General features: G+C 45.6%; 39 protein-coding genes and 2 pseudogenes. 28 read left to right on the plus strand and 13 right to left on the minus strand.

The window, feature by feature from the left end; translation table 11 throughout:
• Nucleotides 1-191: 191 nt before the first annotated feature.
• The 7 genes from QUB35_RS26430 to QUB35_RS26460 all read left to right on the plus strand — a co-directional run bounded on the left by QUB35_RS26430 (nt 192) and on the right by QUB35_RS26460 (nt 10,388).
• Nucleotides 192-2,312 (plus strand): WD40 domain-containing protein, encoded by a 2,121-nt coding sequence (locus QUB35_RS26430; protein ID WP_333144626.1) that lies wholly within the window; start codon nt 192-194, stop codon nt 2,310-2,312.
• A 105-nt stretch (nt 2,313-2,417) separates the two neighbouring features.
• Entirely contained in the window at nt 2,418-2,837 is a 420-nt protein-coding gene (locus QUB35_RS26435) for a DUF2281 domain-containing protein (protein ID WP_333144627.1), read from the plus strand.
• A gap of 298 nt (nt 2,838-3,135) precedes the next feature.
• Entirely contained in the window at nt 3,136-4,281 is a 1,146-nt protein-coding gene (locus QUB35_RS26440; protein ID WP_333144628.1) for an iron-containing alcohol dehydrogenase family protein, read from the plus strand.
• A gap of 99 nt (nt 4,282-4,380) precedes the next feature.
• The gene (locus QUB35_RS26445) at nt 4,381-5,565 is read left to right on the plus strand and encodes an aspartate aminotransferase (RefSeq protein ID WP_190739684.1); all 1,185 of its coding nucleotides are present in this window, start codon (nt 4,381-4,383) and stop codon (nt 5,563-5,565) included.
• Nucleotides 5,566-5,961: 396 nt separating this feature from the next.
• Nucleotides 5,962-8,454: a dynamin family protein gene (locus QUB35_RS26450; RefSeq protein WP_333144629.1), complete on the plus strand. Its 2,493-nt coding sequence runs from the start codon at nt 5,962-5,964 to the stop codon at nt 8,452-8,454.
• 38 nt (nt 8,455-8,492) lie between these two features.
• The gene (locus QUB35_RS26455) at nt 8,493-9,038 is read left to right on the plus strand and encodes a hypothetical protein (protein ID WP_333144630.1); all 546 of its coding nucleotides are present in this window, start codon (nt 8,493-8,495) and stop codon (nt 9,036-9,038) included.
• A 15-nt stretch (nt 9,039-9,053) separates the two neighbouring features.
• Nucleotides 9,054-10,388: a hypothetical protein gene (locus QUB35_RS26460; protein WP_333144631.1), complete on the plus strand. Its 1,335-nt coding sequence runs from the start codon at nt 9,054-9,056 to the stop codon at nt 10,386-10,388.
• Between the two features lie 356 nt (nt 10,389-10,744).
• Here QUB35_RS26460 and QUB35_RS26465 read toward each other — a convergent pair whose 3' ends face one another.
• Nucleotides 10,745-11,887, minus strand: a complete 1,143-nt coding sequence (locus QUB35_RS26465; RefSeq protein ID WP_333144632.1) for a hypothetical protein — start codon at nt 11,885-11,887, stop codon at nt 10,745-10,747.
• A 372-nt stretch (nt 11,888-12,259) separates the two neighbouring features.
• Nucleotides 12,260-13,330, minus strand: coding sequence for a diaminopimelate epimerase (gene dapF, locus QUB35_RS26470; RefSeq protein ID WP_333144633.1), 1,071 nt, complete (start codon nt 13,328-13,330; stop codon nt 12,260-12,262).
• A 312-nt stretch (nt 13,331-13,642) separates the two neighbouring features.
• Between dapF and QUB35_RS26475 the strand changes: the two genes are divergently transcribed.
• The gene (locus tag QUB35_RS26475; RefSeq protein WP_333144634.1) at nt 13,643-13,855 is read left to right on the plus strand and encodes an Hfq-related RNA-binding protein; all 213 of its coding nucleotides are present in this window, start codon (nt 13,643-13,645) and stop codon (nt 13,853-13,855) included.
• A 196-nt stretch (nt 13,856-14,051) separates the two neighbouring features.
• Here QUB35_RS26475 and QUB35_RS26480 read toward each other — a convergent pair whose 3' ends face one another.
• Nucleotides 14,052-16,367, minus strand: a complete 2,316-nt coding sequence (locus QUB35_RS26480) for a cation:proton antiporter domain-containing protein (protein WP_333144635.1) — start codon at nt 16,365-16,367, stop codon at nt 14,052-14,054.
• Between the two features lie 541 nt (nt 16,368-16,908).
• Between QUB35_RS26480 and QUB35_RS26485 the strand changes: the two genes are divergently transcribed.
• The 8 genes from QUB35_RS26485 to QUB35_RS26520 all read left to right on the plus strand — a co-directional run bounded on the left by QUB35_RS26485 (nt 16,909) and on the right by QUB35_RS26520 (nt 25,060).
• Complete coding sequence (locus QUB35_RS26485; protein ID WP_333144636.1) at nt 16,909-17,148, plus strand: glutathione S-transferase domain-containing protein; 240 nt, start codon at nt 16,909-16,911, stop codon at nt 17,146-17,148.
• Nucleotides 17,149-17,322: 174 nt separating this feature from the next.
• Nucleotides 17,323-18,384, plus strand: a complete 1,062-nt coding sequence (locus QUB35_RS26490; protein WP_333144637.1) for an NADH:flavin oxidoreductase/NADH oxidase — start codon at nt 17,323-17,325, stop codon at nt 18,382-18,384.
• 317 nt (nt 18,385-18,701) lie between these two features.
• Entirely contained in the window at nt 18,702-18,932 is a 231-nt protein-coding gene (locus QUB35_RS26495) for a hypothetical protein (RefSeq protein WP_333144638.1), read from the plus strand.
• A gap of 335 nt (nt 18,933-19,267) precedes the next feature.
• A complete protein-coding gene (locus QUB35_RS26500; RefSeq protein ID WP_333144639.1) occupies nt 19,268-20,173 on the plus strand; it encodes a D-hexose-6-phosphate mutarotase in 906 nt (301 codons plus the stop codon).
• 452 nt (nt 20,174-20,625) lie between these two features.
• A complete protein-coding gene (locus QUB35_RS26505; RefSeq protein ID WP_333144640.1) occupies nt 20,626-22,152 on the plus strand; it encodes a phosphomannomutase/phosphoglucomutase in 1,527 nt (508 codons plus the stop codon).
• A gap of 52 nt (nt 22,153-22,204) precedes the next feature.
• The gene (locus QUB35_RS26510) at nt 22,205-22,432 is read left to right on the plus strand and encodes a hypothetical protein (RefSeq protein WP_333144641.1); all 228 of its coding nucleotides are present in this window, start codon (nt 22,205-22,207) and stop codon (nt 22,430-22,432) included.
• 947 nt (nt 22,433-23,379) lie between these two features.
• Entirely contained in the window at nt 23,380-24,315 is a 936-nt protein-coding gene (locus QUB35_RS26515) for a M23 family metallopeptidase (RefSeq protein ID WP_333144642.1), read from the plus strand.
• A 208-nt stretch (nt 24,316-24,523) separates the two neighbouring features.
• The gene (locus QUB35_RS26520) at nt 24,524-25,060 is read left to right on the plus strand and encodes a late competence development ComFB family protein (protein ID WP_006631395.1); all 537 of its coding nucleotides are present in this window, start codon (nt 24,524-24,526) and stop codon (nt 25,058-25,060) included.
• Between the two features lie 241 nt (nt 25,061-25,301).
• On the opposite strand, the gene psb29 is transcribed toward QUB35_RS26520, so the two are convergent.
• Nucleotides 25,302-26,015, minus strand: a complete 714-nt coding sequence (psb29, locus tag QUB35_RS26525) for a photosystem II biogenesis protein Psp29 (protein ID WP_333144643.1) — start codon at nt 26,013-26,015, stop codon at nt 25,302-25,304.
• Between the two features lie 7 nt (nt 26,016-26,022).
• Nucleotides 26,023-26,151, minus strand: coding sequence for a hypothetical protein (locus tag QUB35_RS26530; protein ID WP_333144644.1), 129 nt, complete (start codon nt 26,149-26,151; stop codon nt 26,023-26,025).
• 205 nt (nt 26,152-26,356) lie between these two features.
• Here QUB35_RS26530 and QUB35_RS26535 point away from each other — a divergent pair, with 205 nt between their 5' ends.
• Nucleotides 26,357-26,977 carry a chromophore lyase CpcT/CpeT gene (locus QUB35_RS26535; RefSeq protein WP_333144645.1) on the plus strand — a complete coding sequence of 207 codons (621 nt, stop codon included), beginning with the start codon at nt 26,357-26,359 and terminating at the stop codon, nt 26,975-26,977.
• A 244-nt stretch (nt 26,978-27,221) separates the two neighbouring features.
• Here QUB35_RS26535 and QUB35_RS26540 read toward each other — a convergent pair whose 3' ends face one another.
• Together QUB35_RS26540 and hemF are read right to left on the minus strand one after the other, a co-directional pair.
• A complete protein-coding gene (locus tag QUB35_RS26540; RefSeq protein ID WP_006631392.1) occupies nt 27,222-27,584 on the minus strand; it encodes an STAS domain-containing protein in 363 nt (120 codons plus the stop codon).
• A gap of 57 nt (nt 27,585-27,641) precedes the next feature.
• Nucleotides 27,642-28,685 carry an oxygen-dependent coproporphyrinogen oxidase gene (gene hemF, locus QUB35_RS26545; RefSeq protein WP_333144646.1) on the minus strand — a complete coding sequence of 348 codons (1,044 nt, stop codon included), beginning with the start codon at nt 28,683-28,685 and terminating at the stop codon, nt 27,642-27,644.
• Nucleotides 28,686-28,966: 281 nt separating this feature from the next.
• Between hemF and QUB35_RS26550 the strand changes: the two genes are divergently transcribed.
• Nucleotides 28,967-30,037, plus strand: a complete 1,071-nt coding sequence (locus tag QUB35_RS26550) for an Mrp/NBP35 family ATP-binding protein (protein ID WP_006631390.1) — start codon at nt 28,967-28,969, stop codon at nt 30,035-30,037.
• Between the two features lie 16 nt (nt 30,038-30,053).
• Here QUB35_RS26550 and QUB35_RS26555 read toward each other — a convergent pair whose 3' ends face one another.
• Nucleotides 30,054-30,221 (minus strand): hypothetical protein, encoded by a 168-nt coding sequence (locus QUB35_RS26555; protein ID WP_333144647.1) that lies wholly within the window; start codon nt 30,219-30,221, stop codon nt 30,054-30,056.
• 30 nt (nt 30,222-30,251) lie between these two features.
• Between QUB35_RS26555 and QUB35_RS26560 the strand changes: the two genes are divergently transcribed.
• The 7 genes and pseudogenes from QUB35_RS26560 to QUB35_RS26590 all read left to right on the plus strand — a co-directional run bounded on the left by QUB35_RS26560 (nt 30,252) and on the right by QUB35_RS26590 (nt 34,226).
• Nucleotides 30,252-30,461, plus strand: coding sequence for a hypothetical protein (locus QUB35_RS26560; RefSeq protein ID WP_333144648.1), 210 nt, complete (start codon nt 30,252-30,254; stop codon nt 30,459-30,461).
• Between the two features lie 13 nt (nt 30,462-30,474).
• Nucleotides 30,475-30,666, plus strand: a complete 192-nt coding sequence (locus tag QUB35_RS26565) for an NAD(P)H dehydrogenase subunit NdhS (protein WP_293145052.1) — start codon at nt 30,475-30,477, stop codon at nt 30,664-30,666.
• A gap of 166 nt (nt 30,667-30,832) precedes the next feature.
• Nucleotides 30,833-31,501 (plus strand): HAS-barrel domain-containing protein, encoded by a 669-nt coding sequence (locus tag QUB35_RS26570; RefSeq protein ID WP_333144649.1) that lies wholly within the window; start codon nt 30,833-30,835, stop codon nt 31,499-31,501.
• A 203-nt stretch (nt 31,502-31,704) separates the two neighbouring features.
• Nucleotides 31,705-32,121, plus strand: a complete 417-nt coding sequence (locus tag QUB35_RS26575; protein WP_333144650.1) for a XisH family protein — start codon at nt 31,705-31,707, stop codon at nt 32,119-32,121.
• On the plus strand, nt 32,112-32,477 hold the full coding sequence (locus tag QUB35_RS26580) for a XisI protein (RefSeq protein WP_333144651.1): 366 nt from the start codon (nt 32,112-32,114) through the stop codon (nt 32,475-32,477). The genes QUB35_RS26575 and QUB35_RS26580 overlap by 10 nt, the downstream gene beginning before the upstream one ends.
• A 98-nt stretch (nt 32,478-32,575) precedes the next feature.
• A pseudogene (locus QUB35_RS26585) lies at nt 32,576-33,847 on the plus strand (RNA-guided endonuclease InsQ/TnpB family protein).
• A gap of 142 nt (nt 33,848-33,989) precedes the next feature.
• The gene (locus QUB35_RS26590; RefSeq protein WP_333144652.1) at nt 33,990-34,226 is read left to right on the plus strand and encodes a helix-turn-helix transcriptional regulator; all 237 of its coding nucleotides are present in this window, start codon (nt 33,990-33,992) and stop codon (nt 34,224-34,226) included.
• A gap of 172 nt (nt 34,227-34,398) precedes the next feature.
• Here QUB35_RS26590 and QUB35_RS26595 read toward each other — a convergent pair whose 3' ends face one another.
• Together QUB35_RS26595 and QUB35_RS26600 are read right to left on the minus strand one after the other, a co-directional pair.
• Nucleotides 34,399-34,641 (minus strand): helix-turn-helix domain-containing protein, encoded by a 243-nt coding sequence (locus QUB35_RS26595; RefSeq protein WP_015175929.1) that lies wholly within the window; start codon nt 34,639-34,641, stop codon nt 34,399-34,401.
• Between the two features lie 50 nt (nt 34,642-34,691).
• Entirely contained in the window at nt 34,692-34,934 is a 243-nt protein-coding gene (locus tag QUB35_RS26600; protein ID WP_333144653.1) for a helix-turn-helix transcriptional regulator, read from the minus strand.
• Nucleotides 34,935-35,055: 121 nt separating this feature from the next.
• Here QUB35_RS26600 and QUB35_RS26605 point away from each other — a divergent pair, with 121 nt between their 5' ends.
• A complete protein-coding gene (locus QUB35_RS26605) occupies nt 35,056-35,199 on the plus strand; it encodes a hypothetical protein (protein WP_333144654.1) in 144 nt (47 codons plus the stop codon).
• A 693-nt stretch (nt 35,200-35,892) separates the two neighbouring features.
• Nucleotides 35,893-36,195, plus strand: coding sequence for a Rieske (2Fe-2S) protein (locus tag QUB35_RS26610; RefSeq protein ID WP_333144655.1), 303 nt, complete (start codon nt 35,893-35,895; stop codon nt 36,193-36,195).
• Between the two features lie 202 nt (nt 36,196-36,397).
• On the opposite strand, the pseudogene iscB reads toward QUB35_RS26610, so the two are convergent.
• The 3 genes and pseudogenes from iscB to xrtO form a co-directional block, all read right to left on the minus strand.
• Nucleotides 36,398-37,673, minus strand: a pseudogene (gene iscB / locus QUB35_RS26615) (RNA-guided endonuclease IscB).
• Nucleotides 37,674-37,997: 324 nt separating this feature from the next.
• Nucleotides 37,998-40,898, minus strand: a complete 2,901-nt coding sequence (locus tag QUB35_RS26620) for a TIGR02921 family PEP-CTERM protein (protein ID WP_333144656.1) — start codon at nt 40,896-40,898, stop codon at nt 37,998-38,000.
• Nucleotides 40,876-42,426 carry an exosortase O gene (xrtO, locus tag QUB35_RS26625; protein ID WP_333144657.1) on the minus strand — a complete coding sequence of 517 codons (1,551 nt, stop codon included), beginning with the start codon at nt 42,424-42,426 and terminating at the stop codon, nt 40,876-40,878. Before xrtO ends, QUB35_RS26620 begins: the two co-directional genes overlap by 23 nt.
• 142 nt (nt 42,427-42,568) lie before the next feature.
• On the opposite strand from xrtO, the gene smpB reads away from it, so the two are divergent.
• Nucleotides 42,569-43,036, plus strand: coding sequence for an SsrA-binding protein SmpB (smpB, locus tag QUB35_RS26630; RefSeq protein ID WP_006631384.1), 468 nt, complete (start codon nt 42,569-42,571; stop codon nt 43,034-43,036).
• The last annotated feature ends 636 nt before the right edge of the window (nt 43,037-43,672 follow it).

Below are 43,672 nucleotides of genomic sequence, written 5' to 3' on the forward strand. Positions count from 1 at the left end.
GACTAATTATGAAATGGAACCGAAAAATAAAAAATAAAGGTAACTTAGTTAATGCAGTTTAGATGTTTGACAGCTTATCAATGATGAAATTAAATCTAAAAAGCAACAAGTGCAGAATATCGGGCAACCATCCGAATTATACCTCCTAACATCCTGCTACACTATTAATAACCGCATCCTCACCCACATTTATGTTCGCAAAAGCCATCCTCGCTCTCGCTCCCTTAATCTCGGAAGTGCTGTCACCCATCGCCCGAAATATCGGTCACAAACTAGGAGAAACCCTCGGCAATAAAGCTCAACAATGGGTAGAATTTCTGATTCCCGCTCCCAATCAGATATCCTCTGATTCGACTGAGATAGAGCCAGTAAAACAGCGTTATTCCCAGGAAATGCTCGAATACGCGAAAGCGAAAGATGCCAGAGATAACGAATTGTTAAAGCTGACAGTAGCACAAACAGCACGCCGCCTTGAGTTGCAGGAACAGGAACAGCAAGACAGACTGAAGCTGGCAGCCTTGCAGCGGGATTTGATGCGGGAATTGCAAGCAAAGGATATTCAGATCAAGCTGGCTGAAATTCAAACAATTTGGGATAAAGATACTTGGTTTTCTAAGTTGAATCGAGAGGAAACTAAGCAGATTTTACTTCAGCAGCAACACCGCCTCTTAATCTTACTATCACCGCCAAAAATTAGCAAGCGATGCCCGGAAACCTTTTGTGAAGATTTGCCAATTGAGATGAGAAGTGTGGGAGATTTTCTCAGACAGCATTATCCTCAACAGGATGTCTTACGCCCGGTTAAGTTTTATAGCGACTATTTCACTGAGTCGATTGGTGATATTGATGTGGAACGCTTGCAGCGAATTTTATCTCCGGTTCCTACTACAATTTTATATAGCGATATCAGCGATTATGCGGTAACTTTTCGCGTCGGCTTTTGGGGATTCCTGAATAATCAGGAAGTCTCCCTGTTTTCTACCAAAGCTTTTGACTGGGAAGAGGCAAAAGATGCACTTTTAGCATCTGGGATAAGTGAGAAAAAAGCCCTCCGCATGATTCGGCAGTTGATTGTGGCGATTCACAAATTGCTGGCGGGATTTTTAGCCGATTTGTATTATCTCAATATTGACCCTGGCTATGAACCTCAGTTGTTTAATTTAAAGGATGAATTGGCTGAAGATGGGTTGGCAGAAGAATGGGTGAAACCTTATTTTGATATTCTTCAGGATATTCAGCGGCGGCATCGAGAACAATATGAACAGGAGTTGAAAAAGCTGATTGAGCAAGTAGAGGCTGAACGTCAATCTCAAGAGACTGCCAAAGCTAAAGCAAAACCCCAACAACAAATAGAAAAAGCTGTCAAAGCTGAAGCCCAACGCCAACAACCAAGAGAAGAACAAATCATTAGAAAAGCTCACTCCTTCAAATGTGTAAAAACTATTAATGGCGTAGGTTTTTCACCTGTTACGTCCGTAGTTATTAGTCCAGATGGCAACACTTTTGTTAGTGACAGCAGTGGAAATTGTAGCCAACTTTGGAATCTCCAGGCAGGAGAACTGATTCGTACTTTTTCAGGGCATTCAGGTGCGGTTTATTGCGTTGCCATTAACCCTAATGGAACAATTTTAGCTAGTGGAAGTTCTGACCAACAAATTAAGCTGTGGAATCTGGAAAATGGACAAAAAATTAGCACTCTAAAAGGTCACTCATTTTTAATTCGGTCTCTTGCTTTTAGTCCAGACGGAGAAACTCTTGCTAGTGGCAGTCAAGACAATATTATCAAACTGTGGAATCTGAAAAAAGGGCAGGAAATTCGCACTCTCATAGGGCATTCATACTCGGTTTGGTCTGTCGCTATTAGCCCGGATGGAAATACTCTGGTTAGTGGTAGTTATGACAATACTATCAAGGTTTGGAATTTGAAAACCAGACAGGAAATTCGCACTCTCATAGGGCATTCACAGTCGGTTTTTTCCGTTGTCATCAGCCCGGATGGACAAATTATTGCGAGTGGTGGTGGAGACAACACTATCAAGCTTTGGAATCTGAAAACCGGACAGCAAATTCGCACTCTCACAGGGCATTCAGAGTCTGTTTTTTCCGTGGTCATCAGCCCGGATGGACAAATTATTGCGAGTGGTAGTGGAGACAACACTATCAAGCTTTGGAATCTGAAAACCGGACAGCAAATTCGCACTCTCACAGGGCATTCAGCCCAGGTTAATTCGGTTAGTTTTAGCCCGGATGGGCACACTCTGGTTAGTGGCAGTTCAGATCAAAGTATCAAGATTTGGCGGTGTGATGGGTGAACTAAAAGGGAAAGATGAAAATTATGGCGCGATTGGCCAACATGGAACTACAAAACTTGACTGCGTGAGAAATAAACCGATAAACGCTTAGGGAAGGTAATTGAAATGTCAGAAACAATTAATTTTGAGCAAGCAGTGTTAGAGAATCTGCGACAGTTGCCAACGGAGAAACAACAAGAAGTGCTCGACTTTGCACAATTCCTCGTGCAAAAAGCGGAACAGAAAAAGCACTTACCTAGCGAAAGTTCTGAGTCTAATATTTCGTCAACAACCGAACATAGTCTCAAGCTATCACTTAGAGAAATTGCTAGCCTGCCAATAGCAGAACGCCATAAAATACTAGCACCATTTATACCTGCTACAGCCGAAGATTTTTTGACATATCCTGAATTAACGGAGTTTTCGGTACTCGATGGCGAGGAGTATTTAATTGAGAAATGTTACACTCGCAGCCACGACGCTTTTTTGAAAGGCTACGTACCCGAAGACGAAGGACTTTATGATGACTACAGTACGTTTGTCTAGATTAGATTGTCGGGAAAAGTTTTTGTTGCTAGCGAAAACCCGGCAAATTTCTCAACCAGATGCAGCAGCAGTGAAACAAGTCTGGGAGTTGTACGTTAAGCCTCAATTTTAATCATAATTCGATCGCCCTCAACTCTCCAACTCCCCTCAACTCCGCCCTCCCATCCCCCAACCCCGCACAATACTTAATAAAAACTTTACAAAACTTACCCGATCGCCCAACATGGGTTAGAGTTATCCTAGAAAATCCAGCAATCCTGCAAAGCGTCAACCTTCTCGTCACTTATCCAGTGGTTCGATGACTCAAACCCAAAGCACTAAAACCGCCACCCCAACTGCAATTTATTCCTTGACAATTGCTCCAGCCTGTGTATTGCGGGGTCGATCGGCCTTAGCACAAGCCGGAGATGCGATCGCCCGTTTCGGAAAGCGGCCGCTAATCGTCGGCGGCAGCAACTCCCTCGCCGCCGCCCAACCGTACCTGCAACCAATCCTCGAACAGCAGCAGTTAAAATCGGCCGAAACAGCATACGGCAAGGATTGCAGCGAAACCAGCCTCGAAACCCTCCGCGAGGCAGCCCAAACCCATCAAGCCGACTTCATCATCGGTGTCGGCGGCGGCAAAGCCTTAGACGCAGCAAAACTCGTCGCCCATCAGTGCAAAATCCCGATCGTCACAATACCGACATCAGCCGCCACCTGTGCCGCTTGGACAGCCCTTTCTAACATTTATTCAGAACAAGGTGCATTCCAATACGATGTCACATTAGCCCGATGTCCCGACTTATTAATACTCGACTACGGCTTAATTCAAACCGCACCGCAGCGGACATTAGTAGCAGGAGTTGGAGATGCGATCGCCAAATGGTACGAAGCATCAGTCAGCAGCGGACACTCCGAACAAACCCTGATAATTTCCGCCGTCCAACAAGCTAGAATACTGCGCGATATTTTATTCCAAAAATCAGCCGCCGCCCTCAAAGAACCCGGTAGCGAAACCTGGCAAGAAGTCACAGATGCAGCCGTATTGCTAGCAGGAGTAATCGGCGGAATTGGCGGCGCCCAATGTCGCACCGTCGCCGCCCACGCCGTCCACAACGGCCTAACTCATCTATTAGCAAGTCACGGCACATTGCACGGCGAAAAAGTCGCCTACGGCATTTTAGTACAACTGCGACTAGAAGAAATGCTGCAAAACAATCAACTCGCCGCTAGCGCCAGACAGCAACTGCTAAAATTCTACGCCGAAATTGGATTGCCCCAAACTTTAGACAACCTAGGACTCGGAGACATTACCATCACAGAATTGCAGCGCGCCGCCGATATCGCCTGCAATCCGAATTCCGACATCCACCGACTGCCTTTTAAAGTTGTTCCCCAACAATTAATGGCAGCGATGGTTTCTACCACCGCACCTGTGGGAGAATTAAAGATTAAGAATTAAAACAGTTTGTAGTAAGGACTAAAGTCCTGAAAAGGCTGTGCTAGCAAGGACGAAAGTCCTTACTACAAACCAGGAAAACTGACAACTGACAAAAAATAAATGACCTTGGATTGGATTACCCCTGCTGACAGGTTGCAAAAACTACCGCCCTACGTATTTGCCCGTCTCGATGAACTCAAAGCCCGCGCCCGCGAACAAGGACTCGATTTAATAGACTTAGGAATGGGAAACCCCGACGGTGCCACTCCTCAACCAGTAGTAGAAGCGGCTGTCGCAGCCATCCAAAATTCTGCCAATCACGGCTATCCACCCTTTGAAGGAACTGCCAGTTTCCGCCGTACTATTACTAAATGGTACAGCCGCCGCTACAACGTTGAACTCGATCCAGAAAGCGAAGCATTGCCTTTGTTGGGTTCTAAAGAAGGTTTAGCACATTTTGCGATCGCCTATATCAATCCAGGGGACTTAATATTAGTACCAAGTCCTGCTTATCCCGTATTATTTCGCGGCCCAATCATCGCCGGTGCAAAAGTTCACAACATCATTCTCAAACCAGAAAATGACTGGGTAATTGACTTAGCCGACATTCCCGACAGCGTAGCCGAACAAGCCAAAATACTCTATTTCAATTATCCCAGCAATCCGACTGGAGCAACAGCACCCCGCGAATTTTACAAAGATATTGTGGCTTTCGCACACAAACATCAAATCTTGCTGGTTCACGACTTGTGTTATGCGGAATTAGCCTTTGACGGCTATCAACCGACAAGTTTATTAGAAATTCCCGGCGGTAAAGAAATCGGTGTCGAATTTCATACTATGTCCAAAACCTACAATATGGCCGGCTGGCGAGTCGGTTTTGTAGTAGGAAATAGCAAAATTATTCAAGGTTTGCGGACATTAAAAACCAACCTAGATTACGGTATATTTTCCGCATTGCAAACAGCAGCAGAAACAGCACTGCAATTGCCGGATAGTTACTTGCACGAAGTGCAGAATCGTTACAGGACTCGCCGGGATTTCATGGTGGAAGGATTGGCAGAATTAGGGTGGAATATTCCTAAACCTCTGGCTGCAATGTATCTTTGGGTTCCCTGCACTCCGGGCATGAGTTCTACTGATTTTGCCCTGAATGTTTTGCAGCAAACGGGTGTTGTGGTGACTCCTGGCAATGCTTTTGGGCCGGGCGGCGAAGGATATGTGAGAATTAGTTTAATTGCAGATTGCGATCGACTGGGAGAAGCATTGCGGCGCTTAAAACAAGCAAACATTCGCTATCAATAGTCATTGGTTATTGGTAATTGGCGATCGGCCGCTCACTCTGCATCAACTCATTATTATGTTGATGGTGACACCCATTATCCCCTAAACATAATAATGAGATTAACAAGCTCAGGCGCATATAAATTGTACAGTCAAGTTTGATGGAATTATTGTGGGGTGTCCCGCCCGCCCGAAAAATATAACGCAAGGTGCGGGACAGCAAGGTGCGTAGGATGCCCCAGAGCAGAATAAACCTGTTATAAATCGAAATAATCAATCTCCGAGGCACTCTACAAGTTGATTTAAGAGTGACTCTTTATTTTGTGGCAAGGTTTAAAACATCCGTGGATGTACGAGGTGCGATGCCGTGTCTCCTTAGTTATACTTAACAAAGATCATTAAGGAAGCATTTTTGCCATGCCTGTAATTGAATCTAAGTTAAACAACACGCGCAACCTTTTACAAGAATTAGGCAACTCAGTCTCTAGCTTAGTCAACTCGTCCCCGGATGTTTTTGCTGATCCGGGGATTCAATCTTGCCTACAGGATTTTTTAACTGTTTATCAAGAAGCCGTCCAACGCCTAGAAAATCCTAGTTTTCGGATTGCTACTCTGGGCACAACTTCCTCTGGAAAGTCAACGATTGTTAACGCGCTGATTGGTCGAAAAATCGCACCGATTGAAGCCGGAGAAATGAGTGGGGGTGTATTAACCATCAAACATTCTCAAGAACAGAGATTAATGATTGCAGAAACGGAAGATGCTGCTTGGGATGCTGGTGAATGGACGGGATTAAGCGATGAGGATTTATACCAGCGAATTCGCACCGTGATGCACTCCTATCACGCGGCGCGGAAAAAGCGTGAGTATGTTGCGCCACAAATAACAGCTCATGTTCCTCTTTTACCTGCTTGTGATGCTTCTTTACTGGGTTTACCCAACGGAATCGGAGTTGAATTGATTGATTTACCGGGATTAAAATCAGTTCAAGACCGGGCTAACTTAGCAACTATCCAAAAGCAAGTTAATAAAGCTTTTAGTTTAGTGGCTTTAGACTATATGCAGGTAGATGATGAACACAGAAAACGCTTATTAGAAGAATTAAAGAAAGTTGTCGAATATCTACAAGGTCGCACAGATTCGATGATTTTTATCTTAAATCGGGTCGATAACCGAGGAGCAGATGATTTACCTCTATCAGAGCGGATTGATAAGTTAAGAGAAGAAATTAAAGAGGTCTTATCGCTTCCAGAACTCCCTGATGTTCTGCCTTTTAATGCTCGTCTTTTATATTATGCTCAGTGTGCTTGGGGTTCAGGAGCTTTTAACCAACCGTCATTGATGAGTCAGGAGATACGCTTAAAACTCCTTAAGGCTATGTTTCAAGACTGTGCAGGAGTTATTAAATCAAATACTAAAGAGAATCGAGATTTAAAGAATTGGTTCCGCGATCTTGAAGACCGGATAGACGAGAATGAGATTATTGATGATGAAACCATGCGGCAAATTCTCCACTATTCTTTAGAATGGAGTGGAGGTAGAGAACTTTGGGATCGTTTCCGTGTGCGGGTTCAAGAATCATTTGCTGAATTGGTAATACTTCCTGCATTGTTGGAAGTATTCGACAATTACAATGCTTTGGCACAATCTCTTGATATTTTGATTCAAACCCGAAAAATTAACAATAAAGAACAGGTTAAACAAGAAAGAGATAACATTGCTAAAATTCGTCAAGAATTTCATAAAAATATCAAAATTTGTAAAAAAGAATTTCATGGCGATATTAAGGCAATAATAGAACTCTTAAAAATAGCTCCTGAAGATCATATTGAGGCTAAAAAAATTGCTAACATAAAAGGGTTTGATGATAGCTTTTCTCGGCTATTTGGTGCTGTCAATGAGGTAGAAGGAGATTTAACCACATCTCTAATTGTTCCAGTTCGCGATGCGTTTAAAAATAATCAAGGAGCTTTTGAACTCAGAGATAAACTAGGGGAAATCACATTACCTTCATTAGCTGAGGATATTTCTAAAGCCTATGATAATGTTAGTCGAAGACTCAGTAAGTTTTCTCCTAAGTCAGAATACTTAGTTAAGCGTGTACGGGCTGATGATAATCATGGAACAAAAGAAATTGAACATGATGAACGCTATACTCTGTTGCTATATCACAGCATGAGAAAAGCTATATCCAAAAGAGCAGAGTTTTTATTGCAAGGAAAAGCTCAAAAAATTGAACAAGCTTTACAATCATTAGTTGAGAAGCCATCTAATGAGCTAGTTAAGAAACTAAAAGTTTGTTTGTCAGAGGAAGTTTTTTCTTCGATTAATATTGAACAAGCAGCCATCAGTAATTTACGCAAAAAGTTAGCTCAAAACTTGCCAACTTTACCTGAGAAGTTTTTTGAACTTCCAGAAGCTATAGAAAAAAAGCGAACCACAGAAAAAGAAGAAGTTGGTAAGGAAGAAGTAAATGAAACTCGCAGAAAAACAGAATATGAAAGCTATAGGGATGGCTCTTGTTTCTCTAGCACAAAAACACGACCTGTAACCCGTGAATACCAAGAAGCTGTAACTCGGAATATTTATGAAGATATCGAGTATGTTGAACTTTTCCTTCCTTCTCCCGACTTAATGGCAAAACAATGGTCAAGTGGAATTGAGAAAGGGAAAAAACGTTTGTGGGATATTTTGTTTGAGTGGATTTCCAAACGGTTAGATGATGTTAGCAGTAACTTTGAAGAATCCGTTGATGAGATTACCAATCTAGCTGAACGCGCTTTGCAGCAACAATCAAGTATTATTGAGGGCAATTTTGAGCAAGAAAAACAGTTCTGGCGTGACTTTGAAGTTAAAAAAGATCATGCAACAGGAGTTTATCAAAAGCTACAAGAGATTATTCGTCAGTGAAGCAAGTTTTAAACATAATGAAATTTAGGAGTTGAAAAATGGACCCTTTAGTAGTATTTTTTTTCTTGATAGTAGGAGCACTTTGTCTCAAGAAGCAACAAGAGGAACCACAACCGCCAACTGATAGAAAACCTGGAGAATTTGTTATTAATCCTCCACCTCCGCCAGATAAAAATGCTGTAGTGCAGGAAAATGCTAAACAATCTTTAGTTTTAGTTTTAGTTATTTCTGCCTCACAAGCAGAGTTCCTTGAATCGCTAAAAGACAAAAAGCATATTGATGTTAGTGAGGGAGAACAACTTTACCAAATTACTAGATATTTATGGCTAGGATCTGACACTGAACTTTCTCTGCAAAAACCTGATATCAATAAGTATTCAGTCGCCAAAGGAGCAGAATCAGAATATGATATTTACTTAGTTGAGATTAAACTGAAGCAAGATGACGAAGGATTTAAGCCTAAAGTCAATCAACTTGATAGACATGATGCGTTTCGTAACTTAGCTGGTTTAGCAGTTGAGGTTAAAGTGTCTGATAGATTCCAAATGGAAGCCTACGAAAAGCTTGAAGTTTACAATCGCTAAATAGGAGCAATTAAAATGTTAATTGATACCACTCTCTTAGTTAACAATCCCGAAATTATCAAAGGTTTACTTAATGGTTCAATGCAACGCTATGGAAGCGTTATTAGATGGGCTGCGGGAACTGTAAATGGTGGTCAAATTGTCCGCCATTTAGCCGAAACTCCCGGACTGACTAGCAAACTGATGACTGTTCCCTTTTCTCCCATTGTGGCAGGAATTGATGTTATTGGTCATGGGCTTAGCTATCATAAATTAATAGGTGTCGAGAGTAAATTAATCGGTATTGAAAAAACCTTATCCTCAGTGATGGGGCTAAGTCAAATTGCTGCGGGCGCAAGTGTTTTAAACCTTGGTGTCAGTATTGCTGGCTTTGCCTATATGGGCTACAAACTGCACCAAGTACAAAAAACTTTAGGTCACATTCAACAGTCAATGGAAGAAGGCTTTAACCGTGTTGAATCGGGTTTAAATCGGATTGATAATCGCATGGAAGAAGGATTTAATCGAGTTGAATATAGGTTAAATCGGGTTGATAATCGCTTATATATTATCTCTGAACAATTGGCATATCTGTATTTATTGGTAGAAGACAGCCGCCAAAAGCAAAAAAGCCTTGCTAAAGCTATTTCCCATCTTCATCAAGCCATGCTAATTAAAGAAATTGCAGCTTTAAAAGCTGAACTTGACGAGCGCTCTCGTTTTCCTGATGAATCACCGAGATCGGCCATTAAAACAGCTTCCCGTGTGGGATTATTTCTCAGTAATCAAGCAATGCAAGCTACCCCAGAATTAGATGCTGAAATTATGCTTAATGCTGATGTTTCTATTCAAGGTTGGGCTGTAGCCGTAGCAACAGAAGCCAATCTTCTCTTAGAAATAGGGAAACATCAAGAAGCTAAAGAATTACTGGCGTTACAAATCCCCCAATTTAAACAAGTCGCCGAAAGATGGGGGAAGGCACTAATCAATGATGAAAACACTTATCTATCTACTGCTTATCGCTTTACTAATTCTCGGTTTAAGAACCATATTACCTCAGAACGAGTAGAACGAATTACGGAAATATCACCAAGCGATCGCACTTTATCTCCTGACCAAATCCGAGGCAAAAAAAATTATGTTGATGTAGAGTTTGAAATGTCCTATAGTTCTGCTAAATTTGATCGAGCATGGACACATCGCCAAATTGCCGTAGCTGAATATTTGGATGGGTTGAGTGAACTTTCAGCAAGATTAGAAGGTTTAGAATCGTTTGCAAATCTGTGCGAAAGTAGAGGTGTTAAAAGCAGCCGTGAAATTCTGCCTGGGCCAGACACTGAACCGGGCATATACATACTACCCAGCACATAGGGTAGGGTGCGTTATATCAAATCCGGTAGCCTCGGAATTAATATTACCCACAATCAGGACACGGCAGGGCTCATAAGTGTCAACTTAAGCTTTTTGTGCGCCAGTCATCCCGCCCACCCAGCACTCCGCCAGGGAATGAATTCCCTGTCTAATAGCGAAAGTCCTCTCAAAGAGGACTGAAAAACTCATTAGTCCTCTTTGAGAGGACTTTCGCTTTGAGGCAGGGGTTTCAACCCTTGCCGGACTATCGGTTTTACGTTAAGTTTACACTAATGGGCAGTACCGTTTTCCTACAATTAATGGGGGTAGGGAAACGGCACTGCCGTGTCCTCCGTTTCTATCATCTCTGAGTGTAACTATAACGTTTGAATTTGCTCAATCACCCAATCAAAAGTTTCCATAACTTGCTTCAGTGCAGATTCGTCTTGCAAAGTAAACAAAGCCAGACTCGGCGACCTTCTCTCGCCCGGTTCTATAGGTAGCGACAGACCGATCGAACTCAGTTTACTTCTCAATTCCAGCCAATTGTGTTCCGCATTAAACGGCGGCTGGGAACCGTAATTGTCAGCAGAAATCTCCATTCTGCCAGCAATATCTACAGTGAATAACTGATAGGGTTTTCTTCCCCTTTGAGGCAATTGAGCCGCGAAACCGCCGTAGGCATCCCCCGTTCCCCAATGGATTTGAACTTCAGGTTCTTGACTTTTCGCCCAAACGTAAATTGCTCTTGCCATTTGCGCCTCGTCCGCGCCTCGTCTAGCTTTGATTTCCGCAAAAAATGAAGATTCATCCCAGCGCCTTCTTTCGCGCGTTGCGCTGGATTTTTTCTGCTGTGCTTCCGCTGTCTGACCGATCACTCTGGGAACCAGCGTTTTCAAACCGTCTTCACTTACATACTGCTTAATTTCCAGGGCCAAAACTTCAACCGGGTCCATTTGTTCGTTGAGAAATTCCACAACTCGGCGCATTTCAGCGGAAATCTCGTCAGCTACAAACACTAAGCGAACTTTACCCGCTTGCAAATTAGTTTTAACCTTCTGCCAAAATCTGTCTTCATTAGCATCCGCACCGAGAAACTCTTCAAAAATCTGTTCAGGATCGCGACCCCGATCGCGACAATTAGCTTCAAACAGAGCAATAATTGAATCGACAGGCCAGTAAACCAACGCATTAGCAGCATAGTCGATCGACTGACCCAAAACTTTTTGCCGCAGTTCGGCATTAGGAGTTCGCCTGACATCCACCAAAGTAGGAACTGCATTTTGGTCGAGAAACAAATGATCCAGCGACCACTGCACCGCTGTTTCCTCATCGCTGGGTGCAGCTTCCCGCGAAATTAACAGCCATCTCCGCGCCGTCGCCCGATCGATTTGGTCTCCCGCGATCAAATTAGGATAAGTTACTAGCAACTCTTGTAACTGGTCTTCCGAGTCGTAGGGCTGTTCCATCATTTCTACCAGCCTGTCGTCGTCCTGAATCAGATAAATACCTCCAGCCATGCAAGCCCACCTACTTAATTTTAGATTTTAGATTTTAGATTTTAGATTTTAGATTTCAGGCTTAGTTATTAGTCTTCAGTCTTCAGTCCGCAGCCAATGATATCATGTCCGATCAATTAACCATAATATCCCCGTCGGGGCGGGTTTTTGAGATTGTCAATTATTGGCAGGTATTGTTGGTGAACCCGCCCCTACAAAAATCGCGGTCGCTCAACCGGACATGATATGATTTGCGAATGCGGAAGGCATTGGTCAGAATGCAATAAAAATTTTGAATTCAATAATTTTTATTGCTTGTTAATTAAACAAAAAATCCCTTCTGACTAATGACTGATGACTAATAACTAATGACTAATAACTAATGACTAATGACTAATGACTAATACAACCAGTAAATACTCGCTGTGCCGGCCCGGTCATGTAAATCCGCCCAGAAACTTCTGCCCATTCGATTTCCAAAACGCCGCCGGGGAGCTCAACAGCAGTTGCCCGATCGCACTTTCCTACCAACACCCCAGCTACCACAGCAGCACAAGCACCAGTCCCACAAGCTAGAGTAACACCCGCGCCTCTTTCCCACACCCGCATTTTTACGTAGTCTGAACGTACCACTTGAATAAATTCCGTATTGGTACGCTGCGGGAAGGCTTTGTTGTGCTCGAATTGAGGCCCGACAGTTTCTAAAGCAACAGCCGAAACATCCTCTACAAAAGTAATGCAGTGAGGATTACCCATGCTGACGCAGGTAACAGACCAAGATTTATCAGCAACTTCGATCGGCACATCAATAACTTTGGCATCCGATGCAGCCAAAGTTGTCGGAATTTCCGCAGCCAGTAGCCGGGGAACCCCCATATCCACCTTAACCTGACCGTCCGATCGCAATTCGGTGATAATAACGCCCGCACCTGTGTGAATCCGGTACTCAGTCTTAGATTCACTCCCCCCCTTAGCAAGGGAGGGGTCAATTTCTTTCGATTCACTCCCCCCCTTAGCAAGGGGGGGTTGGGGGGGGTCAATTTCTTTCGATTCACTCCCCCCCTTAGCAAGGGAGGGGTCAATTTCTTCCGATTCACTCCCCCCCTTAGCAAGGGGGGGTTGGGGGGGGTGAATTTCTTCCGATTCACTCCCCCCCTTAGCAAGGGGGGGTTGGGGGGGGTGAATTTCTGACCCTTCCAAATCGGCGATAAACTTAGCCAAACAGCGAATTCCATTGCCGCACATTTCCGGTTCCGAACCGTCGGAGTTAAAAATCCGCATCGTATAGTCAGTATCGTTTTGACCCGGAAGAGCAAATATCACACCGTCTGCGCCAATCCCGAAATGTCGATCGCACAAATCCACAGCTTGTTCTGGCGTGATCGCGGGTTCTGACGAGTGGCGGTTGTCAATCAGAATAAAATCATTTCCCAGTCCGTGATACTTCGCAAACTCGATCGGCATAAAAACAAACCTCTTTTGGTTAAAACTGGTTAGATAATTTGCTGACCAAATTACCCATTTCCCAGTATTATAAAACTTTCTGCAATTTATAGTCCTTTCTAGTGAAATATAAACAAATATAATATTTATAACTCCACAGGGATATCTAATTAATGCTGATGTCAATCCCTCAATGAATATCGGTCGAAAACTAGCCGCCAACTTGTTTATCCCTCATCCGGTAGACGCGCTTGTAGTTGCGGCAGTATGGGTTAAACGGTATAAACAGAAGAATATGGTTTAAGGTAATATTTGACTATATTTTTCTGAACTATGTCTGAATTTGAAACCGGATTGCCCAGCGTTCGCTTAATACAAAGCTACATCAAAGACAAAAAACAGGTGGAGATCAAACTCCTTACCGGCGACTTACTAGCGGGCAGAATTTTTTGGCAGGATAATAGCTGCATTTGCGTCCTCGATCCCTCAGAAACACAAATTCTGATCTCGCGGCCAGCAATTGCTTATCTCAAACCCAACGGCTAAGGAGACGGGGAGAGTGGGAGAGTGGGAGAGGGGGAGAGTGGGAGAGGGGGAGAGTGGGAGAGGGGGAGAGTGGAAGAGGGGGAGAGTGGAAAAATCTTCCCTCTTCCCTCGAACCTCTTCCAACTTCGGTCTTCCTGACCTCCGTTACATCCGTTACATCCGTTACATCCGTTACAGAATCCGTTGCCGAACTTCCCTAATCGCTAAACAGCTTTTCGCTGACTTGGGCTGTTACAAAAGGCAGCTTTAAAGCAGGTTGCGGCACAGGCGGTGAGGCCGTCCGCTGCATCAAGCCGAGCTCGTAGAAGCCGCCGCACAGCAGCAAACGATCGCCTTCTTGCAAATTCGTAGTTCCGTCGGGCCAGCGAGTAAATTTCCCTTCCCGGCGGATCGCCCGCACCTGCACCCCGTACTGGGTCAGCAAATCTACCTCTGACAGTTTTTTGCCCGCCCAAGGGCTCTTTGCTGGTAGCCTCAGCCACTGGCAAGAACTGTCGCCTTGCGGCACTGCAACTTCCCCTTTCGCCAGCAACTCAAAACTGATGAGTTCTTCCGGTTCTCCGACTACAAAAAGTCGATCGCCCGACTGCAAAGCTGTCTTCCCGTTAGGATAATCAATTTCCTCGCCATCTTCGCGGACGATCGCCATTACGCTGACCCCTGTCAACTGCCGCAAGTTAGTTTCTTCCAGAGTCATGCTGGCGATGGGAGAACCTGACGGCAAGCTGTACCACTCGCTGTTCATATCTCGAACCGCCACTTTCAAATCCCGCGAAACAGCCAAAGGTTCGCGCGGTGGCCGCAATTCCAGATAGCGGCTGCTGCGAATTTGCTGCACATCCCGCGCGATCGCCATTGCGGAGAGCCCCATGCCAGCCAGCAAGTGGGAAGACAGTTCTAAACTGGCCTCAAACTCCGGCTGCACAACTTCCCAGGCCCCCAGTTGGTAAAGTAGTTCGATGTCTTTATCTTGGTTGGCCTGCACCACAATATCCAAATCCGGGACTAATTCTAAAGCCCGCTTCAGACACAAGCGAGTGCTCATAGGATCGGGAAGGGCGATCGCCATTGCTTTTGCCCGTTCCACCCGCGCGGCTTCCAATACGTGCAAGCTGGCAGCATTCCCGTAAATGTAAGGAATTCCTTGCACTCTGCAGTCTTGAATACTACTTTCTGACTCGTCGATCACCACAACTGAACAGTTGCGGCTTTGCAGCATTTTGACTAAAATTCGGCCGACTCGCCCGTAGCCGCAAACCACAACATAATTTTGTTCCGGCAAAGTTTCAGCTATTGCCACAGGTTGAGATGTTTCGTCAAAATAGCGCTGCAAAGGCCCGAAATTTTCCGCCCATTTCAATAACTGTGGCACGCTTCTCAACACAAACGGAGTCAGCACGAGGGTGACTGCTGTCGTGCCTAAAATTAACAGGTAAACGTTGCGCGAAACCAGCCCCATAGCTTGGCCGGCACTAGCGAGTACAAAGGAGAATTCTCCTATTTGAGCTAAGCCCAAACCTGCGATTAATGCTGTTTTTAGCGGATAGCCAAATAGTCGGACGATCGGCGTTATAATCAAGAATTTGCCGACAAATACTATAAATACCAGTCCCAGAATTACTTCTAGATGGTTCCACAGAAACATCGGGTCGATTAACATTCCGATGGTGACAAAAAATAAGGATGCAAAAATATCTCGCAAAGGCTCGACATAAGTTAGAGTTTGGTCGGCATATTCCACCTCCGAAATCATTAAACCCGCTACAAATGCGCCCATCTCGATCGAAAAACCCAAATATTCTGTCAGTAGCGCAATCCCTAAAGCCAAAACCACAACTCCCAGCAAAAACAGTTCCCGGCTTTCTGTTTGCGCGAGGTATCGCAGCAATTGCGGTACCATCCAAATGCCGGCGACTACAGCACCGACAGCAAATAACCCGATCCGCAGCAGGGCCCACGCTACCGTCATGCCGATCGCTTCTGCTGGCTGATTGAGTGCCGGCAAAACTGCTAGCATTAGCCCCAAAGCCAAATCTTGAACTACTAATATTCCCAGCATGACTTGACCGTGGGAAGTACCGGATTCATTGCGTTCCATCAAGCATTTCAGGACGACTGCAGTCGATGAAAGCGACAGAATCGATCCTAAAAACACGCCTTGAGCGGGCGATTCTACCCACCCTACAGCCAAGGAAATTGCAGTAGTAATGGCGATCGTCAGCACAATTTGCAAGCCCCCCCCGCCCAAACTAATGGCTTTAACTTTCTGGAGTTCGGCGAAAGAAAATTCCACTCCCAAGGCAAATAACAGAAAGGCAACCCCGAATTCAGCCAGGGTGTCTACCTGAATTAATTCTTTAATCAGCCCCAAACCGGCCGGCCCAACTACGATCCCTCCCAGCAGGTAGCCGAGAATTACCGGCTGTCGCAAGAGCGATGCAAAGAGTCCTCCTGCTGCGGCAGCAGCGAGAACTAGAACTAAGTCAACGATCAGTCGGAAGTCTTCTTGCACAAGTTTATGAAAAAAGTATAAAGTTATATTATAGTGTCTAATGTGTTGACTATGTTTAGTGGGTTGACTGTAGTTGGGGAGCAAGGACAACGACCACCCTTGACCCAGGTATTTTCTCATGGCACAGAGTTCAACTCCTCACAAAAAGCTTAACCTCTTGCAAGTTTATCGAGGGATTGCGACTGTATTAGTGGTAATGTTTCACCTCAACGAGATGAGCGCCGAGAGATAAAATCAAGTTACTTTTTTTAATTTATTTCAGGCAGGGTGGAGCGGTGTTGATTACTTTTTTGTATTGAGCGGTTTTATCATGGTGTAGGTTCACAGATATGCGATCGGTAAAAAGGATTAGTTAAAATAGTTTTTATTTGTTCAAGCCCTGCTTGCGGATTTACCCAATATGCTGGATAATTACTCAGGCACTTTTGTGTTTTTTTCTAGTAATCCCCGGTTTTGCTAACAATAAAGATTTAGGTTTTAGACAAGTAAGTTTGTCGTTGCTCCTGATACCTCAAAATGACAAGTCCATTCGGGATGTAGGTTGGACAAAGCTGCCGTTGCACCTGTAAAGACTGCACTAGAGGCGATCGAGTCCCTAACTGTAGGACACCCGTATTTGCTCGGTGACGAACTGAGCATTGGCGATTTCTACCTAATTCCAGTCTTCACCTACCTATCCGAGACCCCAGAGTACGAAGCAACGATCGCGCAAACTTCAAAGCTGCGGACTTGGTGCAATGAGGTCACTCAACTTCCCAGCGTCAAGAAAGTCTGTGCTTGACATCTGTGCATTTATATAGCAATCCTGAATCATTTGTAAAAATATGTAGGGGTAGTGCTACCCCTACTCCCCGTGCCTACCCCAGTCAAGGCGGGGCAACCGGGCGTGGGGAGAGCCCCTACAAGAATTACACGAATCATTTAGGATTGCTATATAACTCAGCGGTTTACAACCATGTCGCATTTATTTGAGCCATTGGATCAACGTGGTGTTACCTTCCGAAATCGCATTGCAGTTTCTCCCATGTGTCAATATTCCAGTGTTGATGGGTTCGCGAATGATTGGCATCTGGTTCATCTCGTCAGTCGAGCCGTAGGAGGGGCAGGGCTGGTGATGACTGAAGCAGCGGCAGTCGAGCCTGAAGGACGAATTACGCCGCAAGATTTGGGAATCTGGGACGATGCTCACATTGAAATGTTGGCGCGAATCGTCGAGTTAATTCACCGCAACGGTGCGGTTGCAGGAATTCAACTTGCTCATGCAGGTCGAAAAGCCAGTACAGCGCCTCCGTGGGATGGCGGCGATGTGCTTTCGGAATCTCAAGGAGGATGGACTTCGATCGCCCCTAGCGCCATTCCATTTGAACCCGATAGCCCCGCCCCCATTGCTCTGAGTATCGAAGACATTCAAAAGTTGACGACATCCTTTGTCAACGCAGCCCAACGCGCTCTCGCAGCCGGATTTGACGTAATAGAGATTCATGCGGCTCACGGCTACCTACTGCATGAATTTATGTCTCCCTTGACCAATCAACGGACTGATGACTATGGTGGCAGTTTTGAGCATCGCATCCGGTTCCTATGTGAAGTTGTACAAGCGGTGCGAAATGTTTTGCCCGATCGAACACCGCTTTGGGTTCGCATCTCTGCAACCGATTGGGTTCCAAATGGTTGGGACATTGAACAAAGTATTGCACTCAGCGATAAATTAAAGTCACTGGGTGTTGATTTAATCGATTGTTCATCAGGCGCAATTGTACCGGGTGAAAAGATTCCCACGGGTGCAGGTTATCAAACTATTTTTGCCGATCGCATTCGACGCTCAGCGAACATCGCCACCGGAGCCGTTGGTATGATTACTGCACCCGCCCAGGCTGACCACATCATCCGTACAGGTCAAGCAGATATGGTATTACTTGCCAGAGAAATGCTGCGCGATCCTTATTGGCCGATGCGGGCTGCGAAGCAACTACGTCAATCCGTGCCTGCTCCAGTTCAATACGCTCGCGCTTGGTAATTAAGCAGATTTGCGATCGTCGGTTTTACACAAATCCACTAGGAATAACTTTTTTAGTGTTTCTGTAAACCAGTCGCTCAATAAAGGCTTTTTTGATTCTGCGATCGGCTCCTGTACAAGGCACGTTCCCATCGCCGTGACGTGATTCGATGCGAACGCTAGCGGATGCAGTCAGTCGGATAGTGCTCTTTGGCTTGTTTTAGGCGCATTTGTGGCAATTGTCACCTGAAATCACCCTCGAAGAGATGCGGAGTTTTGCGGCTGCACCGTCTTTTGATGAACTGCTGCATTAGCTTGCTTACAGGGAACTCAGCAAGGTGTGTCGGTGGGTTCGATCGCACATCCCTCGCGATGTGTTGGGACTCGCCATCGGTTTCTCTGACGGCATCGTTGTGTCGATCGCACCTTCCCCCCTCCAACCCAACAATCTAACCAATTTAGCAACCATAATATCGGATAATTGTAAAGCAATTCACCAAGCCAAAAGCGTCACTAACCCCAGCCTAAAGGCATGGGGCTTGAAAGAGGAAGACTCACCACCTTCTTAATTTGAGACTAAAACAGTGTCTAGCCTGCGTCTTTGAGACAAACTGAATTATCTGGTGGTGGTACACCGAACGATGTTACTGGATGCCTCCCTAGTCTGTAACCTCAAGGGATATCAGTGGCGAAGGGATATACACACACGGGCTTACCGCCACTTGTTATGCGTACAGGTAGAAAGCACTCGATCCGTAACTGTCCGGGTTAAAGGCGAATACAAAACGTCGAACGTCGTTAGTATATCCAAGGCGGTAACAAGCATTCATCGGGGGAGAATTCCTCCCCCCCCATCCAATGTAAAGCCGTCCTAAAAGGACGGGGTTTCAAACCCATATTTCTGATGAGTATTGACCAATTAAACACAGACTACGGCATAGCCGGACACCTCACCTTCGCCACCGGAAACGGTGGTTTCCCCATGATTCACATCGACAACGGTCAAGCCAAAGCCTTAATTTCTGTGTATTCCGGTCAAGTGCTATCTTTTCAACCAGCCACCGAAACCACAGACTTGATGTTCGTCAGCGAAAAAGCCTACTACGCAGAAGGGAAAGCCATCAAAGGCGGTATACCCATCTGTTGGCCCTGGTTTGGCCCAGATCCCGAAGCCTTGGGGCGTCCGAGTCATGGGTTTGTGCGGAATCGCCTCTGGAATGTGCTAGAAACCGCCACAACCCCAGACGGCGCAACCAAAGTCACTCTAGGGCTCAAGGATACCGATGAAACTAGAGCAATTTGGCCCCAAGCCTTTGAACTGGCGATCGTAATTACGATCGGCACCACCCTCACTGTAGAATTAATCACCCGCAATCTAGGCGACAAAGCATTTCCCCTCACCCAAGCTTTGCACACCTATTTCCAAGTCGGCGATATCAACCGCGTGCAGGTTTTAGGCTTAGAAAATAGCCAGTATCTTGATAAAGCGGATGGTGGTGTGGAAAAAACTCAAGTGGGTGCAGTGGTAGTAGCAGGTGAAGTCGATCGCATTTATCTCGATGTCACCAATGAATTAGTCATTGACGATAGCGCCCTCAATCGCCGGATTCGCATTAAATCATCGGGTAGTAAATCCGTCGTAGTGTGGAATCCCTGGGTGACAATTTCTGCAAATATGGCCGACCTTGATGATGCAGATTATCAGCGTTTACTCTGCGTAGAAACGACCAATGCAGCTACAGATATTGTGGAAGTTCCCGCTCATGGTGAGTTCCGCTTGCAGGCAATTTACAGCGTTGAACCCCGCTAAGGAATCACAGCTTAATCTCAGCGGTGATTAGTCAGAAATTTCCCGTAAGCTGTTCCACATTTCAATTGGATAGTTGGGGCGTTGCTCAAATCCCACCCACAAGACTGGGATTGTTTCTTTAAATACAACTTAAATGCCGATTAGCTGATTGAATTGAAAAACTCTGTCACCCTAATGACTAATAATTTCATGTCCGATCGAGTGACCGCGATTAAAAGGGCGGGTTTTTGAGATTGTCAATTATTGGCAGATATTTTTCGTGAACCCGCCCCTACCGTATTAGGGGTAATCGACCGGACATGATATAATACCAAATCCCAAAATTCTCCCCTGTTTATTTATTAGTCCGCGAAAGCCGTTCGGCTAGCGCTCAGTCGAACGGGCTGCAGAGGAAAGTTTGTATAATCGGTTTCAACCACCGACTCCGATCTTTTTACTTACCATCAATTATTATGCAAAACTTCAACTGGACAAAACTTCAAAATGGCTCAGACATTCGCGGTATCGCCCTCGAAGGCGTTCCCAATGAAAAAGTCAACCTCACCCCCGAAATTGCGACAATCTTAGGTAAATCATTTGTCAGTTGGCTGGTGCAAAAAGTCAATAAACCTGCGGCAGAATTAACGATCGCGATCGGGCGTGACAGTCGCCTATCAGGGCCTACCTTAATGCAAGCAGTCATGGAGGGAATCGCCTCAGTTGGTGCAACCGTGTACGACTTTGAAATGGCCTCAACCCCCGCCATGTTTATGAGTACCATTACCCCTGGTTTTGATTGCGACGGCGCGATTATGCTCACTGCTAGCCATTTGCCATTTAATCGAAACGGCTTAAAGTTTTTCACCGCCAAAGGTGGGTTACAAAAACAGGATATTACAGATATCTTAACACTAGCCCAAAGCAATAGCTTCCAGCCAGCCGCATCGCCCGGTAACATTACAAAGCATGATTTCATCTCTGTTTATGCTAACCAATTTGTCAAAAATATCCGGGAAGCCGTCAATCATCCAGATAATTTTGAGCAACCACTAACAGGATTAAAAATTGTTGTGGATGCGGGCAATGGTGCTGGCGGTTTTTATGTTGATAAAGTCTTAAAACCTTTAGGTGCAGACACCACGGGCAGTCAGTTTTTAGAACCCGATGGTACTTTCCCCAATCATGTGCCAAATCCCGAAGATAAACAGGCAATGCAGTCGATTTGTCAAGCGGTAATTGAAAATCAAGCCGATTTTGGGATTATTTTTGATACCGATGTCGATCGCAGTGCGGCAGTCGATCAAGTTGGCAAGGAACTCAATCGCAATCGCTTAATTGCCTTGATTTCTGCGATCGTATTACAAGAACACCCAGGCTCTACCATTGTCACCGATTCTATCACCTCCGATGGCTTGACACAATTCATCGAACAAGATTTAAAAGGGATTCACCATCGCTTTAAACGCGGCTACAAAAATGTGATTGACGAGTCGATCCGCCTCAATGAAGCCGGCCAGGAATCATGGCTGGCGATTGAAACATCTGGACATGGAGCTTTGAAAGAAAATTACTTTTTGGATGATGGCGCTTATTTGGTTAGCAAATTATTGATTGAATTGGCCAAGTCAAGGCTAGCAAACCAATCTTTGCCAGATTTAATTGCGAATTTAAAAGAGCCAGAAGAAAGTGCAGAATTTCGGATAAAACTTGGTGTAGATGATTTCAAGGCTCACGGCGAGAGCGTTATTGAGCAACTGCAACAATTTGTCTCAACGCAACCTGACTGGAAAATAGTTCCCAATAACTACGAAGGCCTGCGAATTTCCTGCACGTCAGCTAGCGAATCCGGCTGGTTTCTGTTACGCTTATCACTCCATGATCCGGTGATGCCTTTGAATGTTGAGTCTAATGTTAAGGGTGGTGTTGCTCACATAGTGGCTCGGCTTTTAACTTTTTTCCAAACAACAGAATCCCTTGATTTTTCGGCACTCTCGCTCTAAGTTTTACTCGTGTCAGACTCTTAGTAAACCAAACCCAAGGAGTAATTTAATTATGTGGCGTTTAACCATAAAATGTTCTGCTGAAAGCTGGGATATCCATTCCAAAGCTTTCAAAGCCATTGCTGCCAAATATCCGGCCACGCCTCTTTCTTCCAAAAAGATGAAAGGCGACGGTCAACGCATCATGGAATATCAGCTTGAGAATGTCAACGATGTAGAGGAATTTATGGAAGAATGCTTGACATTAGATGGTTTCACCGCTGCCTTTGAATCCCTATAATTCTAGGTGATAGATTATAGCCATTCTCAATTTTTATCTCATACCATTCATTTGAGAGTGGAGGTTTAAAAATTGGAAATTAATACTACTTTCTCAAAAATAGGCTACAATAACTAGGGAGTTTTAGGAATGTTCTAGGAAAGTAAACGGTCAAGAAAGAATTGATTTAACAGCAGCAACACTTCGGACATTTTTTGAGCACCTGAAAATAAGGGTTTCAGGGTGATCCAATAGCTGCAAGCAACGCTTACGAAGCACACTATCAGCCAAAAGTGAAAATCAAGGCTTTGATGCTACGACATAAAAACGCCAGCGGGGGCGGACGCACGCAGACCTCAGAAACCCGGTTTCTTCTTAGATTTATCGTGACTCGTCGCAAAACTCGTAGAAACCGGGTTTCTAGCTACCTATGCGTGGGCAATGAAACTGTCCGAAGTATGGTAAATCTTGGAATTGAGGAAGGCAACGGGATTTGTGCGAAAGTACGATCGTCTCGCCCAATTTTTGAGTGTTCTTAAGTATTTATTTAACTACCAGCCGGGAAGTCCCGGGCGTATATTTAGAGGGGATTAATCTGAGCGCTGCGCCCCGTACCCCGTTGGGAATTACGCCCGCGTGATGAAAGGCTCGTTGGGTGTAGGTACCCAAAGCGACAATTATTCTTTTATACCCCAAGATGATCGGGAAATACTCTGATAATATATTAGCAAGTGGGGGTGGAACTACCTCACTATAAAAAGCATGAGAAAAAAAAGGAAAAAGAAGCCTGCGGTCTAACTGTACTCAGTAGACCGTCAGGTTTGTTCACTTTAGTCTCTCATCTCCCAATCTGTTACCAAGCTTTTTACCTACGGCTGTTTCTCTCGAATCATTGCGGATTGGTATAGTTAGTCTAGATATTAAAAATATATCAGCGAGACAAAGGTTAAGGACACCTAGTGATGAGAATGACTGTGAGTCGAGGCAACGGCGGGCTAAGTGCGGAAATAGTTACGGGTCTGATTTTGCGGTGGCAGCAGTTGAAAGTAAACAAGCTAACCGCCACTTCGATCGGGGGAATTGTTGCTGGTATTCTAAGTTTTGCCCTGCCCGTGCAAGCTTTGCAGGTAGTTGTGACGCCGACAAATCCCCAACTGGGAGATACGCTGTCAGTAATGATTCAGGTTGACGGTAACGGCGGGGAAACTCCACAAGTTTCTCTACAGCAAAAAAACTACCCCGCGTTTCCCATCGGCAACGGTCGCTTTCGGGCCCTGCTACCGACGACGCCGCTAGAGAAACCCGGTGCCCGCCTTCTTCAAGTCGCAGGTGACGGACAAGTGCAGAAGTTGAGCGTGCAAGTGCGCGATCGCAATTTTCCCACCCAATCCATCTGGCTACCGCCTGGGAAAGACAGCGAAGGTACAGACGCGGAGTTCGATCGCGTAGACGCATTTAAAGCACTCGTGACACCCGAAAAATTTTGGGACGGCAAATTGTTGCGCCCCAACTCCGGCGAAATTACCACTATTTACGGAGTTCGGCGATACTATAATGGGGTATTTGCTCAAGACTACTACCACCGCGGCGTTGATTACGCGGGTGCTTACGGTTCTCCTGTAGTTGCACCAGCAGCAGGTCGGGTATCTCTAGTGGGACGCGAATCCCAAGGGTTCAAAATCCACGGGAACGTCGTTGGTATCGACCACGGTCAAGGGCTAGCAAGCATTTTGATGCACCTCAGCCGGATTGATGTCCAGGAAGGCGATTTCGTGAAAGCCGGTCAAGTAATTGGTACTCTGGGGTCAACGGGGGCTTCGACAGGCCCTCACCTGCACTGGGGACTTTACGTGCACGGGCAGTCCGTCGATCCTGTACCTTGGCGGCTTCAGGGAGTTGAGTAGGAGTTTTTACAGGTTTTGACGGATAAAGCAGTCAATTATGGGGTAAGTTTGTGGCTGGGGTGTGCAGATAACTGTGATGGGTTATCAGTATTGAGTTAGGATTTATATAAAATTTCTCAACTCAACTCTCAAAACTTGAATCTCAAGACGCTAACAATCGCGTCTTCACAAAACTTTATTGATGATGCCGTTGAGCGGGGACGCATATATGAGTATTGAAAAAATTGTTGAACAGGCTTTGCAGGATGGCTATTTAACGCCGTCTATGGAAGCTGAGGTGGGACGGATCTGCAATACGGCTTCGGAATTGTCGATCGAAGAGTACATGGCTCTCGATCGTCTGATGGGCTCTTTGTTGACTGGCGAAGTTGTGGTTCTGCCACGCAAACAGTTCATCAACGTGATGGAAGAGTTGGTGCTCAGCGATGCGATCGCTAGGGTAGCGGAAATTGAGGCGACGAGCGACCTAAGTCTGGATGTGGGAGATATTGCAGCTTATGCTTTAAATAGGCTGCCACCTCTGTACGCTACGACGGAAGAGGGAGCTCACTTTCAAAGGGCTAGGGCTAAAGAGCAACTTCACGATTTGATTTCCAAAGAAGTCAACGCAGCGATCGCCCGCAACTTGGACAGGCCCGACACCCCAAACCCCACAGCTTTGGGCAAGTCTTCGGGAAACGAAGTTCTTTCACAGCTAAGCACTTGGCTGCAAGCTAACGCCACTAATTTTGAGCCGCAGCCTTAGTACCACCCCAACAGCTCTATTTATGGTTAAGTCGATCCCGCTCAATTCAGAAAGCGGGATTTTTATTTTTTGAGCAACCAACATCTGAAGGCACAAGGCCGAAGCCTGAATTCAAGAAAAAAAATTAAAATTTAAGAGTTTTTTATTTTAGCTAAAAAATAAAAAACTCCCTTCCTTGTTCCTGATATCCGTTACATCCGTTATAAAATCCGTTGCCGAACTTCCTTCTTCCTTCAAACGATTAATTGCTGCTGTCAGAAGACTCAGCCGAAGGGCCAGCGGTAACTTTTGTCTCTCGCTTTTCGCGTTTTTTCCGTTCCGCTTGGATGACATCTTGAAGCACTATTCGCGCTTGGGCCATTTTTTCCAAATTGCTGCGGTACAAATCTAAATCTTTGCTAACTTTGTCTTCTGGCAGGTGCAAGGCCGCACTGACTTTGGCGATCGCATCGTTTCGCGTGTCTTGGTCTTTTACCAAGTTAGGGTCAGCTTTTTCTAATAGCGAGAACAAACCGATCGCGAACAAGCGGCTGTACTTAAATTGAGGGTTGCTGGCGATCGCCCCTAAAGACGCTTGCAAATCCGCTGTATCTTCAAAGCTGGTCGAGCGATCGAGCCACGAGAGCAACTCTTGCCCGGAAAGTCTATCTGCCAAGCTTTCCAATCGCTGAGCGTCTTGCTTGTAGCGCTCTGGATCGTCTTCTAGGGACTTGCACAAAGCGTTAAAAATCGAAACTCTGTCTGCTTCTGGGGCGTACCCAAGCATGAATCTATCAAAAGCTGTCACTACACCCAAAGCATAAATCGGGTCGTATTGAAAATCGGCATTCGCCGAAAGCAAGTGCATTTCTACCATCAACTCTTCCACCACTCGACGGTAAATTGAGTTGATCGGTCGAGTGTGAATCGTATAGAAACTTCGCTTAGTATCTGAAACAGTACGGTTATTGTTCACCTGAGTCTTATAGATAAATAATTTTGCCGTAGCGGGCGTGCCAGCGCGGCGTGAGTAAAGTCGGGGGAGTCAATTCTGCGATCGGGCTGACAAAAATTGCCAGTTTTTTAAGCGTTGCCGCCGGATTGCGAGACAAAATTTTATCAAAAATATTTTACGCGCGATCGGCAGCAACCATTAATATGTCGCAATAGGAGGGAAAAACCCCAGTATCTTTACAATCATAGCTTAGCTGGGATCGCTCATGAATCTAATCTTCTGACTTGCCCAGCCTAGATATGGTCTTGCATATCACAATAAGTTTTTTTTGTCAACCCAGGATCGTGAATAATCCAACAAACATGACAATTTCTCCTGAATTGATAGCTTTAGCCCAGTACATGGCGGGCGAATTTGACAACCGGGAACAAGCGCTAGCAGAGCCGACGTGGTACGTCCACCTTCGTATGTGGCAAAGACCACTACCCGTTCCTTTATTTTCCGAACCCAGCATTGCCCTGTTTGCAGAACAAGCCAACATTCTGGAATTAGACAAGCCATACCGCCCCCGCATCGTGCAACTGAGGCACTCACAGATAGCGCCAGGACTTATCGAAGCTCAGTATTATATGTTCAACGACATTGAAGCCGTCAAAGGAGCCGGTTGCAACCCCGACTTGCTTAGAAAGCTAACGAAGGAGCAAATCCAACTCCTTCCCGGCTGCACCCTGTCGGTTGCGGTGCAAAATTTAGCCTCAAACAGCTATCGATTTCGGGCATCTTTGCCGGAGGGCACTCGCTGCGGCTTTGCCTACGGGGGGCAAAATTACCAAGTAGACTTGGGATTTGAAGCCACAGGCGAGGAATTTCTCAGTTACGACAAAGGAATAAGCCCCACGACAGGCAAGGCTATCTGGGGAGCTTTAATGGGCCCTTTTAGATTTGTCAAGCGTCAGGATTTTGCTCCTGAGATATTGGTTTGAAGCAAGAAGCAACAAGAAACAAGGAAGAAAAATTTAGCTATCTAGGATAGAAGGCAAGACTTTACCTTGACCTATTCTTCTACTTTAGTGTTTTGGTGAACCTCTCAACCTCTCAAGAAAGGAAGAAAGTATAAGGAAGCTGGCAAGAATTTACCTGCTTCCTCTTCTTGTGCAGGGTTCCGGCGCATTTTGTGACCCTCAAGCTTAAATTGCGCTTACACCGCAACCGATGCAAGCCGGGTGGTCAACTTGCGCGCGGCACCCCCTCTAGAGCTTCTTCTTCCGTTTCAAAGATTTCAAACACAGAATCCATCATGGTGACTTCAAACACCAGTTTGGCTTCGGGATGAACATTGCAAATGCGGAAACTTCCCTTAACTTTATCCGCATCCCGCATACCTGCTACAAGTGAGGTCAGGCCAGAGCTATCGATAAAGTTAACCTGACCAAGATTCACTACAACATGGCGGCTAAGTTTGGAAATACACTCTTGCAACTTGAGGCGGAATTGCCAAGCTGTAGTGATATCCAACCGTCCTGTCGGTGCTAAGACGATAACTGTTGTACCGTCTTGAAGCGTGTGGGTTTTTTGATCAATATGAATCACTGACCCTTCCCTCAAATTTATTATCTATCGCGGTGGTTACTGTCCCAGTAGTTTAACTCAGGTCGGTGACTGCTGAGGCATCCAATTCGCCCAATCTTGCGGTTTTAAGAACTTGGAGTAGAGTTCGGCTTCGGGAGAGTTGGGTTCTGGCTCGTAACAATATTCCCAGCGTACCAAAGGCGGCAGGGACATGAGAATCGATTCGGTGCGTCCGTTGGTTTGCAAGCCAAAGGTCGTGCCTCGATCGTACACCAAGTTAAATTCAACGTAACGGCCACGGCGGTAAAGTTGGAAATTACGCTCGCGCTCGCCGTATTCTTTCGATCGGTGCTTTTCAACAATTGGGGTGTAAGCCGGCAAAAATGCCCGGCCGCAGTCCTGTACGAAGGCGAACAGCGACTCCCAACTCCTAGGTTCCGGCGCGCCGATGTTGTTGCTGCACTCAGCGGCCTTGCCTTTGACATGATGGTCGCGGTAAAGCGCGCCTTGAGCGCTTTGGTAGTCAAAAAAGAGGCCGCCCACGCCGCGGGTTTCTTGGCGGTGGGGGAGGTAAAAATATTCGTCGCACCAAAGTTTAAATGTCGGATAATATCCGGGATGGTGGCGATCGCAAGCTGCTTTCAGAGTTTTGTGAAAATGAGCTGCATCCTCAGCCAACGGGTAATAAGGAGTCAAATCCACACCGCCACCAAACCACCAAATCGGGCCGGCCTCAAAATAGCGGTAATTTAGGTGAACCGTAGGCAAGTAGGGATTGCGGGGGTGCAGCACCATCGAAGTGCCCGTTGCATAGAAATCGTGACCTGCTGCTTCTGGGTGCTTTGCCAGAATCAAAGCCGGCAAACTTTCGCCCCACACTTGGGAAAAATTGACTCCCCCTTGTTCAAACACATCGCCTTCGCGCATGACGCGAGAACGTCCGCCGCCACCTTCGGATCGTTCCCAAGAGTCCTCCTTAAATTTGCCAACGCCATCGAGCTGTTCGAGGGATTGACAAATCTCGTCTTGTAGGGTTTTCATAAATTGGCTGACTCTAGCTCTAGAGTCAGCGGGTGGCAAAAACGGGGAAGTGGCGGTTTTAAGTGTTGTAGAAACTGTCATCCGATTTTAGATTTTAGATTTTAGATTTTAGATTGAAGAATTGCGACCACGGCTCAATGCGGGGATTGTGACCAAATTGCTTTCGGTCGTAGAAATTCTTGCCGAGCGCATTTGAGTTTGAGATTGACCGTGAGTCCCAAATCCAGTCGTCATGTAATTATGCCACCGCAGGTCTGCAAATGATCGCTATGAAGTTACATTAAAAAATAGCAATAAAAATATACTTAAACCTGCGATCGAAAATTCGCAAACCCAATTGCAGAGCTATGGTGGAGAACACAATGCCCAATACACTCGATGTTAGTTCAGTCTTAGAAATCCTGCGACCTGTGCAAGACCCCGAACTGCAAAAGAGTTTGGTGGAATTGAACATGATTCGTAACATAAAAATTGACGGCGGTGTCGTCAGTTTCACCTTGGTGCTGACAACGCCTGCTTGCCCGCTGCGAGAATTTATTGTCGAAGATTGCCAAAAAGCGGTCAAACAGTTGCCAGGAGTCGAAAAAGTGGCGGTGGAGGTGACAGCCGAGACGCCGCAGCAGAAGGGAGTGGTCGATCGCCAAGGCATTGAAGGCGTTAAAAATATTATCGCAATTTCCAGCGGTAAAGGTGGAGTCGGCAAAAGCACGGTGGCGGTAAACGTTGCAGTAGCGCTGGCGCAAACCGGCGCCAAGGTGGGTTTGCTGGATGCGGATATCTATGGGCCCAATGACCCGACAATGTTGGGTCTGGGGGACGCGAAAGTGATGGTTAGGGACGGAAAAAGCGGGGAAAGCCTCGAACCCGCCTTCAACTACGGCGTCAAATTAGTGTCGATGGCGTTTTTAATTGACAAAGACCAACCCGTGATTTGGCGCGGCCCGATGTTGAACGGGATCATCCGGCAGTTCCTCTATCAGGTAAATTGGGGCGATTTAGACTATTTGATTGTCGATATGCCTCCGGGTACTGGAGACGCACAGTTGACAATGGCGCAGGCTGTGCCGATGGCCGGTGTTGTGATCGTGACGACGCCGCAGACTGTGGCATTGTTGGACTCCCGCAAGGGCTTAAAGATGTTCCAGCAGTTGGGAGTGTCGGTGTTGGGAATTGTGGAAAACATGAGCTATTTTGTGCCGCCGGATATGCCCGACAAGCAATACGATATTTTCGGTTCCGGTGGCGGGGAAAAGACTGCTGCTGAGTTGGGAGTGCCGCTGTTAGGCCGCATTCCGCTGGAAATTCCGTTGCGGGAAGGTGGCGATTCCGGGGTGCCGATCGTGGTGGGACAACCGGGTTCTGCTTCAGCTAGGGAGTTGCGGGCGATCGCCGGCCGCATTGCCGGTAAAGTTTCCGTAGCAGCCTTAGCCTAACTCACATCTTGGATTGTTAATCAGCTTTTGATGGGCGGGCGGGACGCCCAACCCCTACTCCCCACAAGAAACCAGTGAGTGTTTGTAGAACAGGCATCTTGCCTGTTGAATTTGTGGAACAGGCATCTTGCCTGTTGAATTTGTGGAACAGGCATCTTGCCTGTTGAATTTGTGGAACAGGCATCTTGCCTGTTGAATTTGTGGAACAGGCATCTTGCCTGTGCTTGTTTGTGGAACAGGCATCTTGCCTGTGAGTGTTGGTGGAACAGGCATCTTGCCTATTGAATTTGTGGAACAGGCATCTTGCCTGTTTAATTTGTGGAACAGGCATCTTGCCTGTTTAGTGTGTGGAACAGGCATCTTGCCTGTTTTAGCATCAACTCTCGATCGCCAAGAAAAGGTAAGCTATAAACAGCAAACATAACATTCAAACAATTATGATTTTTCCAGGTTCAGCAGTTCGAGTTAAAGATAAGGGTGAGATTTACTACGCCTTTCAAGGACAAGTCCAGCGAGTTACAGACGGGAAAGTCGCGGTACTGTTTGAAGGCGGCAATTGGGACAAGCTGATTACGTTCCGCCTGTCGCAGTTGGAACTCGTCGATGCTACGGCAGGTCGCGCGAAATAGTCAGTTGGTTGTTGACAGTTGTCAGTTGACAGTTGTAAGTAGTTATTAGTTATTGTTTATTAGTACCCACTTACAAATAATAAATAACAACCAACTGCCAATAACAAACTGCCAACTGTCAACAACCAACAACCAACTGCCAACAACCAACTGCTAACTGACTAATATGCGTTTACCTTTACCCCAATTTGCTACAAAAGAGCGCCATCCCGATCGCATTGCTGAGGTAATCGAGACGGCAACTTCGGAGTTTTTGGCTCAATGTTTGGAACCGGAAGACTTAAGCTTTCCCGTGATGCCACCTTTTGGGAGTTGGGTGAAGGCCGAGGATGAAGAGTCAAAAAATCAAATTTACGGCGTGGTTTATTACGCTACGACTAGCCCGATCGACTCCGTGCACAGAGCTCGCGCTTTGGGTTTGTCGCTGGAAGAGTTACGGGAAGAACAACCGCAGATTTTTGCGATGCTCAAAACCGAGTTTCGAGTGGCGATTGTGGGGTTTGAGACGGCGCCGGAAAGGTTGAACGGTCACGGCCCATCTAGGGGTAAAATTTATCAGTATTTGCCGCCGCGCCCGCCGCAAATTCACCAGGCGGTTTATCGCTGCGAACCGGATGAGGTGATTGATTTTACGGTGCAGTTGGATTTTTTGAGGACGCTGCTGGGGGTGGCTAATGCGCCGGTGGATGCGCTGACGGCGGCGGCGATTCGTGAGATTTATCAGTTGCGGATGCGCGATCGATCTTGGTTGGTGGAAGCGGGAAGGAGTTTGAGTGTTTTGCTGAAGGATGATTACGATCGGTTGCGGGTGATTTTGAGTCAGATTCATCCATAGGGAAAAGCTGAATAGTATGTTTGAGGCCGATCGTCAAATATTCAGGCGATCGCACCAGTCAGACTCTGGTATTTTATCGACCTTACAATTAAATTGAGAAGGAAGAAACGATCGCACTTAATTCAATATGCGATCGCCCGTTTGTCTGGCACAGTCGTAGGATATGATATAATGGGAGCGAGTAACATGATTTCTCAAAATCTATGTCTGCCAAAGATATCTTTCATGTCTCTGTATGTTCCGCTTTGGAAAAAGAAGGGTGGACTATTACCCACGATCCTTTGTACCTCAAAGTAGACGAAGATAAGCTTTATGTGGACTTAGGGGCCCAAAATAATTTGTTAGGAGCCGAAAAGTACGGACAGAAGATAGCAGTAGAAATCAAGTGTTTTTTAGGTCTGTCATTGATAAATCAGTTTCACGAGGCTATAGGTCAAGCCTGGAATTATAAAGTGGTTTTGGAAGAGTCAGAACCGGATAGACTTCTTTATTTGGCAATTCCAGAAGATATTTATGAAGAGTTTTTTACTCGGCGTTTAGCTCGAATGTCAGTGACGCGGATGCAATTAAACTTGATTGTGTTTAATCCTGCGAGAGAGGCGATCGTTATATGGAAATAGAAAAGTATAGAGAGCTAATTCAATCAATCATTGAAAAACACTCTAGCTGCGGTTCGGACGATGGGGAGATAGAAACTGAAATTGCTTGTGATATCAAACGCGATCGCTATTTGATGTTTCATGTGGGATGGCGTGGAGAAAGACGAGTTTATGGTTGCGTTATTCACATCGATATTAAAGAGGACAAGATTTGGATTCAGCGAGATGGAACTGAAGTAGGAATTGCTAATGAGTTAATTGAAGTCGGAGTACCCAAGTCGGATATTGTTTTAGGGTATAGGTCTCCCTATATGCGTAAGTTTACGCTGGTTGGCGGCGGGCTAGGCGATCGCCCCAGCCAAACTCCGGTATTGTAAAACTTCGTTGAGTTTATAAGCAATTATAAACAATAGTAGTATGATATTATCATGGTGGTCGAGTGAACTACACATAGGTTAAAAAATGGAAGCCTTAAATGCAACTAACTCCAGAGGCACATCATTAAATCAACGGAACACCGTTTCGCCCAAATTGACGAATTAGCTTTCAAATCCAAAAACCTCTACAATGCCGCCAATTACGTCATTCGTCAGAGCTTTATTTATGGATGGAAGTATGTCAGTTATAACGAAATGAACCGCTTGATGAAGTCTCATGAAGCCTACAAGGCTTTGCCTGCCAAAGTCAGCCAGCAAATCTTGATGGTGCTAGACAAGAATTGGAAATCTTTTTTTGAGGCTGTTAAAGCTTACAATGCTGATTCTTCCAAATTCACTGGTCGCCCAAAACTGCCAAAGTACAAAGATAAAATCAAAGGGCGAAACCTTCTAATCTACACAATTCAAGCGATTAGTAGCAAACAGTTGAAAAAGGGAATCATTAAGCTTTCGGGTACTGAGCTTTCAATTAAAACCAAAGTCAGCCCCGACCAGGTTTGCTTTCGTTAGACTGGTTCCGAAATGTGATTCCTATGTAATTGAGGTAATTTACGATGAAGCGGAGTCCACCCTTGGCAAGGCCAACTCTGTAGCTAGTATTGATTTGGGGCTGGATAATTTAGTAGCGCTAACTTCAAATCAACCGGGATTTATCCCTTTGTTGATTAACGGGCGACCCTTAAAATCGATCAACCAGTTCTACAACAAACGCCAAGCAAAATTACAATCCCAATTGAGAGGAAATCGCAAAACTTCACCACGGATTCAGCGCTTAACACGCTGTCGCAATCAGAAAGTAGATAATTACTTACATCATACCAGTCGTGTGATTGTTGATCGTTTAACAGCAGAACAAATTGGGACGTTAGTAATTGGCAAGAATGCCCAGTGGAAAACTGAAATCGAGTTAGGGAAGAGAACTAATCAAAACTTTGTCAGCATTCCTCACTCTCGATTAATTGAAATGTTGGAGTACAAAGCTCGGTTGGCGGGAATCACGGTAATTGTGAAGGAAGAATCCTACAGGTCCCGCTCCAACTTTCTGGGTTTAGATCCAATTCCTGTTTACGGTAAAACAGAAAAAGAGCCTGTGTTTACTGGTAAACGGATTAAGCGTGGTTTGTACAAAACATCGACGGGTCAATTAATTAATTCTGACGTGAATGCTTCGTACAACATTCTCAGAAAAGCAATCCCAAATGCGTTCAGCTTTCTTGATAGGGAGCTGCGTAGTTGGGCCAATGCGGGTTAATCCGCTCAAAGTAAAAGTGAAAGGGGAGGGGCTTGAAGCCTCCCATGTCTATAAATGACTATACTTTTGCCAGCTATTTGACGAGCCATACAATTAAATTGAGAGGGAAAAAACGATCGCACTTAATCTACAAAGTTTACCGCAATTGGTGACAATCAGCAACGTTTACAGGAGCATGACTCTCTGACACAATCGGGAGCATGGGAAGAGCAGGAAAAGCCCTCAAAAAAATATTAGAGGCATACGATATCAGTCAATATCAATTGGCGGCCAAGATGGAAATCGATCGCTCAAACGTTAGCCGTTGGGTGAGCGAAGAACGAGACCCATCTGCTGAGGCGGTATTTGCGATTAAGCAAGCATTGCAGACATTCAATCGGGAGGCGGCTGATGAATTCGTCAGGTTGTACCTGGGAAATGGCGAGGAAAACAGTTAGGTTCTCAGGTGTGGAGAGCGCCCCACAGATGGTTGCGCTGCATTCAAGGGCGATCGCCAATTAGTTTGTGAGGATTTATTTAAAGCGAGAAAGATTGTATATTGTCAGCTATTTGTTGAGTCTATCTCAAGCATAACTGGCACGGGAGGCGATCGCCCGATCGCCCATATTATTACTCTTCGAGTTTTTCCTCCAAATCATCTAAATACAAACGAATAAAATCCCCTGCTGCATCGGGATTAATTTGCTGTAATCCCTTGCGAATCTCTAGAACCGCTTCAGATGCCGGATCTCTATTCTCGTTAACCCAACGGTTAATGCTCGATCGTCCAATGCCCATAGTCGCTGCCAATTGATTTTGGCTGATGCCATAGGTTTCTAAAACCTGCTTCAGCGCCTTTCCTGCCTTACTCATGGCTTCTATGTTCTCAGAAGCTCGCAGCTAAGTAAAGATTGTGGACATTATTACTCTTCGAGTTTTTCCTCCAAATCATCTAAATACAAACGAATGAACTCCCCTGCGGCATCGGGGTTAATTTGCCATAGTGCTTTCCGAATGTCCAACACTGCCTCTGCTACGGGATCTCTACTTTCATTGACCCAACGATGAATGTTGGAACGTGCTACGCCCATTGTCACAGCCAAGCGATTTTGACTGATGTTATAAGTTTCCAGCACCTGCTTGAGTGCTTTGCCTGCTTTTGCCATGCCTCAGATTGTCTCAGAGGGCGATCTCTTCGTAAATGTTGCTTCTAGGCAACATTGAGGATAGAATGATAATGTTGCTTATAGGCAACATTATCGTTCACTGCGAACACAAAAAACGCTTATGTCGAAAAACTTCCTTGCCAATCCCCCAGCAACCGATAGTGCTACAGCGACAGTACCTGTAGCAGAGCCTCCGCCACCCGATCGAGAACCCGTCAAAATCCTGCTGATAGGTTCTCCCAAAGCGGTGAGGAGCAATTGCTAGGATGATATTTTCCTAGACTTGTAGGTAATACTCACGACAATTGGTGTAGACTGAAGTAGCCTGCATAAAACCATCAGTAATGATGACTTGGACTTTCTCTCACTTCTCTCAAGCTTTGGCTTGAGAGCATCTCTGTAATCCTTGCGGTTCGAGGTTGGTCAAAACCAGTGAAGAATACACCTCCAAAATTTGTGCAAAATACGGTGAGAGCCATAAAAGTTAGGTGGCTCTAAAATTTTTCAAGCCCCCAACTGTGGTTAGAAAACACCCAGTTTGAGTAGCGCTTTAGGGATTTTCCTTAAAGCTTTGTGGGATACCACCATACTCTCAGACGTATCTGATGAGTGTGCTATCTGAAGATTTTCGCCGATTGTCGGGGATTGTCTGAATTAAAAGTATCAGCATCATTCACATCCTTTACTGTTTGGGTTTTGCCTCTGTCAGCGAGTGGAGCCCGCTGCAACCTGCCCAAAAGCCCGGTGAAGTTATGAGCATTCTCATGCGTTACCTGCGGCTGTAGGGGTGATATAACATTCTTTGCGGGCGTGAATTACCGCCAACAGCTTGTACAGTCTATTCAGACTTTACAAGCTGTTGGCGTTAGAATTAGACAGCGATCGTTCGTTGTTCACTATGCCTTTCGGACGATCGCCCATTAGTTTGCAATAATTTATTTAAACCGAGAAAGATTATATGTGGGTAGAGATAACAGCGCTAAATCAAGTTCCCGAAGGGGGTGTGTTGAAGGTAAAAGTTGACGAAAATTCAGTGATTTTGAATCGTCAAGGCATGAATGTCACTTGTTACCGTAATGCTTGCACTCATTTAGAATATCCGATCGACATGGGTAAGGTAAATAACGGTATCATTACCTGTCCATTTCACAAATATCAGTACAAGTTAGATACGGGTAAATGTTTGAATGCACTAGGCGATTCCCTGGAATCTTATCCGGTAAAGATTGAGGGCGATCGCGTTTTTGTAGAAATAGATTAGTTATTCGTTATTCGTTAAGTCCGACAGTCCGACAGGGGTTTCAACTCCTGTCTCATAGCTCAAGTCGTCTCAAGACGACTGTAGATTAGTATTTGATATCAAGTCCGGCTTAAATACCCCCTCACCGAAAAACGAGCGAGAAGCCCCTGGCTTTAGACATGGGGAGGAAAGCGGCAGCGACGACCGTCGCCTTGAAATATTTTTAAAACCCATAGCTATAGCCATCTTTTTTGTGGATTGCTTTGCAATACTTGTGGCTAATACCTGTTACTCTCCCAGCCTTCGTTACAATATCAAAACTGCCGTCGATCACGGCATAGAAGCCGCCCTGTATAAGAGCCGACTTTCTTCCCTGCGGTAACGGTTGCGCTGACAATATCGCCAGTCTGAAACCCTTTGTGAATTTGCACTCTGGACTTGTGCCGAATGGGAAATCCGTACTGGTTTGTGCCGCACATCTGTCGTGTCCCCTGACCTTTTGCCACAATCAACAAAGGCTTTGAAGTCAATACTTTGAGCGTGTCAACGCTGCCCACACACGCAGCATCAAGCCAGTGCGATTTAGCCAACCCTAACCGATGGCGATTGAACTTAGTTTGTCCGCCCGTGCCAGTAGTGACGGGCAATCCCGTTTCTTTAAGTGCATTAAATAATGCCCATCGGGTTGAGTTGACCGCTGCTGCATCTTTGAGTGGTAGCTTTGCTTGTTTGAGGATGCGGTTTAACAGGTCGGGTTTAGCGGCCAGGAATGCTCGAACATCCTGATTGCCTTTCTTTTGATTGCAATCGTGACAAGCCAGTGTCAAATTGGAAACCCTGTCAGAGCCACCTCTTGACTTGGGCTGAATGTGCTCAACCTCAAAAGGTACATTTTCAGCCGAGCAATAAGCGCACTGCCGATGCCATTTTTCCAAGAGATACTGCCGGACTTCGTAACCCTGCAATTCTCCCTGCTGATACATAACGCCTGAGATTTCAGGGTTTTGCATGAGTTGAGAATCAAACCGCACTAACTCTTGAACAATGCTGGCAACGGGAGCGAGTCGAATCAATTTGCTCCCCCATGTAAGTATTGTTTCGACTCGGTGTTGCCCCGATGGAGCGAGCCAACCATCGGGGCGAGTGCGATTGAGGAATCGCGCCTTACGGTATCGAGTTTTGCGATTGCGTCTTCCTCGCCTAAGTTGACGGCGAGAGAGAAGTGCATCTTTAATTTGCTGGCCCCGGTGTTGCAGTTCGGCTCCGAAGATAATCTTGTTGTCCTGTTTGATTGCAACCCCCGTGACTTTCGATCCCGGATCTAATTTCAGTTCTAGCGGTTCAGGATTCGTCTCAACTGCTTTTTTCAAAACAATCGTAAACGGATAGCGGAGAAATACCGCTGCTTTTCCAGCTTTCAGCAATGACCTTGCCATTCCTGGTTTACAGGGTGATAGCGGTTTGCGATTGGTATCAATTACAAAAACAAAGTTAGACATTGTTGCGTCTCCTCTGATTGCTCGTAACGTTCGCTTCGCCAATGTTTTCAAGGCTTGTCATGTTGGCTGCACTTCCTTAACCCATTACAGATGTTTAACAACCAACGATAGGGCTACAAACTAGCGACGCATTTGTAGGTATCGTGACCTTGAAAACGTAGACGCTCGTTGCGTCTGAGGCTGGTCGTGTTCTGGCTTGTATCCCGCTTGCGTTAGTCGGACAGTCTACAAGCCCCTGCCTTTAGGCATGGGGTTCATGACTCTCTTAGTCTGCGGAGGCAGACTTTGTTCGTGTAGTAGCGGTTTCAACCGCCGAACCATCTTTCAACCTACCATTTTCGCGCGCCGCTGACGGAGGAAAACCGCCAAAAGCCCGATCGCACCTACCGTCAACAGTAGCCATTCTTCCGGTTCAGGAACCCCTGAAACATTCAGAGGATTATTCGGCTTACTCAACTCCTCCTTACCAGATTCTACCTCTCTGTCAAATCGATCGCTCTTAGCTTCTGCAGCTTTTAGTTGCTCCCTTTGCGCGTCATTAACTAACACAATCATCGAAGAATAAGGAGTCACCACTTTGAAATTTTTAGCTACTGCGTGCATCGCATCCAGTTGCGTTAATTGACTGGAACTTTTCTGCTTGCTAAGTGCAGTTATCAACTGCCGCGCCGCTATCGGTTTAAAGCCTTCATTTCCGGCATTTTTGGACTCTACAACTGCCGCCGATTTGGCGATTTTTTTCGACTGCGGGGTTTTGGCATAACTCCAAGCATAGCCGTCAACAACGCTAACTGTAGATTCGCCCGAAGCTGCTGTTGTTGCTACTCGCTGCATCGCCTCTTTCATATCTGTAGCCACTCCACCACCGCTATCTTGAATAGCCTTTAAAGTTGCGTCGTCGTAGCCGGGGGGCAAACCTCCCAAATGCACTGTCCATAGGGGTGAAGAGATGGAAAGTTTAAGTTTGCGATCGTCCGACAATTCGTAACTGTGGCGATCGCTCACCAAAAATACAGTATCGTAACTTTTATCGCCCCGCAACTGTGCAAACTGTTGCAGCATATCTTTGAGCTGGATTGTACCGTAAAATGTCACCTTTGCCGCATCGAAATTGCGTACATCTTCCACCAACTTAGGTGGCATTCCTGCAGCGCTAGCGACATACAAATCAACAGCGTTTTTGCCTGCTGCATTAGCTTTCAACCATTCAAAAGTCTCTTTTACTTCCTTACTTGCCACCGCCATGCTGCGGGAAGTATCGAGAATAACTGCAAATTTCTTGCCTTGGGGTAACGAGTAATTTGCATCAGCCAGCGGCTTAGCAGAAATGATATTTCCTCCCGGTAGAATCGCCTGCTGCGCGGTTAGCGGTTGCTGTGCGACTGCGGGCAAAAAGGGGGGCAGCCAAGTTTCTCTGGCTTCTTTCCCGCTGTATTTTACCTCTTTCCCGGCGATCGTGCGGCGAGTATTTTGGTTCCAAAAAATGTTGCGTTTTTCAGCCAAAACAGGCATCGCCCAACCCTGGGGCTGGCGCATGACTTTGTAGGTAAGCCACAGGTGCATTTCCGTTGGCCCTTCAGTTGGGGTAAATTCTCGTTTAGCCGGGATTGGAAAAGCCCGCAAACGGTATTGTTTGGGGCCAATTTGTTCTAGCAAAGCCGGATCGACTCTTTCTACTACCTGTTGATTGTAGACTTGCTGGGCGGCACCTCTAGGCGATACCGTAAATACAAAACGTTTGTTTAAATCGCCAGTATCTCCCAGCCAAACTCCTGTAACTGCAGCGCTTTCCGGCAGGGAAAAGTAGTAGAATACTTCTTGCAAGTTCGGCGTTTGATTTTTGTAAACTTCGTAGAGTTGAACGTCTGCCCAATCGCCGTTTTCTTTGACTGTCACTTCTTGCGACTGCAGCCATACTTTTTCTTGATTGACATTCAGCAAACCGGCTTTTGCTTCTTCGCGATTTGATGTTGACTGCACCGCGTGTTTTACTGCTTCTGTCTCGCCTTTTTGCAGTTCCGTATCGAAGAATTCGCCGTAGAGTTTTTCCGCTTTTTCTACATCCGCACTAGAGCCTTGATACAAAAACGGCGACATTAAAAAATTATAGCTGTTCTGCAAGGTTTGAGCCGCTCCGTCAGGGAAAATCCAAATATTTTTGTATATCTCATAAATGTGGTTATTTTCTCCCACAGTGCTGAGGTAGCGGTAAGGGGACAAATAAGCGTTAACTAAGCCGGATCGAATCATATCAGACTTGGCTAATAAAGTTTGGCGAACCGTGTCATTTGCGGGGGGAGTCGCCAGCATTTTCATTACTGCAACTTGTGGCTGCTGCTGCAAAGCCGAGAAAATAGCCAGCCAAGCTGCTATGACTCCCAAACTTCCGATTAGCGCTTTATTTTTCCCGTATTGTGCAGCAAAACTCTGCCATATTTTCCGCCCGGAATGAATGTAGAGAAAGCCGTACAGCGAAGGCATGACAACGAACAAGCTACAGGTTAAACCAAACAATATAAACGATAGCGGTATCCAAATTAAAGCCGAGGCCCAGTCCCCGTATTTAAACATCTCCAGAAATGGTGAAACCCATGTAAACTTGAAAAATTGAATGACGACAAAGAAGAATCCATAAAGTGTATACAATGCCACAGGTACAGCGTAATAAATCAGCAAGGTTGCCGCCCAAATGCCAACTACTACCATTAAACTGTGACATCCTAATTGCAGCCACGCACTTCGCTTTTCTCCGATCAACCTGAAAAAACGAGGCTGTTTATTATGGGAATTCTGGGAATCGAAAATATTTTGAACATTTTCTCTTTTACCCAGATATCCGTACAGCATTTCCACTGAAAATGCTGCTATGCACAAAGCAATAGTAGCGATGATTTGAGAACTAGCTGGGGTGAGTTCTCGCAGCAGGAACAAGCGGAGCAAACACAGCAAAAATAGCGGTGCTTCTACGCCGTAAAACCAACGCATTAGCTGTAGGGGTTGCTTGCCAAAACGCCTAGCTCCTATTACTGTACATACAGTGGGTACTGCGATGGTAGCTGCCATAGTCAAAGAAAACTCTAGCGGGATGATGCCATCGATTGTCGCCTTAATTAATGGCCCTCCTATAATAGGCAAAATTCCCAAGTAAACAATCGATAAAAATGTCAAATTCCAGACCCAAAAAATTGTTTTAAAAATTCCATCAAATACCTGTTTGATTTTCATTTATTTCTCCTTGTAAGCTTTTTTTAACGGTAGTGTATACATTACTCGCCAACTCTTTTACTTCCTGATTTTCGGCTTGTAACGAACTGTCAAATAAAATGGAAACTAGCACCCAATTGTGATTTTTGTGGGTGAGGTCGCTGCCGATACGGGACATGAAGTTATCGGTAGTTTGCTGTGCAGATTGCAGCCAGTATGCTGCTGATAATTGGTTGTTTTTGAGAGACAGCCAGCGCGCTGTTACTGAAGGAGTTAGTTGTTTTTTTTCTATGCCATTGACGGGAATTCCGCTGGCTACAAAACACAACTCGGGGGCGTGATAAGTTTGCCAGGATGTGCTCGCTACTGTGAGCATGGAACCGCGCAAGTTGCCGGCGACAAATCTGATTTTTTGTGTTTGCGTGTCTGGATAGTTGCCAAAGAATTTTTGTTCGCTAGGATTGAGGGGAATCGACTCGGATTTAATGTATTCAGGTAATGTTAAAGGTGCGATCGCCATTTTTGGCGTTTCTACGTGAGACAGTTGAGCCATTACTGCCAAAACTGCGACTGCTGCAATTATTCCTGGTTTGGCTAAAGGGTGATTTTGCATAATTTCTGAGTTTGGTTTTGCAGAAATACCGCTGGTTTTTTCTGGCTGAAATTTCGGTACTCGTTGCAGCATTAACCACGTCACAAAACAAGCACATACTAAACCGACAATTCCCAGAGGAACGTGCATAATTTGTGCTATGTTTGGCTGTTGAAAAACTTCTGAAACCAGGACTAACACGGCAACCCGCGCAGTGTTAGCACACACCAAGATTAAGAGATTAGCAGCGCCGACTGCTAGCCATCTTAAGCTCATTTTACGCCCTTCCTGCCAGGTAGCAGCTAGCAAAAAGAGCGTTCCCACTAAGAGGGTTTTAATGCCGCTACAAGGCACGTCCACATGAGCGATGCCGTTTTCCAAAACGATAATATCGTAAGAAGAAATCGCCCCAACGTGCAGCATTGAGAGCAACTGTTCTACTACCTGAGCAGTAAGCACTCGCGCCGGCAAACCTAATCCGCTATTAAACTGACTGTTGAATGGTAGAATACAAGCCAGCAAGCCCGCAACTGGCAAGTTTTTTCGCCAAAAGTTCTGCTCCACCAATAAGCCGCACAGCCCGTAAGTTCCGAGGATAAATAGCAGGACAGTAAGTTGTTTGATATCAATTATGTACTGAAGGGCGATCGAGCAAATACCCGCACCCAACATCAATAGCAGCGGATCTCGCCTCAAAACGAAATGGGGCGAAAATCCGGGCGGGCGATCCGAGTTCCCAATCGATCGCACTACTAATGCTACAATCAGAAAGCCAATTACTATCTTGTACAGTGTGGGTATCTCAACAAACGAGGATAACAGCCACTTAACAGCCGAGATATTGGCCGAAAACCAAGCAAGCGCCAGCAAAAAAGGAGCCAGCCAAACCAAATAAACCGCAGGATGAGGAGTAACAGAATCTGGAATTGCAGAATCAGTGATATTGGTGCGCTGCATGATACCGCTTGACATTCACGTTGGTGACATCTTAGCTCAGTCAAATTGGTAATGTCCAGACCGATTATTTAAGTTTTGTCAAGCTTCAATTTTCTCTACAGAGAAGCTAGCGTTATAATAATTATTTTTAGCGGAGGTAAAAATGAGCGAAAAAAGCCCAGGATACAAAATTGTTAGCGATAACCGACAAGCGCGCCATCTCTATGAAATTATAGAGACATACCAAGTGGGAATCGAGTTGAAGGGAACCGAAGTCAAATCTATTCGGGAAGGAAAAGCCAATTTGCGCGACGGATATGGCTTAGTTCGGAACGGGGAACTGTGGTTGATCAACGTTCACATTTCGCCTTGGAGAAGTGCTAGCAACTATTTTAATCACGAACCCCGCCGCACCCGTAAATTGCTGATGCACAAGCAGGAAATTCGCAAACTAATCGGCAAGGTGGAAGAAAAAGGGTTGACTTTAGTGCCGTTAAAAATGTATTTGAAAGGCGGCTGGGTAAAACTGGATATCGGTTTGGGTAAAGGGAAAAAACTGTACGACAAGCGTGAAGATTTGAAGAAACGCGAAGACAAGCGGGATATGGAAAGAGCGATGAAACAATTTTAGTCATGAGTCAGTAGTCATTAGTCATTAGTCATTAGTCATTAGTCATTAGTCAACAGTCAACAGTCATTAGTCATTAGTCAACAGTCATTAGTCATTAGTCATCAATTCCCCAGTCAACAGTCAACAGTCATTAGTCATTAGTCATTAGTCATTAGTCATCAAACATCTCCGAAAAATCAACTAAAATCTTTGCTACTTGAAGGTTGAAAGTTAATTTATGGAGATGTTTATTACTCAGGAGTCATGAGTGATTAATGATTGGTAATTGGTGATTAGTGATTGATTATTTTAAATCTAGTTCGGTTAATTACCCATCATAAAATTGTTTGATATCCCCCGTTGAGAATTTTGAGGGCTTTCGTGGTCACTACAAACATAATTAGAGTTATAGCGCTTCTCAAGCGTGGTGAGGTATGGGGGCGAGTCCTATGCCTATGCCCAATGCCCAATGCGCTATGCCCTATGCCCAAGAACACCTCATGTTACTGAGAAATGCTATATCTTATCTCCTCATAGCTGGTAAAAGTATAGTCATTTATAGACATGGGAGGCTTCAAGTCCCTCCCCTTTCACTTTTACTTTGAGCGGATTAACCCGCATTGGCCCAACTACGCAGCTCCCTATCAAGAAAGCTGA

The organism is Microcoleus sp. B13-B6 (assembly GCF_036705405.1).
Classification (GTDB): domain Bacteria; phylum Cyanobacteriota; class Cyanobacteriia; order Cyanobacteriales; family Microcoleaceae; genus Microcoleus.

Bases quoted from the DNA above. Each gene is read 5' to 3' on its own strand.
- QUB35_RS26590 (WP_333144652.1), top strand. From the start codon at position 33,990: ATGGGAAGAGCAGGAAAAGCCCTCAAAAAAATATTAGAGGCATACGAT.
- QUB35_RS26570 (WP_333144649.1), top strand. From the start codon at position 30,833: ATGCGTTTACCTTTACCCCAATTTGCTACAAAAGAGCGCCATCCCGAT.
- QUB35_RS26435 (WP_333144627.1), top strand. From the start codon at position 2,418: ATGTCAGAAACAATTAATTTTGAGCAAGCAGTGTTAGAGAATCTGCGA.
- QUB35_RS26600 (WP_333144653.1), bottom strand. From the start codon at position 34,934: ATGGCAAAAGCAGGCAAAGCACTCAAGCAGGTGCTGGAAACTTATAAC.
- QUB35_RS26610 (WP_333144655.1), top strand. From the start codon at position 35,893: ATGTGGGTAGAGATAACAGCGCTAAATCAAGTTCCCGAAGGGGGTGTG.
- QUB35_RS26490 (WP_333144637.1), top strand. From the start codon at position 17,323: ATGTCGCATTTATTTGAGCCATTGGATCAACGTGGTGTTACCTTCCGA.
- dapF (WP_333144633.1), bottom strand. From the start codon at position 13,330: ATGCCGATCGAGTTTGCGAAGTATCACGGACTGGGAAATGATTTTATT.
- QUB35_RS26520 (WP_006631395.1), top strand. From the start codon at position 24,524: ATGAGTATTGAAAAAATTGTTGAACAGGCTTTGCAGGATGGCTATTTA.
- QUB35_RS26535 (WP_333144645.1), top strand. From the start codon at position 26,357: ATGACAATTTCTCCTGAATTGATAGCTTTAGCCCAGTACATGGCGGGC.
- QUB35_RS26620 (WP_333144656.1), bottom strand. From the start codon at position 40,898: ATGAAAATCAAACAGGTATTTGATGGAATTTTTAAAACAATTTTTTGG.
- smpB (WP_006631384.1), top strand. From the start codon at position 42,569: ATGAGCGAAAAAAGCCCAGGATACAAAATTGTTAGCGATAACCGACAA.
- QUB35_RS26430 (WP_333144626.1), top strand. From the start codon at position 192: ATGTTCGCAAAAGCCATCCTCGCTCTCGCTCCCTTAATCTCGGAAGTG.
- QUB35_RS26575 (WP_333144650.1), top strand. From the start codon at position 31,705: ATGTCTGCCAAAGATATCTTTCATGTCTCTGTATGTTCCGCTTTGGAA.
- QUB35_RS26510 (WP_333144641.1), top strand. From the start codon at position 22,205: ATGTGGCGTTTAACCATAAAATGTTCTGCTGAAAGCTGGGATATCCAT.
- hemF (WP_333144646.1), bottom strand. From the start codon at position 28,685: ATGACAGTTTCTACAACACTTAAAACCGCCACTTCCCCGTTTTTGCCA.
- QUB35_RS26455 (WP_333144630.1), top strand. From the start codon at position 8,493: ATGGACCCTTTAGTAGTATTTTTTTTCTTGATAGTAGGAGCACTTTGT.
- QUB35_RS26505 (WP_333144640.1), top strand. From the start codon at position 20,626: ATGCAAAACTTCAACTGGACAAAACTTCAAAATGGCTCAGACATTCGC.
- QUB35_RS26555 (WP_333144647.1), bottom strand. From the start codon at position 30,221: ATGCCTGTTCCACAAATTCAACAGGCAAGATGCCTGTTCCACAAATTC.
- QUB35_RS26440 (WP_333144628.1), top strand. From the start codon at position 3,136: ATGACTCAAACCCAAAGCACTAAAACCGCCACCCCAACTGCAATTTAT.
- QUB35_RS26450 (WP_333144629.1), top strand. From the start codon at position 5,962: ATGCCTGTAATTGAATCTAAGTTAAACAACACGCGCAACCTTTTACAA.
- QUB35_RS26580 (WP_333144651.1), top strand. From the start codon at position 32,112: ATGGAAATAGAAAAGTATAGAGAGCTAATTCAATCAATCATTGAAAAA.
- QUB35_RS26605 (WP_333144654.1), top strand. From the start codon at position 35,056: ATGTCGAAAAACTTCCTTGCCAATCCCCCAGCAACCGATAGTGCTACA.
- QUB35_RS26550 (WP_006631390.1), top strand. From the start codon at position 28,967: ATGCCCAATACACTCGATGTTAGTTCAGTCTTAGAAATCCTGCGACCT.
- QUB35_RS26460 (WP_333144631.1), top strand. From the start codon at position 9,054: ATGTTAATTGATACCACTCTCTTAGTTAACAATCCCGAAATTATCAAA.
- QUB35_RS26565 (WP_293145052.1), top strand. From the start codon at position 30,475: ATGATTTTTCCAGGTTCAGCAGTTCGAGTTAAAGATAAGGGTGAGATT.
- xrtO (WP_333144657.1), bottom strand. From the start codon at position 42,426: ATGCAGCGCACCAATATCACTGATTCTGCAATTCCAGATTCTGTTACT.
- QUB35_RS26475 (WP_333144634.1), top strand. From the start codon at position 13,643: ATGTCTGAATTTGAAACCGGATTGCCCAGCGTTCGCTTAATACAAAGC.
- QUB35_RS26445 (WP_190739684.1), top strand. From the start codon at position 4,381: ATGACCTTGGATTGGATTACCCCTGCTGACAGGTTGCAAAAACTACCG.
- QUB35_RS26595 (WP_015175929.1), bottom strand. From the start codon at position 34,641: ATGAGTAAGGCAGGAAAGGCGCTGAAGCAGGTTTTAGAAACCTATGGC.
- QUB35_RS26465 (WP_333144632.1), bottom strand. From the start codon at position 11,887: ATGGCTGGAGGTATTTATCTGATTCAGGACGACGACAGGCTGGTAGAA.
- QUB35_RS26515 (WP_333144642.1), top strand. From the start codon at position 23,380: ATGACTGTGAGTCGAGGCAACGGCGGGCTAAGTGCGGAAATAGTTACG.
- QUB35_RS26500 (WP_333144639.1), top strand. From the start codon at position 19,268: ATGAGTATTGACCAATTAAACACAGACTACGGCATAGCCGGACACCTC.